General features: G+C 60.4%; 55 protein-coding genes (1 of these 55 only partly in view). 24 read left to right on the top strand and 31 right to left on the bottom strand.

Translation table 11 applies throughout. The features are described from left to right. A protein-coding gene (locus ACYVIT_RS13110; RefSeq protein WP_415805272.1) for an SPFH domain-containing protein crosses the window boundary here: on the bottom strand, positions 1-194 show its 5' portion. It extends 733 nt beyond the left edge of the window; only the first 194 of its 927 coding nucleotides appear in the window; it begins with the start codon at positions 192-194; its stop codon lies beyond the left edge, outside the window. Between the two features lie 103 nt (positions 195-297). Beyond that, positions 298-717, bottom strand: coding sequence for an NfeD family protein (locus ACYVIT_RS13105; protein WP_415805271.1), 420 nt, complete (start codon positions 715-717; stop codon positions 298-300). 199 nt (positions 718-916) lie between these two features. Between ACYVIT_RS13105 and ACYVIT_RS13100 the strand changes: the two genes are divergently transcribed. Further along, positions 917-1705 (top strand): glutamine amidotransferase, encoded by a 789-nt coding sequence (locus tag ACYVIT_RS13100; RefSeq protein ID WP_415804989.1) that lies wholly within the window; start codon positions 917-919, stop codon positions 1703-1705. 225 nt (positions 1706-1930) lie between these two features. Here the strand turns inward: ACYVIT_RS13100 and ppsA are convergent, their stop codons facing one another. Next, entirely contained in the window at positions 1931-4294 is a 2364-nt protein-coding gene (gene ppsA / locus ACYVIT_RS13095) for a phosphoenolpyruvate synthase (protein WP_415804988.1), read from the bottom strand. A 156-nt stretch (positions 4295-4450) separates the two neighbouring features. Here ppsA and ppsR point away from each other — a divergent pair, with 156 nt between their 5' ends. Further along, positions 4451-5281, top strand: a complete 831-nt coding sequence (ppsR, locus tag ACYVIT_RS13090; RefSeq protein WP_094821228.1) for a posphoenolpyruvate synthetase regulatory kinase/phosphorylase PpsR — start codon at positions 4451-4453, stop codon at positions 5279-5281. Here the strand turns inward: ppsR and ACYVIT_RS13085 are convergent. From ACYVIT_RS13085 to rpsB, 16 genes are all read right to left on the bottom strand, one after another. Further along, positions 5278-6063: a TrmH family RNA methyltransferase gene (locus tag ACYVIT_RS13085; protein WP_415804987.1), complete on the bottom strand. Its 786-nt coding sequence runs from the start codon at positions 6061-6063 to the stop codon at positions 5278-5280. The genes ppsR and ACYVIT_RS13085 overlap by 4 nt on opposite strands. A 121-nt stretch (positions 6064-6184) precedes the next feature. Further along, positions 6185-6802 carry a ribonuclease HII gene (gene rnhB, locus ACYVIT_RS13080; RefSeq protein WP_415804986.1) on the bottom strand — a complete coding sequence of 206 codons (618 nt, stop codon included), beginning with the start codon at positions 6800-6802 and terminating at the stop codon, positions 6185-6187. After that, positions 6789-7976, bottom strand: a complete 1188-nt coding sequence (gene lpxB, locus ACYVIT_RS13075) for a lipid-A-disaccharide synthase (RefSeq protein ID WP_415804985.1) — start codon at positions 7974-7976, stop codon at positions 6789-6791. The genes rnhB and lpxB overlap by 14 nt, the downstream gene beginning before the upstream one ends. Beyond that, entirely contained in the window at positions 7973-8767 is a 795-nt protein-coding gene (lpxA, locus tag ACYVIT_RS13070) for an acyl-ACP--UDP-N-acetylglucosamine O-acyltransferase (RefSeq protein WP_415804984.1), read from the bottom strand. Before lpxA ends, lpxB begins: the two co-directional genes overlap by 4 nt. Beyond that, positions 8768-9223: a 3-hydroxyacyl-ACP dehydratase FabZ gene (gene fabZ, locus ACYVIT_RS13065; protein WP_094821232.1), complete on the bottom strand. Its 456-nt coding sequence runs from the start codon at positions 9221-9223 to the stop codon at positions 8768-8770. A 60-nt stretch (positions 9224-9283) separates the two neighbouring features. Then, on the bottom strand, positions 9284-10438 hold the full coding sequence (gene lpxD, locus ACYVIT_RS13060; protein WP_415804982.1) for a UDP-3-O-(3-hydroxymyristoyl)glucosamine N-acyltransferase: 1155 nt from the start codon (positions 10436-10438) through the stop codon (positions 9284-9286). A gap of 13 nt (positions 10439-10451) precedes the next feature. Further along, positions 10452-11012 (bottom strand): OmpH/Skp family outer membrane protein, encoded by a 561-nt coding sequence (locus tag ACYVIT_RS13055; RefSeq protein ID WP_415804980.1) that lies wholly within the window; start codon positions 11010-11012, stop codon positions 10452-10454. A gap of 120 nt (positions 11013-11132) precedes the next feature. Then, positions 11133-13469 carry an outer membrane protein assembly factor BamA gene (gene bamA, locus ACYVIT_RS13050; protein ID WP_415804978.1) on the bottom strand — a complete coding sequence of 779 codons (2337 nt, stop codon included), beginning with the start codon at positions 13467-13469 and terminating at the stop codon, positions 11133-11135. Between the two features lie 54 nt (positions 13470-13523). Continuing rightward, a complete protein-coding gene (rseP, locus tag ACYVIT_RS13045; protein WP_415804977.1) occupies positions 13524-14855 on the bottom strand; it encodes an RIP metalloprotease RseP in 1332 nt (443 codons plus the stop codon). Positions 14856-14875: 20 nt separating this feature from the next. Beyond that, positions 14876-16075, bottom strand: a complete 1200-nt coding sequence (gene ispC, locus ACYVIT_RS13040; RefSeq protein WP_415804976.1) for a 1-deoxy-D-xylulose-5-phosphate reductoisomerase — start codon at positions 16073-16075, stop codon at positions 14876-14878. Next, a complete protein-coding gene (locus ACYVIT_RS13035; protein ID WP_415804975.1) occupies positions 16072-16929 on the bottom strand; it encodes a phosphatidate cytidylyltransferase in 858 nt (285 codons plus the stop codon). The genes ispC and ACYVIT_RS13035 overlap by 4 nt, the downstream gene beginning before the upstream one ends. A 17-nt stretch (positions 16930-16946) precedes the next feature. Further along, entirely contained in the window at positions 16947-17711 is a 765-nt protein-coding gene (gene uppS / locus ACYVIT_RS13030; RefSeq protein ID WP_415804974.1) for a polyprenyl diphosphate synthase, read from the bottom strand. A 137-nt stretch (positions 17712-17848) separates the two neighbouring features. Then, positions 17849-18409: a ribosome recycling factor gene (frr, locus tag ACYVIT_RS13025; protein WP_415804973.1), complete on the bottom strand. Its 561-nt coding sequence runs from the start codon at positions 18407-18409 to the stop codon at positions 17849-17851. Between the two features lie 15 nt (positions 18410-18424). Next, a complete protein-coding gene (gene pyrH / locus ACYVIT_RS13020) occupies positions 18425-19141 on the bottom strand; it encodes a UMP kinase (protein ID WP_094821240.1) in 717 nt (238 codons plus the stop codon). A gap of 95 nt (positions 19142-19236) precedes the next feature. Further along, positions 19237-20115: a translation elongation factor Ts gene (gene tsf / locus ACYVIT_RS13015; protein ID WP_415804971.1), complete on the bottom strand. Its 879-nt coding sequence runs from the start codon at positions 20113-20115 to the stop codon at positions 19237-19239. A gap of 163 nt (positions 20116-20278) precedes the next feature. Then, positions 20279-21028: a 30S ribosomal protein S2 gene (gene rpsB / locus ACYVIT_RS13010; protein ID WP_415804969.1), complete on the bottom strand. Its 750-nt coding sequence runs from the start codon at positions 21026-21028 to the stop codon at positions 20279-20281. Positions 21029-21413: 385 nt separating this feature from the next. Between rpsB and map the strand changes: the two genes are divergently transcribed. From map to ACYVIT_RS12980, 6 genes are all read left to right on the top strand, one after another. Continuing rightward, a complete protein-coding gene (gene map / locus ACYVIT_RS13005) occupies positions 21414-22235 on the top strand; it encodes a type I methionyl aminopeptidase (RefSeq protein ID WP_415804968.1) in 822 nt (273 codons plus the stop codon). A 138-nt stretch (positions 22236-22373) separates the two neighbouring features. Beyond that, positions 22374-24983 carry a [protein-PII] uridylyltransferase gene (locus ACYVIT_RS13000; protein WP_415804967.1) on the top strand — a complete coding sequence of 870 codons (2610 nt, stop codon included), beginning with the start codon at positions 22374-22376 and terminating at the stop codon, positions 24981-24983. A 710-nt stretch (positions 24984-25693) separates the two neighbouring features. Next, positions 25694-26650 (top strand): Bug family tripartite tricarboxylate transporter substrate binding protein, encoded by a 957-nt coding sequence (locus tag ACYVIT_RS12995; RefSeq protein WP_415804965.1) that lies wholly within the window; start codon positions 25694-25696, stop codon positions 26648-26650. A gap of 3 nt (positions 26651-26653) precedes the next feature. Continuing rightward, the gene (locus ACYVIT_RS12990; RefSeq protein ID WP_415804964.1) at positions 26654-27325 is read left to right on the top strand and encodes a 3-oxoacid CoA-transferase subunit A; all 672 of its coding nucleotides are present in this window, start codon (positions 26654-26656) and stop codon (positions 27323-27325) included. Then, positions 27322-28041 carry a 3-oxoacid CoA-transferase subunit B gene (locus tag ACYVIT_RS12985; protein WP_415804963.1) on the top strand — a complete coding sequence of 240 codons (720 nt, stop codon included), beginning with the start codon at positions 27322-27324 and terminating at the stop codon, positions 28039-28041. Before ACYVIT_RS12990 ends, ACYVIT_RS12985 begins: the two co-directional genes overlap by 4 nt. 116 nt (positions 28042-28157) lie before the next feature. Continuing rightward, entirely contained in the window at positions 28158-29171 is a 1014-nt protein-coding gene (locus ACYVIT_RS12980; RefSeq protein ID WP_415804962.1) for a tripartite tricarboxylate transporter substrate binding protein, read from the top strand. Between the two features lie 84 nt (positions 29172-29255). On the opposite strand, the gene ACYVIT_RS12975 is transcribed toward ACYVIT_RS12980, so the two are convergent. From ACYVIT_RS12975 to ACYVIT_RS12965, 3 genes are all read right to left on the bottom strand, one after another. After that, positions 29256-30677: a dihydrolipoyl dehydrogenase gene (locus tag ACYVIT_RS12975; RefSeq protein ID WP_415804961.1), complete on the bottom strand. Its 1422-nt coding sequence runs from the start codon at positions 30675-30677 to the stop codon at positions 29256-29258. 152 nt (positions 30678-30829) lie between these two features. Beyond that, the gene (locus ACYVIT_RS12970; protein WP_415804960.1) at positions 30830-31558 is read right to left on the bottom strand and encodes a glutathione peroxidase; all 729 of its coding nucleotides are present in this window, start codon (positions 31556-31558) and stop codon (positions 30830-30832) included. Positions 31559-31788: 230 nt separating this feature from the next. After that, complete coding sequence (locus tag ACYVIT_RS12965) at positions 31789-31989, bottom strand: heavy-metal-associated domain-containing protein (protein ID WP_415804959.1); 201 nt, start codon at positions 31987-31989, stop codon at positions 31789-31791. 191 nt (positions 31990-32180) lie between these two features. Between ACYVIT_RS12965 and ACYVIT_RS12960 the strand changes: the two genes are divergently transcribed. From ACYVIT_RS12960 to ACYVIT_RS12945, 4 genes are all read left to right on the top strand, one after another. Beyond that, positions 32181-34484 carry a heavy metal translocating P-type ATPase gene (locus ACYVIT_RS12960; protein WP_415804958.1) on the top strand — a complete coding sequence of 768 codons (2304 nt, stop codon included), beginning with the start codon at positions 32181-32183 and terminating at the stop codon, positions 34482-34484. Positions 34485-34496: 12 nt separating this feature from the next. Then, positions 34497-34919, top strand: a complete 423-nt coding sequence (gene cueR, locus ACYVIT_RS12955) for a Cu(I)-responsive transcriptional regulator (RefSeq protein ID WP_415804957.1) — start codon at positions 34497-34499, stop codon at positions 34917-34919. 98 nt (positions 34920-35017) lie between these two features. Further along, complete coding sequence (locus ACYVIT_RS12950) at positions 35018-35326, top strand: type II toxin-antitoxin system RelE/ParE family toxin (protein ID WP_415804956.1); 309 nt, start codon at positions 35018-35020, stop codon at positions 35324-35326. Beyond that, positions 35319-35624, top strand: coding sequence for an addiction module antidote protein (locus ACYVIT_RS12945; RefSeq protein ID WP_415804955.1), 306 nt, complete (start codon positions 35319-35321; stop codon positions 35622-35624). The genes ACYVIT_RS12950 and ACYVIT_RS12945 overlap by 8 nt, the downstream gene beginning before the upstream one ends. 4 nt (positions 35625-35628) lie before the next feature. On the opposite strand, the gene ACYVIT_RS12940 is transcribed toward ACYVIT_RS12945, so the two are convergent. Next, positions 35629-36471 (bottom strand): FadR/GntR family transcriptional regulator, encoded by an 843-nt coding sequence (locus ACYVIT_RS12940; protein ID WP_415804954.1) that lies wholly within the window; start codon positions 36469-36471, stop codon positions 35629-35631. 285 nt (positions 36472-36756) lie between these two features. On the opposite strand from ACYVIT_RS12940, the gene ACYVIT_RS12935 reads away from it, so the two are divergent. The 7 genes from ACYVIT_RS12935 (at position 36757) to ACYVIT_RS12905 (ending at position 44276) form a co-directional block, all read left to right on the top strand. Beyond that, a complete protein-coding gene (locus ACYVIT_RS12935) occupies positions 36757-37959 on the top strand; it encodes an ABC transporter substrate-binding protein (RefSeq protein ID WP_415804953.1) in 1203 nt (400 codons plus the stop codon). Between the two features lie 84 nt (positions 37960-38043). After that, entirely contained in the window at positions 38044-38901 is an 858-nt protein-coding gene (locus tag ACYVIT_RS12930) for a branched-chain amino acid ABC transporter permease (protein WP_415804952.1), read from the top strand. Continuing rightward, a complete protein-coding gene (locus ACYVIT_RS12925) occupies positions 38901-39887 on the top strand; it encodes a branched-chain amino acid ABC transporter permease (RefSeq protein WP_415804951.1) in 987 nt (328 codons plus the stop codon). The genes ACYVIT_RS12930 and ACYVIT_RS12925 overlap by 1 nt, the downstream gene beginning before the upstream one ends. Continuing rightward, on the top strand, positions 39884-40699 hold the full coding sequence (locus tag ACYVIT_RS12920) for an ABC transporter ATP-binding protein (RefSeq protein WP_415804950.1): 816 nt from the start codon (positions 39884-39886) through the stop codon (positions 40697-40699). Before ACYVIT_RS12925 ends, ACYVIT_RS12920 begins: the two co-directional genes overlap by 4 nt. Beyond that, positions 40696-41394, top strand: coding sequence for an ABC transporter ATP-binding protein (locus tag ACYVIT_RS12915; protein WP_415804949.1), 699 nt, complete (start codon positions 40696-40698; stop codon positions 41392-41394). The genes ACYVIT_RS12920 and ACYVIT_RS12915 overlap by 4 nt, the downstream gene beginning before the upstream one ends. A gap of 27 nt (positions 41395-41421) precedes the next feature. Continuing rightward, entirely contained in the window at positions 41422-42708 is a 1287-nt protein-coding gene (locus tag ACYVIT_RS12910) for a Zn-dependent hydrolase (RefSeq protein ID WP_415804948.1), read from the top strand. A gap of 53 nt (positions 42709-42761) precedes the next feature. Next, on the top strand, positions 42762-44276 hold the full coding sequence (locus tag ACYVIT_RS12905) for a M81 family metallopeptidase (protein ID WP_415804947.1): 1515 nt from the start codon (positions 42762-42764) through the stop codon (positions 44274-44276). An 85-nt stretch (positions 44277-44361) separates the two neighbouring features. Here ACYVIT_RS12905 and rlmD read toward each other — a convergent pair whose 3' ends face one another. Continuing rightward, positions 44362-45807, bottom strand: coding sequence for a 23S rRNA (uracil(1939)-C(5))-methyltransferase RlmD (rlmD, locus tag ACYVIT_RS12900; protein ID WP_415804946.1), 1446 nt, complete (start codon positions 45805-45807; stop codon positions 44362-44364). Between the two features lie 185 nt (positions 45808-45992). After that, entirely contained in the window at positions 45993-46748 is a 756-nt protein-coding gene (locus ACYVIT_RS12895) for a TorF family putative porin (protein WP_415804945.1), read from the bottom strand. Between ACYVIT_RS12895 and ACYVIT_RS12890 the strand changes: the two genes are divergently transcribed. After that, positions 46738-46974 carry a hypothetical protein gene (locus ACYVIT_RS12890; protein ID WP_415804944.1) on the top strand — a complete coding sequence of 79 codons (237 nt, stop codon included), beginning with the start codon at positions 46738-46740 and terminating at the stop codon, positions 46972-46974. The genes ACYVIT_RS12895 and ACYVIT_RS12890 overlap by 11 nt on opposite strands. Before the next feature lie 186 nt (positions 46975-47160). Here the strand turns inward: ACYVIT_RS12890 and ACYVIT_RS12885 are convergent, their stop codons facing one another. The 5 genes from ACYVIT_RS12885 to surE form a co-directional block, all read right to left on the bottom strand. Continuing rightward, a complete protein-coding gene (locus tag ACYVIT_RS12885; RefSeq protein ID WP_415804943.1) occupies positions 47161-47832 on the bottom strand; it encodes a hypothetical protein in 672 nt (223 codons plus the stop codon). 101 nt (positions 47833-47933) lie between these two features. Next, a complete protein-coding gene (locus tag ACYVIT_RS12880; RefSeq protein ID WP_415804942.1) occupies positions 47934-48716 on the bottom strand; it encodes a 3'-5' exonuclease in 783 nt (260 codons plus the stop codon). Continuing rightward, positions 48713-49645 (bottom strand): peptidoglycan DD-metalloendopeptidase family protein, encoded by a 933-nt coding sequence (locus ACYVIT_RS12875; RefSeq protein ID WP_415804941.1) that lies wholly within the window; start codon positions 49643-49645, stop codon positions 48713-48715. Before ACYVIT_RS12875 ends, ACYVIT_RS12880 begins: the two co-directional genes overlap by 4 nt. A gap of 16 nt (positions 49646-49661) precedes the next feature. Continuing rightward, positions 49662-50480, bottom strand: a complete 819-nt coding sequence (locus tag ACYVIT_RS12870) for a protein-L-isoaspartate(D-aspartate) O-methyltransferase (protein ID WP_415804940.1) — start codon at positions 50478-50480, stop codon at positions 49662-49664. Then, entirely contained in the window at positions 50465-51223 is a 759-nt protein-coding gene (gene surE, locus ACYVIT_RS12865) for a 5'/3'-nucleotidase SurE (protein WP_415804939.1), read from the bottom strand. Before surE ends, ACYVIT_RS12870 begins: the two co-directional genes overlap by 16 nt. A 152-nt stretch (positions 51224-51375) precedes the next feature. Here surE and plsY point away from each other — a divergent pair, with 152 nt between their 5' ends. Further along, on the top strand, positions 51376-52014 hold the full coding sequence (gene plsY, locus ACYVIT_RS12860) for a glycerol-3-phosphate 1-O-acyltransferase PlsY (protein WP_415804938.1): 639 nt from the start codon (positions 51376-51378) through the stop codon (positions 52012-52014). 125 nt (positions 52015-52139) lie between these two features. On the opposite strand, the gene tsaD is transcribed toward plsY, so the two are convergent. Then, complete coding sequence (gene tsaD, locus ACYVIT_RS12855) at positions 52140-53189, bottom strand: tRNA (adenosine(37)-N6)-threonylcarbamoyltransferase complex transferase subunit TsaD (RefSeq protein WP_415804937.1); 1050 nt, start codon at positions 53187-53189, stop codon at positions 52140-52142. Positions 53190-53260: 71 nt separating this feature from the next. Between tsaD and ACYVIT_RS12850 the strand changes: the two genes are divergently transcribed. From ACYVIT_RS12850 to trxA, 3 genes are all read left to right on the top strand, one after another. Continuing rightward, positions 53261-54553, top strand: coding sequence for an NCS2 family permease (locus ACYVIT_RS12850; RefSeq protein WP_415804936.1), 1293 nt, complete (start codon positions 53261-53263; stop codon positions 54551-54553). Positions 54554-54760: 207 nt separating this feature from the next. After that, positions 54761-55768, top strand: coding sequence for an LLM class flavin-dependent oxidoreductase (locus tag ACYVIT_RS12845; protein ID WP_415804935.1), 1008 nt, complete (start codon positions 54761-54763; stop codon positions 55766-55768). Positions 55769-55879: 111 nt separating this feature from the next. Next, positions 55880-56266: a thioredoxin gene (gene trxA, locus ACYVIT_RS12840; RefSeq protein WP_415804934.1), complete on the top strand. Its 387-nt coding sequence runs from the start codon at positions 55880-55882 to the stop codon at positions 56264-56266. Positions 56267-56653 lie beyond the last annotated feature (387 nt).

Raw genomic sequence — 56653 nt, 5'->3', positions numbered from 1 at the left:
AGCGAATGTTTGTAGGCAACGCGCTCGATGAAGGGGATAACAAATCCCGCGCCAGGCGACAGCACCCGGTCGAACTTGCCCAGCCGTTCGACGACCCAGGCATGCTGCTGCGGCACGATGGCAATGGCCTTGATGATGATCAATAACGCCAGAACGACCAAGACGATCAAGGCGATGGTGGAGGGTTCGAGCATCATGGAAATGGTCCTGCGTGGAATGAGAGAAAACCGCACCCGTCGAGGGCGGCCACGAAATCAGATAGACAAGCCTAGACTGTAACGTACTCGGCTACGCGGCTCACACCTTGCGCGTCAATACCAGTCGCGGGCCACGGACCTCGCTGATCAGGTATAGACCCGGCTCACGCGGTTGCCCGGCTGCCAGCTCTGCTTGCCAATGCGCACCACGATACCAGACGCGTGCAATCCCGGCGTCCGTCCAGCTTTCGACTTCGACAGTCTGGCCGATGTCCAGATGCACATCCGCATTACTCTTCGCATCGACCTCGCGTTTTTTCAGGACGCCGGTACGACGCAACACAAATAATCCAATCAGGGCCACGACAGCGCACGCCACCAGTTGCCACTCAAAGCCGGCGTCGAACCACGCCGCTGCGCCGCCTGCAGCCAAACCCAGTGCGACCAGCAACAGGTAAAACGTGCCGCTCGCCACCTCACCGATGAGTGCGACCGCTGCCAGTCCGAACCATATCCACATCATGTGATGCCTTATTTGAGAAACCCTGGGTTGGGCTCTACCGGCCCATATTCCCTCGGAAGCCAAGGACACAAGGGGCATCCCCGCGTCCCCTCTGCAACAGAATATGGCTTGATTGTACGGATTTCTGCGTCATGACGATTTATCATCATGCTATCGACTGCGTTTTGCGCCGAACAGCAAGCCCCTGGATTTCCCAATGAATACTGCTGCCCCCCATTCCGACGGCCTACTGCCCGTCCTGATCCTGCATACCGGTGATCCTGATGAAGCCCTGCGCCAGTCGCATGGCGGCTATGGCGAGATGATGCGCCATGCTGCGGGACTGTCGCCCGATGCGGTGCACATCGTACGGGTGTATCTGGACGAGGAGCCTTTGGCGCCCTCGGCCTATCGCGCGGCGCTCATCACCGGGTCGCCCGCCATGGTGACGGACCTCGAGCCTTGGAGCGAGCGCACGGCCGCGTGGATACGGCAGGCAGCCGCCGAGAGCCTGCCTATGTTCGGCGTGTGCTACGGCCATCAGTTGCTCGCGCATGCGCTGGGGGGCGTAGTGGAATACAACGTCAAGGGCCGCGAACTTGGAACGCAGACCATAGAGTGCTTGCCTGACGCGACAGGCGATGCCTTGATGACGGGTTTGCCCACCCGGTTTCCTGCGCAACTGCTACACGCGCAAAGCGTCACCCAATTGCCTCCCGGCGCCGTCGCGCTGGCTCGCTCGGATATGGATCCTCATCAATTGATCCGCCTGGCGCCCGCGATCTATTCCGCGCAATTCCATCCCGAATTCGGACCGGAATTCATGCGCGACCATCTGCAGCAGTATCAGGCTGCATATGGCCGCGAAGGGCTCGATGCCGACGCCCTCAGCGCTGCCTTGGGCCCGACGCCAACGGCGGCCAGCCTGGTACGGCGGTTTCTAGGACTGTGCCAGCGTACGTCAGTGCGACCCTCGCAAAACACCGGCCATATGCCGGCCAAGTAACGCCCGACGCGATATAGAACAAAGGGGCGGCCCAAGGGAAAAGGCCCCCACGCTGCGCCTTGCGGCTTGCTGCCCCCTGAGGGGACGTTTTTTGCCTTGGGGCGGCCCAGCGGCAAAAAAGGCCTGCATTCAAAAAATGCAGGCCTTTTTTGTGGCAAACCATTCCGAGCCAAAACTGCCTCGGAAGCCCAGCATCGCACCCGCGGTGCGATGCTGCCAGCGGGATTACTTAGCCAGACGCTGCCACGTATCGACCACCGTATCCGGGTTCAGCGACATGGACAGAATGCCTTCGTCCTTGAGCCACTGCGCGAAATCGGGATGGTCGCTGGGGCCTTGGCCGCAGATACCGACGTACTTGTTGGCAGCCAGGCAAGCCTTGATCGCACGGCTCAACATGAACTTCACCGCATCATCACGCTCGTCGAAGTCGGCAGCCAGCAGCTCCATGCCAGAGTCGCGATCCAGACCCAGCGTCAGCTGCGTCATGTCATTCGAACCGATCGAGAAACCGTCGAAATGCTCCAGGAACTGGTCGGCCAACAACGCATTGGACGGGACTTCGCACATCATGATGAGCTTCAAGCCGTTTTCGCCGCGAGCCAGGCCATGGGCGCCCAGCAGATCCACCACGCGCTTGGCCTGGCTGACCGTGCGCACGAACGGCACCATGATCTCGACGTTGGTCAGGCCCATTTCGTCGCGTACTTTCTTCAGCGCCTCGCATTCCATGCGGAAGCACTCGGCAAAATCGGCAGCGATGTAGCGCGACGCGCCGCGGAAGCCCAGCATGGGGTTTTCTTCCTCGGGCTCGTAACGCGAGCCGCCCACCAGCTTGCGATATTCGTTGGACTTGAAGTCCGACATACGCACGATGACCGACTTGGGCCAGAACGCCGCGGCAATGGTGGCGATACCTTCTGCGAGCTTTTCAACGAAGAAAGCACGCGGGCTGGCGTAGCCGCGGGCAGCCGATTCGACCGCTTTTTTCAGCTCGCCATCGACATTGGGGTAATCCAACACGGCCTTGGGGTGAATGCCGATGTTGTTGTTGATGATGAACTCCAGGCGAGCCAGACCCACGCCAGAGTTGGGGATTTGTGCGAAATCGAAAGCCAGCTGAGGGTTACCGACGTTCATCATGATCTTGACGTCGATCGGCGGCATTTCGCCACGGCGGACTTCTTCGACCTCGGTTTCGATCAGGCCGTCGTAAATCCGGCCCTCGTCACCTTCGGCGCACGACACAGTCACGGCCTGACCTTCTTTCAGGACGTCGGTCGCTTCACCGCAGCCCACGACTGCCGGGATACCCAGTTCACGCGCAATGATGGCCGCGTGGCAGGTACGGCCGCCACGGTTGGTCACGATGGCCGAGGCGCGCTTCATGACCGGTTCCCAGTTGGGATCGGTCATGTCGGTCACCAGCACATCGCCGGGCTGCACACGATCCATTTCGGAAATATCGGCCACGACGCGCACGGGGCCCGAACCGATTTTCTGGCCAATAGCGCGGCCAGTGATCAGGACCTGGCCGGTGGCCTTCAGGCGGTAGCGCTGCTGGACGTCGTTGCCAGTTTGCTGCGATTTCACCGTTTCGGGGCGAGCTTGCAGGATATAGATCTTGCCATCTACGCCGTCACGGCCCCACTCGATATCCATCGGGCGCTTGTAGTGCTTTTCGATGATGACCGCGTAGCGCGCCAATTCGGAGACTTCGTCGTCGGTCAACGAGTAACGGTTGCGCTCGGATACGGGCACGTCCACGGTGCGTACGGCGCGGCCTTCGGGGCGCTCGGGATCGAACTCCATCTTGATCAGCTTGGAGCCGATGCGGCGGCTGACGATGGGATAGTGGCCCTGTTCCAGCGTGGGCTTGAACACGTAGAACTCGTCGGGGTTCACTGCGCCCTGCACCACCGTTTCGCCCAGGCCGTAGGACGAGGTGATGAATACCACGTCCTGGAAGCCCGATTCGGTGTCGATGGTGAACATCACGCCGGCGCTGCCCTTGTCAGAGCGCACCATACGTTGCACGCCTGCCGACAACGCGACTTCGGCGTGGGCATAGCCCTTGTGCACGCGATAGGAGATCGCGCGGTCGTTGTACAACGACGCGAACACGTGGCGGATTTTGTCCAGCACGTCGTCAATACCGACGACGTTCAGGAAGGTTTCCTGCTGGCCCGCGAACGAGGCATCAGGCAAATCCTCGGCGGTTGCGGATGAACGCACGGCGAACGAACCCTTGCCGTCGGCGTCCAGCGCGGCAAAGGCCGTGCGGATCTGCTGCTCGAACTCAGGCGAGAACGGGGCATCGATAATCCATTGGCGGATCTCGGCGCCAGCCGTGGCCAGCTCGCGAACGTCTTCGGGGTTCAGCGTGCTGAGTCGCGTGGCAATGCGCGCATCCAGACCAGAGGCTTTGAGGAAATCACGGAAGGCTTCGGCAGTCGTAGCAAAACCGCCCGGTACGCGGACGCCCGCGCCGGACAACTGACTGATCATTTCACCTAGTGATGCGTTCTTACCTCCTACCGAGTCCACATCCGTCATGCGGAGCTGCTCGAACGAAACGACGTACGACATTTAAGTCACCTTTTACAATAGAGAAAGCGAGTTTGGTCAAAACATCACGATGCGCTGACCAAACCAGCCTGAGACCGCTCTTGGGGTGACTGATTGGGGTCGAATTGTACCCGGTCGGGCACTCCAGCCCTCCACTTTGGTTGGAATATTTTACATATGGCTTCGTCCCCTATCGAACGTACTGTCTACATCGTCTCGGACAGCACCGGCATCACCGCAGAGACATTTAGTCACTCTGTGTTGTCCCAATTTGAGCAAGTACGCTTCAAGCCGATCCGCCTGCCCTTTATCGATACATTGGAAAAAGCCCGGGAAGTCGCCGAGCGCATCGACCGCAACGCCAATGAAACCGGTCTGCCGCCTATTGTTTTCAGCACCCTGGTTGACCCCCACAGCATGGAATGTGTCCGTCGCGCCAATGGGATTTTCCTGGACCTTTTTGGCACTTTTGTCGGACATATCGAGCAGGCTTTGGGAATGAAATCCAATCATTCCGTCGGCCGGTCCCACATGGCGGCCAACTCCGAGCAGTACCGGAATCGGATCGATGCCATCAATTTCAGCCTGGCACACGATGACGGACAGTTCATCAACCAATTGGACCAGGCAGACGTCATTCTGGTGGGCGTGTCCCGTTGTGGCAAGACACCGACCAGCCTCTATCTGGCCATGCAGTACGCCATCAAAGCAGCCAATTTCCCGCTGACGCCCGACGATTTCGAGCGCGGCACGCTGCCGTCCACGGTTGCGCCGCATCGATCCAAGCTATTTGGCCTGTCGATCCAGCCCGAACGCCTGTCCGAGGTCCGTAACGAGCGCCGTCCCAACAGCCAATACGCGACGCTGGAACAGTGCCGCTACGAGGTGGCCGAGGCCGAGCGCATGATGCGCCGCGAAGGGATTTCCTGGCTGTCCACGACGACCAAGTCCATCGAGGAAATCGCCACGACGGTGATGCAAGAGGTGGGCCTGGATAGATCGAATTAGTCCATCGCCTGGCGGCGCTGTTCAAACAGACACAGCGCCGTCGCCACCCCGACGTTCAAGGACTCCACCGAGGGGGCGTGGTCAATGCGCACCCGTAGCGTGGCGACAGACTGCAAATCGGACGAAACGCCCTGCCCCTCGTGGCCGAATACCCAGGCGCAGGCCCTTGGCAGCGCGGTTGCATAGAGATCCTGGGCGTTTTCCAGCGTCGTAACGGCCAGGGGGACATCCAGGCGGCTCACGCAGGCCATCAGATCTGCCTGTTCGTGTAGGGACAGGGCAAAATGCGCGCCTTGGCCGCCGCGCAGCACTTTGGGCGACCAGGCCGCCGCGCAGCCCGGTGACAGCAACACGCGAGACACACCTGCGGCCGCGCATATCCGCAAAATCGTGCCGACGTTACCCGGGTCCTGCACCCGGTCTAGCCATACCATGGACTCCGCCAAGCGCGCAGGCAGCGTTGGCGCCGGCGGATCGACGATGAACAGCACGCCCTGACCGGTTTCAACCGTCTCCAGATGCTTCAATAGCTGCGGCGACAGCGCCAAAATCTGCCGCTCGGGCAGGACGGCCTGCACTGCAGCCAACAACGCCGCCAATTCCGGACGGTCCAGCCGGTCTGCGTCGAACACAGCCAAGGCCGGCGCCGTTGACGACGCCAACCAGGCCTGACACAAATGCACGCCTTCCAGGATCGCATTTTCGCCACGACGCCCGGCATGGTGGGCCAGACGCTGCAATTGCTTGAATTGAGGGTTGTCGCGGGACGCGATGTGTTTCATGGCAGAGACAGAGGTGGCAATACGCGGTGCACGATACCGTGCAAAAAACGCTATTAAATCGGATTGAATGCAATTCAGCCCGCACCGCCCGAGCGGGACATCCCCGGACGTAAACAGGATCTTATGATGCCGGCATCAACAGCTCGCGCACAGGCGCGAAACTGCGCCGGTGTTCCGCGCAGGGACCATGTTCGCGCAGCCGCGTCAAATGCAGCGCAGTGCCGTAGCCCTTGTGCTGATCAAAGCCGTACTGCGGATACTGGGTATGCAGACGCAACAAATCGGCGTCACGAGCTGTTTTTGCCAGGATGGAGGCTGCCGAGATGGCCGGCACCAGCGCGTCGCCCTTGATCACGGTTTGCACCGTGCAACGGAGCTTTGGCGCCTGGTTGCCGTCGACCATGGCCACCTGCGGCGCATGGGCCAATCCTTCGACGGCTCGTTGCATGGCCAAAAGTGTCGCCCGCAAAATGTTCAAACTGTCGATTTCATCGACACTGGCGCTGGCAATGCACCAACTCAATGCGTATTCCTGGATCTCTATGGCCAGCGCCTCGCGGCGAACTGCGGTGAGCACCTTGGAATCAGCCAAGCCATCGATCGGCCTGGCGGGATCCAGAATCACGGCAGCCGCGTAAACAGCCCCCGCGAGCGGTCCGCGGCCGGCCTCGTCGACGCCGGCCATCGTCACGCCCGAAAAATCGGGCGTGGTGCACGCAAAAAGGCTATGTTGATCCATGTGCTACATCGAGAATTGCGCGCGCCGCCAAGCTCGCCGTATCGCGCGTCAGATCGTGATGCATGGCGGCAAAACGCGTGTGTATGCGTGCGGCATGGGCCTCGTCCGTCAGGGCGGCCCAGGTCGCTTCGGCCAGCTTATCCGGCGTAGCATCGTCCTGCAAGAGCTCTGGCACGGCGAAATCCCGCAGCAACACATTAGGCAGCCCCACCCACGGTAAATATGGCCGTTGCTGGCCGGATTTCCAGGCCATGATGCGGCGCATCCATGGGGACAAATAATACGAGATCACCATGGGGCGCTTGAATAGCGCTGCCTCCAGGGTGGCCGTGCCACTGGCCACCAGCACCGCATCACTGGCCTCGAGCGCTGTCCAGGCCACCGGTGCACTGCCTGCGGTTGTCAGATCATCGGCAGTCACGCAACGCAGCCCCGGGACCGGATACTGCGCCAAAATGGCGTCGAATTCCTGCCGGCGCTGGGCATTGACCATGGGCACGATGCATACCAGGCCAGGATCCCGCTGGCGCAGTTGTTGCGCCGCCTGGAGGAAACGCGGTGCGAGGATGCGGATCTCCGACGAGCGGCTGCCTGGCAAGATCGCCAAGACACGCGCAGTGTCATCCAGGCCCAGGCGGCGGCGTGCCGCCTGACGGTCGGGTTGCATCGGAATGGCGTCAGCCAACGGATGTCCGACATAGGTCACCGGGATGCCTTCTTTGCGGTACAGGTCTTCCTCGAACGGAAACAGCACCAGCATGTGCGACACCGCCTCGCGGATCTTGTGAATGCGCTCGTAACGCCACGCCCAGATCGACGGGCCGACAAAATGCACGGTGGGCGTACCCGCCTGGCGCAGTTGCAATTCGAGCTTCAGATTGAAATCCGGCGCATCTACCCCAACGAACACTGAGGGCGGCTCGGCCAGCCAGCGACGCTTGACGTCGCCGTAGGTCCGCAACAACCCCGGCAGACGCTTCAGCGCGTCCACATAGCCAAATACGGTCAGCGCATGCATGGGGTGCCAGGCCTCAAAGCCCGCAGCATCCATGGCGGGCCCGCCTATGCCTTGGCAATGCAAATCGGACGAGGCCTGATGCAGGCCGGTAATGACACGGCTGGCCAGCAGGTCGCCTGAGGGCTCGCCTGCCACCATGCCGATGGTAGTAGTCATGGCCGGATGATGCCCCGGTTCGAGGCATCAAAGAAATCCAGCAATGTCTGTAACGCCTCGGTCGCATCGGGATGCGACTGCTGGCGCGCGCGCAACTCTGCGCGTGCCTCGTCCAAGGACAGACCACGGCGGAAAACGATCTTGTATGCCTCTCGCAGGCTGGAAATCACCGACGCGCTGAAACCGCGACGGCGCAAGCCCTCGACATTGACGCCAACGGGTCGGCAAGGATTGCCGGCGCCCAACACAAAAGGCGGCATGTCCTGCATCAGGGAGCTATTGCCCCCGGTCATGCTGTGCGCGCCGATCTTGCTGAACTGGTGCACCCCGGTCAGTCCGCCCACAATGGCCCAGTCTCCGACCTGGACGTGTCCCCCCAGTTGTACTGAGTTGGCCAGAATGGTGTTATTACCCAGATGGCAATCGTGCGCGACGTGCACGTAGGCCATGATCCAGTTGTCGTTGCCCATGGTGGTCACGCCACCGTCCTGGACCGTGCCCGTATTAAACGTGGTGAATTCCCGGACCGTATTACGGTCACCAATGACCAGACGCGTGGGTTCAGCCGCGTACTTTTTGTCCTGCGGCATGCCGCCGATCGAACAAAACCGGTAAAACCGGTTATCTCGGCCTATTGTCGTCACACCGTCGATCACGCAATGGGGGCCGATCTCCGTCCCTGCTCCGATAGTGACATCCGGGCCTACGACGCTATACGGCCCGATCCGCACGCTGCTGTCGATCTGAGCGCTTGGATCGACCAAGGCGGTGGGATGGATATTTCCTGACATTTACGCTTCCAGGCTACGGATGGCGCACATGAGCTTGGCTTCGGCCACCACCTGGCCGTCCACCAGTGCACGCCCTTGGTATTTACAGATGGCGCGGCTGAGCCGTTCGGCCTGCACTTCCAGACGCAATTGGTCGCCCGGCACCACGGGACGGCGGAAACGCGCCTCGTCGATCCCCACCAGATAATAGGCGGTCTTGGCGCTGTCGCATTTCAGGCCGCCATCGTCATCAGTGAAAGAAAACAGCGCGGCCGCTTGAGCCATGGCCTCGGTGATCAACACACCGGGCATCACAGGATGATGCGGGAAATGGCCTTCGAAAAAAGGCTCATTGATCGACACATTTTTAATGGCAACGATGGATTTGCCCGGCACGATTTCCAGCACGCGGTCAATGAGCAGCATCGGATAGCGATGCGGCAAGCGCTCCATGATCGCCTTGATGTCGAGTTCCATTTCGTAAAAATTCCTACCGTATTGAATGATGACGCCATCACCGCAGGCCGCGGTGACAGGTCAGGCTTTTTCGAGTGCCCGCAGCCGGCGGCGCAGCTGCGACAGTTGTTGTATCACGGCGGCGTTACGTTGCCACTGGCCGTGTTCAGCGTAAGGATACACGCCAGTGTAACGGCCCGGCTGAGAAATGCTGGAGGTCACCGCCGTCCCCCCCGAAATATGGACGTCATCGGCCAGTGTCAGATGTCCCGACAGCATGGCCGCGCCAGCGATGGTACAGCGTGCGCCGATGACCGTCGAGCCGGCAATGCCCACGCAGGCGGCTACCGCAGTGTGTGCGCCGATGCGCACGTTGTGCGCCACCATGATCTGGTTATCGAGCTTGACGCCGTCACCGATTTCGGTGTCCTCCAGAGCGCCACGATCGATCGTGGTGTTGGCGCCGATTTCGACATCGTCCCCAATGCGTACACCGCCCAACTGAGCGATTTTGCCCCATGCGCCCTTGCCCAGCGTCGGATCCGGCGCGAAACCGAACCCGTCGGCGCCGAGCACGACTCCACTGTGCACGATGGCGCGCGCGCCGATGCGAACATTGGCATACAACGTCACGCGGGCGTAAAGCATGCAATCCGGCCCCACCGTGGAGCCCTGGCCGATCACACATCCCGGCCCGAGCGTAGCGCCACGTCCGATACGAGCACCCGCCTCGACCACACAATGCGGACCGATACGCACGTCATCCTCGATGACGGCATCGGGCGCCACAACAGCCAGCGGATGCACGCTGGCCGGCTGTTTCGGGTGACGAGCGGCGTCGAACCACTGCGCCAGGCGGGCGTAAAGCAGATAGGGATGCGCACATACGACCCGGATACACGAGGGGCCGTCCGCGCCAGCCAACATGGCCTGCGCCACGTCCGGCGTCACGATGACAGCGGCAGCTCGCGTACTGGCCAACTGGCTCTGGTAGCGCGGATTGCTTAGAAAAGTGATTTCTTCCGGACCGGCCGACGCCAGCGTACCGATGCCCCGGATACGGGGCAATGCCGCGCGCAAGGCTGCGGCATCGCCCTGATCCGTATCGCCAAGAGCGATACTTTTGACATCGCCCGCAGCGCCCGTCTCGATACGCAGGTCCAGCCCTTGGGTATTCACCGAAGCCAGCAGCGCATCCAGGGCGGGTGCGCGGGCGGTATCCAACAGGATCGGCATGCGACCTCGGCGATTATTTGCCGAGCGCCTGAATCACCTTGTCGGTGATGTCGATACGCGGGTTGACCGTCACAGCGTCTTGCACGATCAGATCGTAGTTTTCTTGTTCCGCGATTCTCTTGATGGCCTGGTTGGCCTTGGTCACGATAGAGGAGAATTCCTCGTTGCGACGGCGGTTGAAGTCCTCTTGGAACTCGCGGCGCTTGCGTTGCAGATCGGTATCCAGGCGCGCCAAGTCACGTTGGCGGTTGACACGATCCGTCTCGGACAGCACGGGGGAGTCCTTGTCGAATTTTTCAGCTTGGCTGCGCAGGCTGCTGCTCAGGCGCTGCAGCTCGTCGTCCCGCTTTTTGAATTCCGACTCGATCTTGCTTTGCGCCGTCTTGGCAGGGCCGGATTCGCGCAGGATACGCTCGGTATTCACGAAGCCGATCTTGGTGCCTTGTGCATGCGCAGGCAGCGTCACGGCGGAGCCGAGGAGCAGCGCACCCGCCAGGGCCAGCGTACCGCGCAGTTTGCCGGCGCGCTGGCTGCGCGACGGGCTCGAGGTTTTGAGTGCGAAATCAGACATCATGAAAATCTCACCTTCCAATGAGGTAAAGCAAAACTGCTATTGTGCCACTAATCCAGCAGACACCACGTTGCGGCGTCTTGCTAGTGTGATTATGCGTAACCTTTACGGTCACGGCGACCCTTAGAAACCAGTACCAATCTGGAACTGGAACGATTGCAAATCGTCACCCGACTTGGAATTGAGCGGACGGGCGTAAGACAACTGCAGCGGGCCCAGCGGCGACTGCCACGACAGGCCGATACCTGCCGAGAAACGCCAGCCGCAAGGATCCTCCACCTCGCTACCAGGCTCGCCACCCGAGCATCGCATCCCGCTGCCTGCCGAGACTTGGCCTGCGTCAGCAAACAGGAACCAGCGCAGCGTACGGTCTTTGGAGGCGCCAGGGAACGGCAGATACAACTGCGCATTACCGACGATACGACGCGCACCGCCCAGGTAATCGCCTGTGAGCGAGTCACGTGGGCCCAACGAGGACCCGTCGTAACCACGTACCGTGCCGATACCGCCCGCGTAGACGTTCTTGATGACCGGGAAGTCCTTGCTGCCATAGCTGAAGCCGTAATCCACCATGCCGTTGAAGGCCAGCGTATAACTGCGGCCCAACGGGACATAGTACTGCTGCTGAGCCGTCAGCATGTAGTACTGGAGGTCCAGGGTAGAAACGTCAGCTTTCAGGCGGGTATATGAACCCTTGGTCGGGGCCAGCGCGCTGTCACGCGTGTCCTTTGACCAGCCGGCATTGAAAATCAACGCATTCGTGCTGTCGCCATATTGGTCAACGAAGTCGCGATAGGCCTGCGGCGAGTTGTTGTACAGATCGATCTGGTTATGCTCGAACGTGCCGCCCAGGAAGATCCGGTCATATTCCGAAATCGGCACACCGAAGTTCATCCCCAGGCCGAGCGCCTTCACCCGGTAATCGCCGTCGCCGGAGTTCGTCTCGTACGGCTCAGTCACACGATAATAAGCTGACGTCGTGCGGCTGATGCCGTCTTTCGTGAAATACGGATCCGTGTGCGAAAGCACCACGGCGCGGTTGCTCTTGCTGGTGTTGAATTGCAGCGTCAGGTTGGTGCCGCTGCCGAACACGTTGTCTTCGCTGATCCCGGCCGACAGAATGGCCTTTTCAGACGATCCGTAACCTACACCGAGGTTGATCATCCCGGTAGGCTTTTCTTTGACGTCGACGTTGACGTCGACCTGGTCGGGCGAGCCCGGGACCGGATCGGTGGAGACGTTGACCTCGTTGAAATAACCCAGGCGGTCGATACGATCGCGCGAGATCTTCAGATCGCCAGAGTCATACCAGGCGGCTTCTTCTTGGCGCATTTCACGGCGCACGACCTCGTCACGGGTACGGGTGTTGCCGCCGATCTGGATCCGGCGTACGTAGACGCGGCGGCTGGGATCGACGTAGAACGTCACATCGGCCTCGTGCTTGGCACGGTCCAGCGTCGGGTTCGGGTTGACGTTGGCAAACGCGTAACCCAGTTCACCCAGATAATCCGTGATCGCCTTGGACGAGTCGTTTGCCTGGGCCGCCGAGAACGTCTCGCCTTCTTTGACCTGTACGAGATTCTTGATCTCCGAATCCAGGCCCAGGAGGTTGCCCGCCAGCTTGACGTTGCGCACCTTGTAAGGCTCGCCCTCGTGGATGGTGACCGTGATGTAGATGTCTTTGCGATCAGGGGATATCGTGACCTGCGGCGGCTCGACCGAGAATTCCAGGTAGCCCTGGTCGAGATAGAACGAACGCAGCGTTTCGATATCGCCTTCGAGTTTCTCGCGGGAATACTTGTCCGAATTGGTGTACCAGGTCAGCCAGCCGGGCGTCGACAGCTGGAACAGATCCAGCAGATCGCCTTCGGAAAAGGCCTTGTTGCCCACCACGCTGATCTGACGGATCTTGGCGACCTCGCCTTCGAACACGTCAAAGCTCACGCCGACGCGATTGCGCGGCAGCGGCGTCACGGTGGCAGTGACCTCGACACCGTATTTACCCTTGCTCAGATACTGTTCCTTGAGCTCGAACTCGGCGCGTTCCAGCATCGACTGGTCAAACACACGGCCCTCGCCAAAGCCCACCTGCATGAGCGATTTGGTGATGGCCTTGGAGTCGAACTCGCGCATGCCGTTGAAGGTCACCGAAGCGATCGTGGGACGCTCCTGCACGACCACGACGACCACATCGTTGTCCGTCTCGATTTTGACGTCGCTGAAAAAACCGGTGCCATACAGGCGGCGGATGGCTTCGGTAGCCTCGGCCTCGGTGAACTGCTGGCCGACTTTGACGGGCATATAGCCGAACACCGTACCCGCGTCCGTACGTTGAATGCCCTCTACGCGGATATCCCGCACGACAAAAGGTTCGAACGCATGAGCTAGCGCCGGCATGAGAAGCGCGGCAAGCAGGCCCGGCATCAAGCCCTTTTTGTGATGAAACATCCGAGAAAACATGTGCTTGGCTATCCTAGGTCGAACAAATGGCGAAAGATTTTATTCGATTGCCTGTCAGGTGAACAGGCGTGCGAAATCATTAAACAAGGCGAGCCCCATCAGCCCCGCCAACACACCGATACCGGCGCGCTGCCCGATATCTATCCATCGGTCGGGCGGAGGACTGCCTCGTACAATTTCGACGAGATAGTACAGCAGATGACCGCCATCCAGCATAGGGATCGGCAACAAGTTCAATACACCCAGGCTGATACTGATGAGCGCCAGATAGGCAATATAGGCTGCGAATCCGATACGTGCGGTCTGTCCGGCGTAGTCGGCAATGGTGACTGGACCGCTGATATTGCGCCAGGAAACTTCGCCGATCACCATGCGGCCCATCATGCGCAATGACAGCCACGCAGTATCCCACGTGCGCACAGCCGCGTGACCAATGCTTGCAAACACACCGTAACGTACCGTCACCATGGGGAGGTCTCCCCCCAGTTGCACACCGATACGCCCGATGGTCTGGCCATCCACGGTTTCTGCCCGTGGCACGACGGTCACCGATTGCTCGCTCCCATTGCGAATCATGGTCAATGCCAGCGGTTGGCCCGCATGCTGCTGAATGAGTTGCACCAGTTGCGCGGTATCGGGATCGATCAGATCGCCCGCGCGAATAATGCGGTCACCGTCTATCAAGCCGGCGCGCTCGCCTTCGCTGCCCGCCACCACACCGCGCACGATAGGTTTGGGCTGGGCCAGCCGCAATCCTGCATCGGCCAGCGGATCGCCCTGCTGGGGGTCCATCCCGCTGCCAGTCACCTGCAATACGCGGTGCCGAGTCGCACCGTCGGACGTGCGAACCTGCACCTGTGCCTGTCCACCCGTGGACAACACGTCAATCAAATGCCAACGCGCGTCATTCCACGAGACAACCGGACTGCCGTCGATGGCCACGATCTGATCGCCGCCGTGAAACCCTGCCCGTCCGGCCGGTGTTTCTGTGGCGGGAGGCGCGATGATAGGCGCGGGCTCTTCGGTACCTGCGAGATTCAAGCCGGCATATAACGCCACGGCCAAAATCAGATTGAATACCGGCCCTGCCGCAACAATGGCGATACGGCGGCCCACCGGCTGAGTATTAAATGACTGCGCGGCTTCTGCGCGAGTCGCTCCGGCTGGCGGGTCGTCCTGCATTTTGACGTAGCCGCCCAAAGGGATCGCCGACAGCGCCCATTCGGTGCCATGCTTATCTCGCCGGCGCAGCAGCACCCGGCCAAAGCCTACGGAAAATCGCAACACGCGCACCCCGCACAGCCTCGCCACCCAGTAATGACCCAGCTCGTGAAACGTAATCAGGATGCCCAGGGCGACGATGAAAGCAAGCAGGGTAAAAAGCATGTGTCGATAGGCGAAGAAAATCAGGCCAAGCCGAGATTACCCGTGTAGGCTCGTGTTTCAGCATCGAGCGCCAACACATCGGCCAGATTATTGAGCGTAACAGAAGACTGCCGTTGCTGCCATTCCAGGGCGGCGGCAATCACCCTGGGAATCCAGGTATAACGCAAGCGCCCCGCCAAGAACGCCTCGACCGCGATCTCGTTGGCGGCGTTCAGCGCAATACAGGCCCCCTGCCCGCTGCGCAACGCGTCAAATGCCAGCTTCAGGCACGGGAAACGCTCCAGGTCGGGCGTTTCGAACTCCAGACGCCCGCATCGGGCCAGATCCAGCGGGCTGACACCGCTCGCCAGCCGATCCGGGAAACCCAAGCCATAGGCAATCGGCGTACGCATATCGGGCTGTCCCAACTGCGCGAGCACCGAGCCGTCGTCATATTCCACCATCGAATGCACCACGCTTTGCGGGTGTATCAGGACCTCGATACGATCCGCAGGCATGGCAAACAGCCAGTGCGCCTCAATGACCTCCAGCCCTTTGTTCAGCATGGTGGCGGAATCGACGGAGATCTTGCGCCCCATGCTCCAGTTGGGATGCGCGCAGGCCTGATCGGGTGTGACGTCGTGCAGATCCTCGGGATCCTGACGCCGAAACGGCCCACCAGAAGCCGTCAACAGCAAGCGCCGCACACCTCGCGCCGGCTCAGTCGGCGCACCAGCGTGCTGCCCTTGGGGCAGACATTGAAAAATGGCGTTATGTTCGCTATCGATCGGCAGCAGTTCGGCGCCATTCTCACGGACCGCCTGCATGAACAGGCCGCCTGCCGCTACCAGAGCCTCTTTATTGGCCAATAAGATTCGTTTACCTGCCCGGGCTGCGGCTAACGCCGACGGCAAGCCTGCCGCGCCGACGATGGCAGCCATCACGGTATCGCATTCGGCGTCTGCAGCGGTATCCGCCAGGGCCTGAGGCCCCACCCGGACTTCCGGTGCGGACTGTCCGGTCGGCCATGCCGCCAGAAAGCGGCGGCGCGCCGCATCGTCCGGCACGACGACCACAGCCGCCCGGCTTGCCAAGGCCTGCTGGGCCAGACGCTCCATGCGGCTGTGCGCAGACAAGGCGTACACCGCCAACCGGTCCGGATGACGGGCAATCACATCCAGCGTGCTTTCACCGATAGATCCCGTAGCGCCGAGAACGGCAACGCGTTGAAAACGGCTCAAGACAACACTCCAGACAGCAATAAGGCGAATGGCGCCACCGGCAGGATCGCATCGATGCGGTCATAGACACCGCCATGCCCTGGCAACAGGCCGCTGGAATCCTTACGGCCGGCGCGGCGCTTGAGCAACGACTCGAATAGATCGCCCACAATAGAGATGACGCCCAATAACATCGCGGCCAGCAAAGCCAGGGGCAAAGACAAACGTCCGATCAGCGCCTGGCCAAAACTGCCGTCCCAAAAACTCGATATCCAGACCCAAATGGCGGCGCCGGCGACGCCGGCTACGGCGCCAGCAATCGTCTTTCCGGGGCTGACCTTAGGGGCCAGTTTACGCTTGCCGAATGCCCGACCCGCAAAATAGGCCGCAATGTCCGCGACCCACACCAGCGCCAACAAGGACACCACAAACCACGCGCCGCGCGTCATAAACGTCAACGCCAACACCGACCATGCCGCAAAAATCGCCGGGACACTGAATATCGACCACAGGACACTGGCAGGCGGCGCATCGGATCGTCCGCGCACCACGGCTGCGGTCGCACCTACCAGCCATATCAGCGCCACAACGGGCACCAGGCCCTGAACGACCGCCGCCTGCAGCGCGCCGCTATCAGGCATGCCATATAGCCAGGCCCAGCTCGCATATAGCATCACGGCCAGCAGCGCCAGCGCTACCGCAACGCTCACGACGCGAGATGCCGGCGGTGCGATGGTCAGCCGCAGCCATTCCCAGCACGCGCAGGCCGCCCCTATCGCCAGCAACGCCATGAACCACCAGGGGTTTCCCACAGACAGCGTCAGGGCCAGCACGGCCAGCAACACGACGGCGGTGATAACGCGTTGAACGAGCATAGATGTCTCCGGAGGCCTCAGCGCGCCGCGTCGTCGCGCAACTGTGCGCTGGTACGGCCAAAACGGCGTTCGCGGGTGCGGTACCACTCGAATGCCGCCTCGAGCTCATCTGCGCCGAAATCAGGCCAGTAATGATCGGTGAAGTACAACTCGGTATACGCCAGTTGCCAAATCAGAAAATTGGAAATGCGTTGCTCGCCGCCGGTGCGGATGAACAAGTCGGGCTCCGGCGCCCAGGCCATGGACAAGTGGTTGCTCAGATGCGTTTCGTCAATACGCTGCGGATCACTGGCCAACTCAGGGTGCTGGGCAAGCATGGCGCGCGTTGCCTGCAATACGTCCCAGCGTCCGCCGTAATTGGCGGCCACGGTCAGATGCAAGCGATCATTGTGTGCCGTGCGAGCCTGCGCATCGGCGATCAACGACTGCAGCCGCGGCTCGAAATGCGACAGATCGCCGACCACATGCAGGCGTACGCCCTGATCGTTGAGCTTGTCGACCTCGCGCTCCAGCGCCTGCACGAACAGACGCATCAGCAAGGACACTTCTTCGACAGGACGCCTCCAGTTCTCGGAGCTGAAGGCAAACAAGGTCAGATAACGCACCCCGCGCCGTCCGCAAGCCTCCACCACGCGCCGTACAGCCTGTACGCCCTTGGCGTGCCCGGCGGTACGCGGCAAATGCCGGCGCGTTGCCCAGCGGCCGTTACCATCCATGATGATGGCAACGTGCTGCGGAACTGCCTGCGTGGCGGGAATCGCCTGGGTGGAACTGATTGCCATGTAGGAAACAAGTCGGGCCGTCAGGGCCTTATCTAAGCTGAAAATCAAAAAAATCACGCCGCCACACCAGCACCGTGCCGGCCATGCAGCAACGGTACGGCGCAAGCGGCGCGCGTGCGAACAATATCCTGACCCGATTATACGGTCATGATCTCCGCTTCTTTCGTGGAGACCAATTTGTCGATCTCGGTAACGCTACGATCGGTCAGCTTTTGCACCTCGTCCTGGGCGCGGCGCTCGTCGTCCTCGGAGATTTCCTTGTCTTTGACAAGCTTCTTGAGCGACTCGTTAGCCTCGCGACGCAGGTTACGCACAGCGATCTTGGCATCCTCGCCCTCGCTCTTGACCACTTTGGTCAGATCACGACGGCGCTCTTCGGTCAGAGCCGGCATCGGGACACGGATGGTTTCGCCCATCGAAATGGGGTTCAGGCCCAGATCCGACTCACGAATGGCCTTCTCGATCACCGCGGCCATGGGCTTTTCGTAGGGCTGCACGCTGATGGTACGCGCATCGACCAGGTTCACGTTGGCGACTTGGCTGACGGGAACCGGCGAACCGTAGTATTCGACCTGGACGTGATCCAGGATACCCGTATGGGCACGGCCCGTACGGATCTTGGACAGGTTGACTTTCAGCGTTTCCAGCGACTTGGCCATGCGGGTTTCGGCCGATTTGCGGACTTCTGCGACGCTCATGAAAATATCCTTTGCTTAAACGTGTACCAACGTGCCTTCGTCTTCGCCGCTGACGACACGCTTGAGTGCGCCGGACTTATTGATCGAAAACACTTTCAGGGGCAGTTTCTGGTCGCGGCAAAGCGCAAACGCCGTCGCATCCATGACTTCGAGGCGGCGCACGATGGCCTCGTCGAAGCTGATGCGGGTGTAACGCGTCGCCGTGGGGTCTTTGTTGGGATCGGCGCTGTAGATGCCGTCGACCTTGGTGGCCTTCAACACGATTTCAGCGCCGATTTCGGCGCCGCGCAATGCGGCAGCCGTATCAGTCGTGAAAAACGGATTGCCCGTACCCGCCGCGAAAATCACCACTTTGCCCTCTTCGAGGTAACGCAGGGCCTTGGGGCGGATATAGGGTTCGACGACCTGGTCGATATTCAGGGCCGACTGTACGCGCGCATCGACGCCTTTGTTTTTCAGCGCGTCCTGGAGAGCGAGCGCGTTCATGATGGTCGCCATCATGCCCATGTAGTCGGCCGTGGCGCGATCCATGCCCTGGGCGCCGGGCGCGACGCCACGGAAAATATTGCCACCGCCAATCACGATGGCCAGTTCGACGCCTAGCGCCGAGACTTCTGCAATTTCATCGGTCATGCGCACAATGGTGCTGCGATTGATGCCAAAAGCATCATCGCCCATCAGCGCCTCGCCGGAAAGTTTGAGAAGAACCCGTTTGTATGATCTGCTGCTCATAGGTGATGTCCCAGGGAACGATCCGACGAAAGTGTAAGACAAGAAATAGGGCCGGACTAGATGTTTATCTAGCCGGCCCTGGGTACTACGACTACTTAGGCGCGGCCAGCGGCGGCGGCGGCGACTTCAGCGGCGAAGTCGCTGGTCTTTTTCTCGATGCCCTCGCCTACGACGAACAACACGAATTGGCTGATCGAGGCGCTCTTTTCCTTGAGCATCTGTTCAACCGATTGCTTGTCGTTCTTGACGAAGGGCTGCGACAGCAGCGTAACTTCTTTCAGGAACTTCTGCACCGAACCCTCGACCATCTTGGCGACGATTTCGGCAGGCTTGCCGGACTCGGCAGCCTTTTGTTCGGCAACCGAACGCTCGGCGGCGATGTCAGCGGCGGCTACGCCTTCGGCGTTCAGGGCCTTGGGCTTGGTCGCAGCGATGTGCATGGCCAGGTCTTTGCCGATTTCTTCGGTGCCCGTGTATTCAACCAGCACGCCGATCCGGCCGCCGTGCACGTAGCTGGCCAGCGCGTTGGGGGTTTCGATGCGCTGGAAGCGGCGTACGGAGATGTTTTCACCGATCTTGCCGACCAGAGCGGTACGGGTGGTGTCAACGGTGCCTTCGCCCAGGGGCAGCGCCGACAAGGCGGCCACATCGGCGGGGTTTTGCGTGGTGACCAGCTCGGCCAGCTTGTTCACAAAAGCGACGAAGTCGTCGTTCTTGGCAACGAAGTCGGTCTCGCAGTTGACTTCGATGACTGCGCCTTGCTTGGCATCAGCCGAGATGAACAGGCCGATCAGGCCTTCGGCCGTCACGCGGGCGGCAGCCTTGCTGGCCTTGTTGCCCAGCTTGACGCGCAGGATTTCTTCGGCACGGGCCAGATCGCCTTCGGCTTCGGTCAGGGCCTTCTTGCACTCCATCATGGGCGCGTCGGTTTTCTCACGCAGTTCCTTGACGAGGGCGGCGGTAATTTCAGCCATGATTGCTCCAATTTCGCTTAGACATGCCCCGGTCACACCGGGGCATATGGTTTGATTCGACAAGACGCCCGCTTTCGGCGGGCATGAGACGGGAGCCCGTCTCGAGACGTCCGACGGCGGTTGTAACAGACCTGGCTGTCACAAACCACCATCGGATCAGGCCTTAGGCCTGGTTGTCCTGCACTTCGACGAACTCTTCCGAGCCTTCGCCGGCTTCTTCGACGATGCCGTTCAGGTTCTGTTCGCGGCCCTCGAGCACGGCGTCAGCGATGCCCTTGGCGTACAGCGCGATGGCCTTGGCCGAGTCGTCGTTGCCGGGGATGATGTAATCCACGCCGTCGGGCGAGTGGTTGGTATCAACCACGGCCACCACGGGGATACCCAGCGTGCGGGCTTCGGCGATGGCGATCTTGTGGTAGCCAACGTCGATCACGAACAGCGCGTCGGGCAGACCGTTCATGTCCTTGATGCCGCCGATGGACTTGTTCAGCTTGTCCAGTTCGCGTTGGAACAGCAGGCCTTCTTTCTTGATCATGCGCTCGGCGCCGCCTTCGGCGACGACGGTTTCCATGTCCTTCAGGCGTTTGACCGAGGTCTTGACCGTCTTGAAGTTGGTCAGCATGCCGCCCAACCAGCGAGCGTCAACGAAGGGCATGCCGCAACGGGCGGCTTCGGTAGCGACCAGTTCGCGAGCGGCGCGCTTGGTGCCGACGAACAGGATGTTGCCGCCACGGGCAGCCAGTTGTTTCACGAACTTGGTGGCGTCTTGGTATTTCTCGACGGTCTTTTCGAGGTTGATGATGTGAATCTTGTTACGGTGACCGAAGATGTACGGGGCCATCTTGGGGTTCCAGTAACGGGTCTGGTGACCAAAGTGGACACCGGCTTCCAGCATTTCGCGCATGAGGGACATAATGTTCTCCGAGGGTTGGTTCTTGCGTTACGCCTGTACCGGCCCGTGCATGACACGGCTGGCACCCTGGGTGGCATAACGCGCGATTTTTCGATGGCCACCTGGCCATCGAAATGGTCTAGCCCTGAACCCGGCCGGCCGATCACCACAGCAAAACCCCCGCTATGGAGAACAAACCCAGACGACCGTAGCAGCATAGGGCCTACAATGCATCTCAAAGTAGACCCGGCCACCGGCAACACCTCGGCCCCTCGCGATCACGAGCGCTATATAGATAGCAGCGATCAGCGGGCGGTAACCCAAGCATTGCCCCCGGTTTTCAGGCAAGCCTATAATTCTACTATCTTTCTATCCACTTACTCAAGCCAAAGACACTTCACCATACATGGGACTCGTTACCAACCCCGCCGATCTGGACAAAATGCGCGCCGCTTGCCGGGACGCCGCCAAAATCCTCGATTTCATTACCCCTCACGTCAAACCAGGTGTCACCACGGGTGAACTGGACCGTTTGTGCCTGGAATACCTGACTGACGAGCTCAAGGTGAAATCGGCGACGGTGGGCTACGCGCCTCCGGGATATCCGCCTTTTCCCGGCGCGATCTGTACCTCGGTCAACCACCAGATCTGCCACGGCATCCCGGGCGACAAGGTCCTGAAAAACGGCGATTCGCTCAATATCGACGTCACCATCATCAAGGATGGCTGGTTCGGCGATACCAGCCGCATGTACCACGTCGGCGAGCCCAGCATCCAGTCCCGCCGCCTGGCCGAGGTGACCTTCGAGTGCATGTGGAAAGGCATCCAGCAGGTGCGTAATGGCGCCACGCTGGGCGATATCGGCCATGCCATTCAAAAACATGCCGAATCCAACGGCTATTCCGTGGTGCGCGAATACTGCGGCCACGGTGTCGGCCGCCGCTTTCACGAAGACCCCCAGGTCCTGCACTATGGCAAGCCCGGTACGGGCGTGCCGCTGGTGACCGGGATGATTTTCACGATCGAACCGATGATCAACGCCGGCCGCCGCGAGATTCGCCAGTTGTCCGATGGCTGGACAGTCGTCACCCGCGATCACAGCCTGTCGGCACAATGGGAACATGCCGTGCTGGTCACGGACACGGGCTACGAAGTCTTGACGTTGTCGGCTGGCGTGCGCCAACCGCCCGACTTCATCGCCGACCGGCTCATATTGCCGGCTGCCTGATCGCAGGCGTGGCATGATCAAGGGCGCCTCGTGCGCCCTGCTCACCAGCCCTGTATCGGGTGCCAGCCATGCACCGGCCGGTCGACTGTCTGAGCGACATCGCGTTTTATTTTGTACACCTACAGGGCAGGTCCTGCCATGAACGCCATCCCCACCAGGCTATCCGATCTGCGCGAGCGCCTCCAGGCTGCCCGTCGCGCTGCGATTGCGCAGTTTCGCCAACATCGACGGCCCGATACCCTCCTGACCGATCTGCGACGCCTTGTCGATCAGGCGCTGCGCGACTTGCTCAAGCTGCATCCTCTGCCTGCTGGCGCCACGTTGGCGGCCGTGGGCGGTTATGGCCGTGGCGAACTCTATCCGCATTCCGACGTCGACCTGCTGATCCTGTTGCCACATGCGCCCTCGCCTACCGACGCCGAGGCCATTCAGACACTGGTTGCCGCGCTCTGGGATCTGGGGCTCGAGCCAGGGCACAGCGTACGCACCCTGGAAGACTGCGTCCGCGAAGCCGATGCCGACATCACCGTCCAAACCGCGCTGCTTGAATCGCGTTGGCTGGCTGGCAGCCGCTCGCTCATGAAGCAGTTCGAGTCCACTATCCAGCAGCAAATGGACGCACCGGCCTTTTTCCAGGCCAAACGCGTCGAAATGCAGCAGCGTCATGCACGCTATCAAGACACGCCGTATGCGCTGGAGCCCAATTGCAAGGAATCTCCGGGCGGGCTGCGCGATCTGCAAGTGATCCTGTGGATGGCGCGCGCGGCCGGCTTTGGTGGCACCTGGAAAGAAGTCGCACAAGCGGGACTATTGACGCCCTCCGAGGCACGCGACCTGCGCCGTGCCGAGCAGGCTTTCAAACGCCTGCGGATTGAATTGCACCTGCTGACTGGGCGACGCGAAGACCGCCTGCTGTTTGACCTGCAACCGGGTTTGGCAGAGATCTATGGGATACAGGCCACGGCCACCCGCCGCAGCAGCGAAATATTGATGCAGCGGTACTACTGGGCTGCACGTCTGGTGACGCAGTTAAACGCGATCCTCGTGCCCAGCATTGAGGAGCGCCTCTACCCTCGTCCCGACACCGACGCACGCGACATCGACGAAGATTTCCGCAACGTACGCAATCGCCTCGATATCGTTCGCGACGATGGATTCGAACGCAAACCGACGCTGTTGCTGCGCGCATTCCTGCTGATGCAGCAGCACACCGAACTGACCGGCATGTCGCCGCGCACCCTGCGTGCCATCTGGCACTCGCGTCACCGCATCGATGCGCAGTTCCGGCGCAATCCGGTCAACCGCAAACTGTTCTTGCAGATTCTGCAGCAACCGCGCGGCATTGTGCACGAACTGCGGCGTATGACGATGCTGAACATTCTGCCGCGTTACCTGCCGGTATTTCGGCGCATCGTCGGGCAAATGCAGCACGATTTGTTCCACGTCTATACCGTTGACCAGCACACCCTCGCGGTCGTGCGCAATGTTCGGCGCTTTACCATGCCCGAGCACGCGCAGGAATATCCATTGGCCAGCCAGTTGATCGCCAACCTCGAACGCCATTGGCTGCTGTATGTCGCAGCGCTGTTTCACGACATCGCCAAAGGCCGCGGCGGCGACCACTCGGAATTGGGCGCACGCGAAGTACGGCGTTTTGCGCACGATCACGGCCTGGATCCCGAGGATGCAGAACTCGTCGAGTTTCTCGTGCGCCAGCACCTGCTGATGTCTGCCGTGGCACAGAAACGCGATCTCTCTGACCCCGCCGTGATCGCCGATTTTGCCGCCACCGTGCGTGACGAACGGCATCTGACTGCGCTGTATTTGCTGACAGTGGCCGATATCCGCGGCACCAGCCCCAAGGTCTGGAATGCCTGGAAAGGCAAGCTCCTGGAAGACCTCTATCGCCTGACCTTGGCGGCGCTGGGGGGATCGCCTGCCGACACGCACACCGTGTTGACCGAACGCAAAGAAGAAGCCGCACGCTTGACCCGTTTGGCGGGCCTGCGAGACGATGCCCGCGAGGCGTTCTGGAACCAGTTGGACGTGGCGTATTTCCTGCGCCACGACGCGTCGGACATCGCATGGCACACGCGCCATTTGTATTACCAGGTCGCACCCGATGCACCAGTCGTACGCGCCCGCCCCACCGAACACGGCGAAGGCCTGCAGATCATGGTGTACACGCGAGACGTCGCAGAATTGGTGGTGGCAATCTGCGGATACTTTGACGCCAAGGCACTGAGCATTCAGGATGCCCGCATTCATACAACACGGCACGGCTGGGCATTGGACAGTTTCATCGTGCTGCCGCCGGAAGGCACGTCGGATCTACGTGCGCAGGCGACGCTGGTTGAACACGAACTGACGCAGCGCTTGCGTCAGCTGCAGGATGGCACGAGCGCTCCGGCCACCTATCAGGTGGCGCCGCAACGTCGCCAATCCCGTATCTCAAAGGCTTTTCCTGTCCTGCCTCAGGCTGAATTGCAGCCTGATGAACGCAGCCAATCATGGCGTTTGTCTGTGACGGCAACGGATCGTCCGGGCTTGCTGCACGCGTTGACGCGGGTGTTCTCTAAACACAAGGTCGAGGTCAGCATGGCCAAGATCATGACGTTGGGCGATCGTGTCGAAGACGTATTCATTCTCACGGGATCGACGCTGGAGAAGCCTCGCAGTCAGATGCAGTTTGAGCGGGCTGTGTTGGATGCGCTGGCGGGGGATGAAGAGCAAAAGCGGGCGGCTTAGATTTTTATGATGGGTTGTTCTGGGTTTTATTGAGCGGTTGTTGGTTCTTTTGTGCCGTGGTTGGTTCTTTTGACGCTGGCGGCCGGGGTGCGAAGGCGATGCTGGCCTAATCGCAACGGCTCGGCGCAACACCAGGCGCCGAGGTCCCCTTCGGGGACTGCCCGTCGCTCAAAAGGCCAGCATCGCCTTCGCACCCCGACCACCAGCTGCATTAGAGATTAACGACGGCTGGCAAAACAATCTCCAGATGACGTTCATCGAGTGCTAGAGCCGTGGCTCAACAATTCGACTATTAAAAATCCTGGCGCATGCCAGACAGCATCCGCGGCATTTCCTCGTTGTGAGTCCCAGCCGGTCGCCTGAAAGCCGCACCGGGCCGTAGAGCCGCGATTTAGCCTCGCGCAGCGAGGCCGAGGCCCCTGGTCACGGGCCGAGTCGCGGCGATAGGCCCGGTGCGGCTTTCAGGCGACCGGCTGGGACGCCTAAAGAACGACAATCCCGCAGCAGCAATGGCACTAACGACAATAGCAATAGCAATAGCAACAACAACAGTCGAATCAAAGCACTTTGCTCCGCCGAACCCTAACTTCAGCAAAAGCAAATAGTCACCGCAAGCTCCACCGGTAACACTCTATCCGTGCCGCACACATTGCGACCGAGATACCAATAACGCCGGAACACAAAAACATCCGGCGACCGTGGAGACATTCATGATCAAGAACGTACGGCGTCTTGCGATGGTGTGCGCGCTGGCTGGCGCGGCTCAGGCAAACGCGGCCTGGCCCGACCATCCTATCACCATCATCGTCCCGGCCGCCCCAGGCGGCACCACCGACATCGTGGCTCGCCTAGTAGGCGAAAAACTCAGCACTGCCTTGAAGCAGCAAGTCGTCATAGAAAACCGCGCCGGTGCCGGCGGCATCATTGGCGCACAGCTGGTCGCCCGCGCCAAGAATGACGGCTATACGTTTCTCATGGGCAATATCGGCCCAAATGCCATCAATTATTCCCTGTACAAAGAGCTGCCCTACAAACCTACCGATTTCACGCCCGTGACGCAGGTCATCATGGTGCCCAACATCCTGGTCGTGAACGCCAAATCTCCCTACAAAACCGTAGCGGAATTGATTGCAGCCGCGAAAAAGGAACCAGTCACCGTGGGATCGTCCGGCACGGGCCAATCACCACATATGTCTGCCGAGATGTTCAAACAGCGCACAGGCATCGAGGCAACCCACGTTCCATACAAAGGCGCCGGTCCCGCCGTCGCCGCACTGCTCGGGTCCCAATTCACCTTCATGATCGACAACCTTCCCAGCTCGCTAGGCGCAATACAAGATGGAAAATTTCGCGCATTGGCGGTCACGAGCGCAAAAAGGTCGCCCGTGCTGCCCGATGTGCCCACCATGGAAGAAGCCGGCGTGAAAGACATGGTTGTCACCGCGTGGTTCGGTCTGTTCGCCCCTGCTGGTACCGACATGAACATCGTGAACCAGATGCAGCAAGCCACTAGCAAAATCATCCACGACGGCCCCATCGCCGAACGTTTTCGCGCATTGGGTGGCGAACCCGGCGGTGATACGCCCAAAGATTATGCGGCGTTCGTAGAGCGCGAACGGACGCAATGGAAAGACATTGTGCAAAAAGCAGGCTTGAAGCAGGAGTAGCCGGTGATCAACAAAATATGCCCTTCCCTGCGGGACGCCGTCTCGCCCATCACAGACGGCGCCAGCATCATGATCGGCGGATTCGGCGAAGCCGGTGTTCCGATGCAATTGATGCAAGCCCTGCTGCAACACGGCTCGCGGGATTTGACAATCATCAGCAACAACAGCGGCACATTCGATCGCGGCATCGCGGCGCTCATCCAGGCCAGACAAGTGAGCAAAGTGATTTGTTCGCACCCCCGCCCGCCTAATTCCGAGGTCTTTGCCGCCGCCTACCGCGCAGGCCAGGTGGCACTGGAGGTCGTCCCGCAAGGCACGCTGGCCGAACGCATTCGCGCAGGCGGTGCCGGACTAGGGCCGTTTTTTACCCCTACCGGCTATGGCACGCCGTTGGCCGAAGGCAAGCAGACCTGCGTCATCGATGACATCGGCTATGTGCTGGAGCAACCGTTGCGCGCTGACTTTGCATTGGTGCGCGGCCATTTGGGTGATCGTTGGGGCAATCTGACTTATCGGTTTGCGGCGCGCAACTTCAACCCCGTCATGAGTTCGGCCGCACGGCACACTATCGCCCAGGTCGACCAGATCGTAGAGCTAGGCGCGATCGCGCCAGAGCACGTCATGACGCCAGGCATTTTTGTAAAGACCGTGGTACTCGCCAAGGATCCCCAATGAGTCAAGCGCTATTGCCCCCACGCGAACAACGTCTGTCTCGCCATCACATCGCTCAACTCGTGGCCAGCGATATCCCTGACGGATCCATCGTCAATCTGGGCATCGGCATGCCTACACTAGTGTCGAACTACCTCCCGCCGGATCGAGAAATCGTGCTGCATAGTGAGAATGGCATTTTGGGCATGGGCGCCGTTGTCGAGGGTGAACAAGCCGATCCCGATCTGATCAACGCCAGCCGCGAGACCATCTCGCTGTTGCCAGGTGCATCCATCTCCGAACACACCGTATCGTTTGCCATGATGCGCGGCGGCCATCTGGACTACACCGTGTTGGGCGGTTTTCAAGTCGCGGCCAACGGGGACCTGGCCAATTGGATTACCGATGCAAAGGACGCCATTCCCGCCGTAGGCGGCGCAATGGATCTGGCAGTAGGCGCGCGCAAGGTCTACATCACCATGGATCACTGCACACGCGAAGGGATGCCGAAGCTATTGGAACGATGCAGCTATCCCCTGACGGGTTTAAAGGTGGTGGACCGTGTCTACACCGACATGGCCGTAGTTGACATTAGCACGCAAGGAATGGTGCTCTACGCCATTCTGGATGGGATCAGCATCGCCACACTGCAATCCGTCACGCAAGCCACGCTGCACACGCCGATCCCGCCGCGCATTATCGAACGCGTAACCGATGATCGCGTGCAATATCGAGCGTGATTGACGCCGGGAATCGACGTTGCTCGAACGCGAGTGGATAGAGGATATCGCCGACTGCAATAAAAGCGAATCCGACGACGCATCGCCTCATCACCCACCAGAAAGCAGGAGACGTCATGACAACCTTAGCGACATGGAATCGACGTTGGACACGCCTGGTTGGCGCAGCCGCATTGAGTTTGGCGAGCGCGCTGAGTTGCCTGATGGCAACCGAAGTCGCCCACGCAGCATCGGACTATCCCAACAAGCCGATTACCCTGCTGATTCCCTACCCGCCCGGCGGCAGCGCGGACATGTTGGCACGCCCACTGGGCGCAGTGCTGCAGAAAGAATTGGGGCAGCCCATTGTCATTGAATACAAACCCGGTGCGGGTGGCTCGATTGCGACGGCTCAGCTCGCGCGCTCGGCCCCGGATGGCTATACCGTGCTGATGGTGTTGGCCGCGCATGCGATCAATCCCAGCCTGTACCCATCATTGCCGTACGACACGCGCAAGGATTTTTCGCCCGTATCGTGGGTGGCGAATCTGCCACTGTTAGTCGTCGCGCCCACGCCGGCACCCTACAACACATTGCCGGAAATGATTGCATACGCCAAGGCCCATCCCGGCAAAATCTCATTTGCGTCGGCCGGCAATGGCAACACCAGTCACCTGGCGGTCGAGTTGTTCAAGCGCAAGGCCGGCATCGACCTGCTGCATGTGCCATACAAAGGCAGCGGTCCTGCCGTGGTCGCCCTGATCGGCAATGAAGTGGGACTGATGTTCGACAGCATCTCGACATCACTACCCCAGGTGAAAGCCGGCAAACTCAAGGCATTGGCGGTGACAGGCAACGCACGCGCAGCAGTGCTGCCCCAGGTACCCACGGTGCAAGAGTCCGGCACGCCGGATTTTGTCGTCAATGGCTGGTACGGCATTATTGCGCCCACAGGGGTGCCAAAAGACGTCGTCGACAAGCTCAGCACAGGCATCGCCAACGCGGTAAAACAACCTGCATTGCAGCAGCAACTGGCCGGCTATGGCTACGAAGTCGTGGGATCGACTCCCGCGGAGTTCGGTAAGCACATCGATGCCGAACTCGATACGTGGCATCAGGTGATCACGGATGCTCAGGTGAAACTGCAATAGGAAAGTCCTGCCCTGGCTAGCGCCGCACACCAGGGCGGGCTCTCCCCGCCTCGCCCCGCGTACGCCGGGACAGGACTGGTGCGGCTACGCCGCTGCACGCAACGGCGTGGCATCGGCGCGTGCCAGTTGCGCCGCCGCATCGCGCAGTGCCGTACGCAAGCCTTCTTCCACGACCGGATGATAGAACGGCATGTCGAGCATCTGGGCGATCGTCAGATCTTGCTGCACGGCCCATGCCAGCAGATGGCCAATGTGCTCAGCCGACGGGCCGATCATCTCCGCGCCCAGGAAACGGCCGGTACCGATCTCGGCATAGACGTGCAACATGCCTTTGTTCTTCAGCATGACGCGCGAACGGCCTTGGTCACCAAAATCCACTTCGCCTGTGACGTATCCACCCTGCGGTAAGCGGCTGTATGGCGTACCCACCAATGCGATCTGCGGATCCGAAAAAACCACGCCTAACTGCGCCCGTCGCAAACCAGGCTGCATCTCGGGATACCGCGCGGCGTTTTGGCCGGCAATGCGCCCTTCGTCAGCAGCCTCGTGCAACAACGGCACGTCTGCATTCGCGTCTCCAGCGATAAAGATCTGCGAGTTGCCAGACTGCAGCGTATGCCGATCAAATTCCGGCACGCCGCGCGCATCACGCACGAGGCTGGTGTTTTGCAGATCCAGCTGATCCACATTCGGGCGACGGCCGGTTGCCACCAACGCATAATCGAATGTCTCGGTGCGTTCAGTGTTATCCAGCGCAATGTAGCGCACTTCCACCTGATCGCCGACGCGCGTTGTCGACAGGACACGCGCATCCGGATCCAGATAGAACTCGTCCTGGAACGTGCGGCGCGCCCGCTGGCGCACGGCGGGATCACTCAGACCGCCCAGACTGCCGCTCACACCAAACACACGTACGCGAACACCCAGACGCGCCAGGGCTTGCCCCAGTTCCAATCCAATGACGCCAGGACCAAAGACCGCCACACTGCTGGGCAAGTCGTCCCAGTCGAACACGTCATCGTTCACCACGAGACGATCGCCCAACCCTTGGAATGGCGGGGGCACCACGGGACGCGACCCTGTCGCAATCACCACGCTAGCCGCCTGAATTTCGATTTGATCGTCGACGCGCAATACCGTGTCTGAAACGAACTTCGCATACCCAGGGATCTTGTCCTCGGCAGGAATGTTTTCAACGCCCTCGAGCACGAATCCGACAAAGCGATCGCGCTCACGGCGGACGCGCGCCATGACTTCGCGCCCATCAACGCGGATCGGGCCATCCACATGCACGCCAAACGGCGCCGTGTGCGCGGCCTGATGAGCGGCCTCGGCGGCGGCGATCAACAGTTTGGAAGGCATGCATCCGACACGCGCGCATGTCGTTCCATAGGGACCGCCCTCGATCAAGAGTGCGCGCTTGCCAGCCGCACGCGCCGCACGGTACGCCGCGAGCCCCGCGGTGCCCGCGCCAATCACCGCAACATCGGTATGCAGAGTCTTCATCATTTTTCCTACTGAATCTTGCGCTGCGCCCTGAGCAAGGCGAACGCGCCCAAAACAAACGCCCGCGCAGCCGCCTTAATGACTGGCGCGAGCGTTATTTATGAGAAGCTGTTCAAGGTGGCGCTGCGCAATCTCCGAGCGCCGCCCTGCCATCAGGCGAAATGTGCCTTCAGGTCTTCCAAGCCACCGATCAGCTTGCCATTGATAAAGATCTGCGGAGCAGTTCCTTTACCCGACACTGCGCCGATCACACGGCCGCGCACCTTGTTTTCCAAGGGGATTTCGATGGCGTTGTAGCCTTTCTCATCCAACAGGGCCTTGGCCTCTACGCAGAACGGGCAGCCCGGTTTGGAGAACACGACGACTTGATCGGGCTTCTTGGCTTTCGGGGCGAAGTAGGCGAGCATCGTGTCCGCATCGGAGACCTCAAACGGGTCGCCTTCTTTTTCCGGCTCGATGAACATTTTTTCAACCACGCCGTCTTTCACCAGCATGGAGTAGCGCCAGCTGCGCTTGCCAAAGCCCAGGTCGCGCTTGTCGACCAGCATGCCCATGCCTTCGGTGAAATCACCGTTACCGTCGGGCAGCAGGGTGATGTTGGCGGACTCTTGATCCTTGGCCCATTCGTTCATCACGAACGTGTCATTGACCGACACGCAGACAATGCTGTCGACGCCCTCGGCAAAGAAAGCCGATGCCAGTTCGTTGTAACGCGGCAAGTGGGTCGACGAGCAAGTCGGCGTAAAAGCTCCGGGCAGGGAGAAGACGACAACGGTCTTGTTCTTGAAAATATCGTCAGTCGTCACTTGTTTCCAGTCATTGCCCTCGCGGACAGGGAAAGCGACGTTAGGGACTCGTTGGCCTTCGCGGTTTTGCAGCATTCGTTTATCTCCAGATGTGTTGAGAGGTCTTCAGCGACCATGTGGAAATAATAAACAATAGCTATTAATTTATCTAATTTAATTATTTTAATTAATTGATAGTCAAACTTAATCGCCTACTAAGAATAAAAAGAAAGTGTTAATTAAACAGTAAAGTGAACCGTCGCACCACCAACGGGTCGAGGCCGCCTGCGCATCGTTTTGCAGCACGGCCTGTTCCCACAGCCGCCTCAGGCCAATTGCGCCTCATAGCCGGCGTCCACAATCGCCTGCCGTACTTCGTCGACGTCGGTAGTTCCGTCGACCGTGACGCGATGCGCGCCCAGGTCCGTGGTCACGGTGGCGCCGGGCACCGCGTCTTTCACAGCCTTGGTAATCGTACTCACGCAATGGCCGCAGGTCATATCGGGAACGTTGAATTGGAAAGACATAAATGCTCCTTTTTAGGTAGTCAATATCAAGTCCGCGTGGCACGAGATGTGTTTCGCGTGGCACACGGCCGATTGCAACCAGCTTAAACCTTCCCATGATGTCAAAGTCAAGCGTACAATCAAGCTTGACCTTCCCATTATGTCAAGGTTGAGACTATCACCATTCGCTCTCAACTTTGACGGAGTTCATCGTGAACGCCTCCTCTCTCACCCAGACAGAGCTTGCCATTACGGGCATGACCTGCGCCTCGTGCGTCAAGCGTGTTGAAAAGGCACTATCGGCCGTACCCGGCGTGAATCAGGCCAGCGTCAACCTGGCCACCGAACGCGCGCAGGTGAATTATGACCCTGCTGCCGCGAATGCCGAGGCCCTGATTGCTGCCGTCGTTCGCATGGGCTATGAGGCCCAGCCTATCACCGCCAACGACGGACACGAAGATCGCCAGGCCCAGGCCCGAGCCGACGAGGCTCGTGCGCTGCGCCGTGCCTTTACGGTAGCGGTGATCCTGACCTTGCCGGTGTTCATATTGGAAATGGGCTCGCACATTGTGCCGGCCTTTCATCACTGGATTCTCGACACCCTGGGCCGGGAAAATAGCTGGCTATTGCAGTTCGTCCTGACCACGCTCGTGCTGGCCTGGCCTGGCCGCGTGTTTTTTACCAAAGGCCTCACCGCTTTATGGCGGCGCGCGCCAGAGATGAACTCTCTGGTTGCTGTCGGTGCAGGCGCAGCGTGGGGCTACTCCACTGTCGCGACCTTTTTGCCGGACTGGCTACCCAGCAACGCGCTGCACGTCTATTTCGAGGCGGCCGCCGTTATCGTCACATTGATTCTATTGGGACGTATGCTGGAAGCTCGCGCCAAAGGCCGCACCGGCGCCGCCATCAAGCGTCTGATCGGCCTGCAGCCGCGCACCGCGCGCGTGCTCCGCGAGGGAAAGTTGCAGGACGTTCCCATTGAACAGGTCTTGCGCGGCGAACATGTCGTTGTCCGTCCGGGAGAAAAAATTCCCATCGACGGTGAGATTATCGAAGGCCGCTCCTTTGTCGATGAGTCGATGTTGACGGGCGAGCCGGTTCCTGTCGAAAAAAACGTAGGCATGTCCGCGACCGGCGGCACCCTGAACACCTCAGGCAGTTTCACACTGCGCGTCACGCACACCGGTGCGGACACGATGTTGGCACGCATCATCGGTATGGTGGAGGCCGCCCAAGGCGCGCGTCTGCCCATTCAGGCGCTCGTCGATCAGGTCACCGCCTGGTTTGTGCCAGCCGTGATGACCGCTGCGCTGCTCACCTTTGCCGCGTGGCTGATGTGGGGGCCGGCGCCTGCCCTGCCCTTTGCGTTGGTAAATGCGGTCGCGGTGCTCATCATCGCCTGCCCCTGCGCCATGGGGTTGGCCACGCCGACCTCGATCATGGTGGGCACCGGCCGAGCGGCGGATATGGGTATCCTGTTTCGCCAGGGCGATGCCTTGCAGGCACTGCGCGACGTGGACGTGATCGCGTTCGACAAGACCGGCACCTTGACCGAAGGCAAGCCCGCGCTCACTGATATCCATGTGATGAATGGATTCGACGAGACAGAGGTGCTGCGCTGGCTCGCTGCCGTACAGACTCGGTCCGAACACCCCATTGCCTTGGCCATCGTCGCGGCCGCCGAAGAACGCGGCCTGAGTCTGCCAAAAGCCGACGATTTCCAGGCCTTCACCGGTGCCGGCGTACAAGCCACCACCGAAGGTCGCAATATCATCGCCGGCAATAGCCGTTTGATGTCCGAGCATGGCGTAGACATCACAGCAAAGCTCGATGTGGATCATGCCGCTATGCAAGACCCCATTGCCGCCTGGGGCGAGGCAGGCAAAACCCCCATCTACGTAGCCGTAGACGGGCAAATGGCTGCCATGGTCGCGGTCAGCGATCCGGTCAAGCCTTCCGCTGCGCAAGCCATCGCCACGCTGCATCGCCTGGGCATCCAGACCGCGATGATTACCGGCGACAACATGCATACTGCCCGTGGCGTTGCCCGCCAGCTGGGTATCGACGAAGTACGCGCCGAAGTCCTGCCGGACGGCAAAGTCGCCGCGATTGAAGACCTGCGCAAGAACGGACGACGCCTGGCGTTTGTCGGCGATGGGATCAACGACGCTCCGGCATTGGCGGCCTCGGACATCGGCATTGCTATCGGCACCGGCACCGATGTTGCCATCGAAGCCGCATCGGTGGTCCTCATGGCGGGAGATCTGAATGCCGTTCCCGATGCTATCGCTTTGAGCCGCGCCACGATGGCCAATATCCGGCAGAACCTGTTCTGGGCATTCGCCTACAACGTAGCCTTGATACCGGTAGCGGCGGGCGCGCTGTATCCCGCGTATGGCATAGCGCTTTCGCCGATGTTTGCCGCTGCCGCAATGGCCATGTCCAGCGTGTTTGTATTGGGTAACGCGCTGCGCCTGCGCCGTTTTCGCGCCAGCGCACGGCCTGCCGCTGTTTAGGAGATTGAAGCCATGAATATTGGACAAGCTGCCGCCGCTTCGGGGATCTCTGCCAAGATGATTCGCTACTACGAAAGTATCGGCCTGATCGACTCGGCTACACGCACGGACGCCGGATATCGCGTCTACGGAGACAAGGAACTGCACACCTTGCGCTTCGTGCGCCGTGCGCGGGATCTGGGATTTTCCGTGGAGCAGATGCACGAGCTGCTGGCCCTGTGGCGAGACCGTGACCGCGCCAGCGCGGATGTGAAGCGCGTTGCGTTAAGTCACGTCGAAGGCCTGGAACGCAAGGCCGCAGAACTGCAGCAAATGGCCGATACGCTGCGGCATCTGGCCGAGCACTGCAAGGGGAACAATCGACCGGAATGTCCGATCATCGAGGAGTTGGGCGGCGTTTCAGTAACGCATGAGGGTAGAAGTGAAGTGCGATAAATTGGTCCTGTAGGCGAATTGTGCGACCGCCAGCCGCTCTCTAAGATTCAACTTCTGTCAGTTGAATATGTGTATCCCAAAGGATACAATCGCAGATATTGAAGTTTCTACGCACCAAAGAGTTTGATATATGGCTGTCCTCAATACGAGACGTAGTCGCTAAGACCCACATCGTCGCGAGGGTGCACCGGGCGCAGAACGGCAATTTCGGGGACGTCGAATCAATCGGCAATGGTTTGAGCGAAATGCGCGTCCATGTAGGCTCTGGATACCGGATCTATTTCGCGAGGCAGGGTGACGTCGTGTACCTCTTATTGCTCGGTGGCAACAAGAACACACAGCCAAAGGACATCGCACGAGCAAAGAAGCTTTGGGCTGACATTCAGCGGAGCAATAAAAATGGTTGAACTACGAGAATTCGACGCAGCAGAATACCTGGAGAATGATGAGGCTATCGCCATGTTTCTCGCCGAGGCGGCGAAAGATGAAAATCCAGATGTTTTTCTCAGCGCGCTTTCCGTTGCCGCGCGTGCTCGAGGTATCACAGAGATTGCAAAAAAGACAGGGCTCGGCCGTACCAGCCTTTATAAAGCCTTAGCCCCGGGCGCCAACCCAAGCTATCTCACGCTACGCAAGGTGATGAGCGCGCTGGGCGTCCATTTCAGCGCGACCACAGATCACCCACATCATTCCGCGCATGCGTGACAATCTACCCTCCAGCCTTCTGTCGCCCTGCCCGGCGCGCATTGCGCGCCATCGTGCGGCGGGACATTTCCGAATCCAGAATCAAGCGGCCTTTCAGTTTGCCGTGCATGCGTGTCACTGAACGCATGCAGTCATGCATGTGATCGCTCATCAAGGCTCGTACGCGGTCTGCATCGCGCTCGCGCGCAGCTTGCAGGATCTGCTTGTGGAATTTCGTGTTCGACATACCGAATTTCGCCTGTTCCTGCAGAGGCATCTCGTTATCGAATACGGTCAGTTGCCGGATCATCTGGTTGATCATCTCGCAGCTGAAGCGCAAAAACGAATTCGGGCAGGCCGCGGCAAAAATGTCGTGGAAGTTCATTTCTTCCTGGCGCTGCGCCAACGGGTCCTCGACATGTTCGGCCATGGGATCGCAGCATTGGATGTTGTGCTCCAGCGCGGCAAAGTGCGCATCGGTCAAATGGGCGACGGCGCTGGCGGCCAGCTCCGGCTCCAGCAGCTTGCGCACCTGGTAGATATCCTCGATGCGGACTTCCTTGAAAAACAGGTAGTTCTGCATCAACTGGAACGTACGATCCAGCGGGACCTCGACCACCATCCCGCCTCCGCCAGGCCCAGTGCTGACCTTCACCAAGCCCTGCACTTCCAGGGACTTCAGTGCTTCGCGGATCGTGCTTTTGCTCACGGCGAACATACTCTGCAATTCGCTTTCGCGCGGCAGCTTGTCGCCCGGCAACAGGTTCTTGGCGGTAATCAGCCGCTTGATTTCTTCGGCCACCAGATCGCTGCGTTTGGGTTGGCCCATCGCTGCCGTGGGCTGCATGTCCTGACTGTCAAAGTCCATAACGATCCTTTGCGCATGGGTCGCGTCATTGTCATCCTCACTGCTTTCGGTGCATCGGCCTGACCCAGGGTTAAACCTGATACCCGGATTCTTGACACCGATTGCTGCCGTGCACGATTATGATATTAATCCTATTTATCATGATAAATAGGAGCGCAGGCGCAGCATCAGTGGAAACACCAACTCCACTTCGAGTCAGAGTCAGCCGTACAGGAATGCGCGCGAGCCGCGCATATAACGTCTATATGCCGCCGCCCGTGCGCGCCGCGGCCAGGGAGAAAAATCTTGAATCGCCGTAACCTCTTGAAGATGGCTGCGTTGGGCGCAGTGCCGGGCTCATTGTGGGCCGCTCGTTCCGCGCTGGCGCAATCCGCTGGTGCAATTCAATTCGCCTGCCCGGTCCCTATGTCCGGGGCATTCGCCGCAAACGGTAAATTCGCGGACTTGGGCATGAAGCTGGCCTTGGAACAATATGGCAAGGCGCTGGATCGCCCCTTGGCCTATACCGTGCTGGACACCGAAGGCAAACCGGCCACGGCGGTGCGCAAGGTACAGGAAATCGCCCAGCAGAAAGGCGCCAAATTCTGGGCCGGCGGCATCCTGTCGTCCGAAGCATTGGCCATGGGCAAAGAAGCAGAAAAGGCAAATGCCGTATTCATCACCACCGCGGGCGCAGATGAGATCACCGGCAAGGACTGCAACCGCGCGACATTCCGCTGGTCGGTGCCCACCTTTGGCGCGATCGAACAGACCCTGCGCCCGCTGCTGGCAGAAAAGCCAGGCGCCAAGCGCGTCTACACCATCACGCCGCAGTACGTGTTCGGCGAAGGACTGTTGAACGCCGCCAAAGCGATCCTCAAGGAAAAAGGCATCGAACACGTCGGCAACAGCTACCACTCGTTGACCGAAAAGGAGTTCAGCGGCTATTTGACCAACGCCATGGCCGCGCAGCCGGACATTCTGCTGATTCTGAACTTTGGCTCACAATCGTCCGACACGCTGCGCCAGGCAGTCAGCTTTGGCATGAAGCAGAACTGCACCATCCTGATTGCCTGGGCATCGGGTCTGGAGCAATTCGAAAGCCTGGGTGCGGATCTATGCGAAGACGTATATTTTGGCGCGCAATACTGGCACGGCATCGATTCGCCGTTAAATAAGGAACTGGTTCAACTGACGCAGTCCAAGCTGAAGATGAATCCCAACTACAGCCTGGCAGGCTCCTATATCTGCACGCGCATCATGGTGGACGCCATGATCAAGGCCAACAGCGATGATCCCGCGAAAGTCATTGCACAAATGGAAGGCATGCGCTACGAAGGCCTGACCGGCACCGAAGAGATCCGCAAGGAAGATCACCAGGTACTGAAAAATTACTACCTGCTGAAGGGCAAGAAAAAATCCGACATGAAGGACAAGGACGATTACGCGACCATTGTCCATTCCGGACAATCGTTCCTGCCCGTTGCCGAGACCGGCTGCAAGATGTAATGTCCGCACGCCGCGACGCGCTTGATATCAGGCACGTCGCGGTTTCCGTCTTCGGACATCCTCTCTTCTCTACGCACACTCTGCATGAACGTTTACTTGCTTCAGGTGGTCAATGGAATCGGCGTGGGCATGCTGTACTTCCTGCTGGCGGTCGGCTTGTCCATCATTTTCGGTCTCTTGCGCTTCGTCAACTTTGCGCATGGCGCGTTTTACCTGCTGGGCGCCTATTTCTGTTTTCAGGCCATTCAATGGGGCCTGAATTTCTGGATCGCCCTGGCCATCGTGCCGCTGATTGTGGGCGCCTGCGCCTGGGTGGTTGAAAAAGTCGTGCTGCGGCACGTGTACGCGCAGCCGCATGAGTTTCACATCTTGATCACAGTCGGCCTGGCGCTAGTCCTGCAGGAAGCCGTCATCGTGATCTGGGGACCGCTGGGCGATAACGTCGCCGCTCCTGCCTCCCTGCAAGGCGTCGTGATGTGGGGCAGCTTTATCTATCCCAAATATCGTTTGTTCGTGATCGGCTTTACTGCCGTGTTCGCCTTGCTGTTGTGGTACGTGCTTGAGGGCACGCGATTGGGCAGCGCAGTGCGGGCAGGCAGCGAGTCGACCGAGATGGTGTCGCTGCTGGGAATCAATGTATTCCGTGTCTTCAGTCTGGTATTCGCGCTAGGCGCGGCCACCGCGGCACTGGCGGGCGTGCTGGCCGCGCCCATCCGTGGCGTCGAGCCGTTCATGGGCATCGAGGCATTGGGCATCGCATTCGTCATTGTGGTGGTAGGTGGCATGGGCAGCTTTTCCGGCGCGCTGGTGGGCGGCCTGCTGATAGGCATCGTGCAGAGTGTCATGAGCACGCTGTGGCCCGAGGGCGCCCGCTTGATGATCTACGTCGCCATGGGCGCCGTATTGCTGCTGCGTCCGCACGGTCTGCTGGGGAGAGGCTGATGACACGATTGAAATCCCATATGCAACTGGTGCTGGCGCTGCTGGTTGCATTGATACTGCCGCTGTGCATGCAGTCCGGATCGCTGGCGACCGAGGTATTAATCTACGCGCTCGCGGTACTGGGCTGCAACCTGCTATTGGGTTTTACCGGCTTGCTATCGTTCGGCCAGGGCATTTTTTTCGGGCTGGGCAGCTATACGGTCGGGATTCTGCTGACACGGTTCGCATTGCCGATGCCATTGGCCTTGGTAGCCGCCGTCGTGGTGGGCGCCCTCGCCGCAGCCTTTGTCGGCTGGTTCGCCATCCGCCAACGCGGCACGTACTTCGTCATGCTGACGTTGGCCTTTGCGCAGATGTTTTATTTTCTGGCCTATAGCTTGCCCGACCTGACCGGCGGCGACAACGGCTTGCTCGATGTGCCTCGTCCTCCGTTGTCGGTGGCAGGCTCAGAGCTGATGTCGCTCGCATCGCCCTGGCAGTTCTATACCTTTGTGGCGGTGTGCTTCCTGATCGTGTTCTGGCTATTGCTGCGCATCACGAATTCCGTATTCGGACGTACCTTATTGGCCATACGCGATAACGAGGCGCGCGCCGCCGCGGTAGGCTACAACGTAAAGATGTTCAAACTGGCGGCCTTTGCCATCTCTGGCGCTGTCACCGCGCTGGCGGGCGCGTTCCTGGCCATGATGACCGGCATCGCGCCGCTGTCCAGTATCGAATACCACACCAGTGAAATGATTCTGGTCATGACTGTGATCGGTGGCACCGGCAATCTATTTGCGTCGGTGCTGGGCGCGGCGTTTTATGTTTTGTTCGCAGACTGGCTATCCACACTATGGCCGCGTTGGTTGATGTTGTTGGGCTTCCTGTTGATTGCTGTCAGCCTGTTTATGCAGAAAGGCCTGTGGGGCCTGGGCGAACGCCTGTGGCTGGCGACACGGCGAACTCCCGCCACGGGTGACACCACCAAGGAGGAACGCGCATGACAACGCATGACGGCATTGCAGCCACGACGGCGCCTTCCTCGCCCACGGCGCAGCCCCTATTACAAGCTCGCGGCATCATCAAGCGGTTCGGCAAGTTTGTCGCGTTGCATGGCGTCGATCTGCAGATCTATCCGCGCACCGTGCATTCCGTGATCGGTCCTAATGGCGCTGGCAAGACCACCCTATTCCACACACTGACCGGCACGCTGATGGCCAGCGAAGGCAGCATCGTGTTCGACGGCCACGACGTCACGCGCGAAGCAGACCACCAACGCGTGCAGCGCGGCATTGCGCGCTCGTTCCAGGTCACCAGCCTGTTCACGAACCTGTCCGTGCGCGAAAACCTGCGTCTGGCGGCTCAAGGGGTACACCGGTCGGGAGCTTTCGATTGCTGGCATCCGCCATCGGGCGCTCGCGCGCATGCCGATATCGTCGACACGTCGATGCAACGTATGGGGTTGACGCGCCTGGCCGGCGTGACTGCGGGGGCCTTGTCACACGGCCAGCAACGGCGGCTGGAGGTCGGCATGGCGCTGGCGGCCAGACCGCGCGCCATTTTCCTGGACGAACCTACCTCCGGCATGGGTGTCGACGATCTGGATGAAATGAAGCACCTGATCCGTGGCCTGCGCGACGATCACACCGTAGTGCTGATCGAACACAACATGAACATCGTGATGGATATCTCGGACACGATCACGGTCATGCAGCAAGGCCGGGTCCTGGTCGAAGGCCGGCCCGACGTTATCCGCAACGACGAGCGCGTGCGTGCCGCGTATCTGGGCAACATGATTACCGGAGGCCGCGCATGAGCCTGCAGATCGACGCCATCCACAGTTATTACGGCAAGAGCCATATCCTGCAAGGCGTGTCGCTGACCGTACCCGAGGGTTCTGTCGTCACGCTGTTGGGCCGCAACGGCGCTGGCAAGTCCACCACACTCAAATCAATCGCGGGGGTGATCGCGCCCCGGGCGGGCAGCATTCGGCTGCATTCCCGCGACATCACGGGGCTGCCCGCACACAGAATCGCCGCGATGGGCGTGTGCCTGGTGCCGGAACATCGCGGCATTTTCAAGCTGCTGACGGTCGAGGAAAATCTGAAACTCGGCGCTCGCCGCCAATCGCCCTGGCAACTGGACGATGTCTACAAGATCTTTCCGCGCCTGAAGGAACGGCGCCGTAATGGCGGCGGACAGCTGTCAGGGGGCGAGCAACAGATGCTGGCCATAGGCCGAGCCTTGATGAACCATCCGCGCGTGCTAATGTTGGACGAGCCCGTAGAGGGCCTGGCGCCAGTCATCGTGGAAGAAATCGTGGCGCAGATCAAGCTGATCAAACAGGCCGGTGTCACAATCTTGCTGGTCGAACAAAATCTGGAAGTCTGCACACAACTCGCAGATCACCATTTCATCATCGAACAAGGCGCCATTGTCTACGAAGGCACGAACGCGGCCTTTTTAGCCAATGATGACGTCAAAGACCGTTATTTGGGCGTGGGTGTATAACGCACGGCACGCTGGAAGGAAATCACCATGGAAATGACAACGTTAGAATCCGTCAGCGCCCTGCGCGTGAACGGCGACCGTCTGTGGAACTCACTGATGGAACTGGCGCAAATCGGCGCCACAGACAAGGGCGGCGTCTGCCGTCTGGCATTGACTGATCTGGATCGCCAAGGGCGCGACCTGGTCTCGTCCTGGGCCCGCGAACTGGGCTGCACAGTGCGCGTAGACGCGATTGGCAATATCTTCATGCGCCGCCCCGGTCTGCGCGACGATCTGCCGCCTGTCATGACCGGCAGTCACATCGACACGCAACCAACCGGCGGAAAATTCGACGGCAACTATGGGGTATTGTCAGGCATTGAAGTCCTGCGCACGCTGCACGATCACGGCATCGAAACCGAGGCCCCCGTCGAAGTCGTGGTGTGGACCAACGAAGAGGGATCGCGTTTCGTGCCGGTCATGATGGGTTCCGGTGTATATGCTGGTGCCTTTACGCTGGATCATGCCATGAATGCGGTTGACCGCGACGGCATATCCGTGCGGCAAGCGTTGAATGACATCGACTATGCCGGCCCGGACCCCGTCGGCGGGCGTGACGTCGCAGCCTATTTCGAAGCGCACATCGAACAAGGGCCTATCCTCGAGGCCAAGAACATCACCATCGGCGCGGTCGCAGGAGCATTAGGCCAGCGTTGGTACGACATCGTCATCACCGGCCAGGAAGCGCACGCCGGCCCGACACCGATGGAACTGCGCCGCGATGCCTTATTGGTCGCCGCCGATGTGATCCGCGCGGTCAATCGTATTGCACTCGATCATGCGCCCCATGGCCGCGGCACTGTGGGTTGTCTGGATAACTTCCCTAATTCGCGCAATGTCATTCCTGGCCGCGTCAGCCTGACCGTAGATATGCGCGCAGCCGATGACGCCACGCTGGACAGCATGGCCGCTGCGTTGGCACGCACCGTACAGGACCTCGCCGTGCCCGGAAAAATTGAGGTCGAATCGAAAGAAGTGGTTTATTTCCCGCCCCAACCCTTCGAGCCGCGTTTGGTGCAGGCGGTCCGCGATGGCGCGGCTACGCTCGGCCTGGATCATCTGGACGTGATCAGCGGCGCGGGTCACGACGCCGTCTACATGGCACGCGTGACACCGACGGCGATGATCTTCGTGCCGTGCAAAGATGGCATCAGCCATAATGAAATCGAAGACGCGCAACCTGACCACCTGGAAGCAGGCTGCAACGTGTTGCTGCACGCGATGTTGCGCTGCTGCGGCGCGATTCAAACACGCGCGGCAAAGCAAGCCGTTTGACGACGCCCTTCCCTGCGTAAAGACATCCCTCTCACTGATCCGAGCCGTTGCACATGAAAGTCCTGATCGCACGCATGAACCACGAGACCAACACGTTCTCGCCGGTCCCGACACCGCTATCCTCGTTCGGTAACGATGGCCCCACCTACGGCGCCGACGCCTACGCAGAAAACAAGGGCAAGCGCACGGCCATGTCGGCATTCATCGATCTGGCCGAGGCACGCGAGGCCGAGCTCGTCACCCCCGTGTCAGCGACAGCCTATCCCAGTGGCCGGGTGGATGCACAGGCCTATCAACAGATCTGCGATTGCATCATTGCCGAGGCGGCGAGCTGCGATGCCATCCTGCTGGACCTGCACGGCGCGATGGCCGTTGAGACCACCGATGATGGTGAAGGCGATTTGCTCGAACGCGTGCGCGCTGCCGCCCCGGACACGCCGATCGCGGTGGCGCTCGATCTGCATGCGAACGTCACGCAGAAAATGATCGATAACGCCAACGTCATCATCAGTTTTAAAACCTATCCGCATGTCGACATGTACGAAACGGGCGAACACGCCGGCCGCCTGCTGTTCGACAGTATGGACGGCAAATGCAAGCCCGTGATCGCGTGGCGCAGCCTGCCGCTGGTGTCGCATACCCTGCGCAGCAACACGGCCGAGGGTGCCATGCAGGACGCCGTGCACGCCGCACGCAACGCCGAGGCTGCCGGTGCGCTGGGCGTGTCCATCCTGGCGGGCTTTGGCCTGGCCGACATTCCGAACCCGTGCCTGAGCGTCGTGGTGGTGGGTGATGGCGACGCGGCAGCCGCGGATCGCGTGGCGGCTGAAATCGCCGGCTCGATCTGGGCCAACCGCGAGGGATTCCTGTACGACAGCGAGCCGCTGGCGCAGTCGCTCGTCCGTGCAAAAGCGCTGGCTGAAACCGCAGACAAGCCCGTGCTGCTGCTGGACCATGGCGACAATTGCATGAGCGGCGGCACCTGCGACACGATGGATGTACTGATGGCCGCGCTGGACGCCGGCCTGACGGGCATACAGGCGGGGCTGTATTGCGACCCCGAGGCAGTGCAAAAACTGTCTGAAGCTGGCGTGGGTGCCACGGTCGAATTACCAGTGGGCAATAAGCGCCCTATTGCGGAGATCGGCCGCAATACGCCGCCAGTCACATTACGCGGCACCGTGCGTGCCGTCACCAATGGCGAATACGTGATCTCGGGCCCTACCTATACGGGTCAACTGGCTTGCATGGGACGCAGCGCCGTACTGGATATCGGCGCCGCGCAACTGGTACTGACCGAACGCACGCATGAGCCCTGGGACCTGGGTGTGTTCCGCAGCATGGGGCTGGAACCCACGCAGGCCAAATTCATTCTCGTGAAGTCGCGCATGTATTGCCGGCCCGTGTTCGTGCCGATCTCATCGGCGTTGATCGAATGCGACAGTCCGGGCGTGACGAGTTCTGACTGGTCGCTGTTCGACTTCAAGAAACGCGCAAAGCCCATGTTCCCATTGGAGCCTCTCGATAAGGACGCCTACGATCCGGTGACTGGCACGCTCTCAGCCTGATTCGCGCGGACCGCTCGCGCAGCACAGAAACTGCGCGGTATCGCCCTGCTTTCGTTCGCCGGCCCAAGGCGCTGCGACTGGCTTATCAAGCGGCAATCTGCGCTACTGCGTCCGCGGCCGCTTGTGCCTCTTTGGCTTCTTGGGCTTCGCGAGCCTCTTGGGCCTCTTTGGCCTTTCTCACCCGGGTCTGTTCCTGCGCTGCCAGCACGCCGGCCTCTGGCAACGATTCGAATACCGCGATCGATTCTACGTGCCCCGTATGCGGAAACATATTGATCACGCCGGCACTCTTTAGCACGTAGCCGCCTTCGTGCACCATGATGGCCGCGTCGCGCGCCAAGGTCGCCGGATTACAGGACACATAGACAATACGGCGGGGACGCTCCTCGGCCGACAGCACCGCGAGCGCTTGCGCCACCGCGTGCGCGCCCTCACGCGGCGGGTCGATCAACATGCGATCAAAATATCCCAGGCCACGCAGCCATTCGACATCCACCTCGAACAAGTTCAACGTGGCAAAGCTCGTGCGGTCGGCCAAACCATGGCGTGTCGCTGCGTCCAGCGCGCGATCGGTCAGTGCCTTGCTGCCCTCGATGCCCACCGCCTCGCGGCCCTGTGTGGCCAAAGGCAACGTGAAATTCCCCAGTCCGCAGAACAGATCGGCAACACGGTCCGTGGGCTGCACGTCCAACAACATCAATGCGCGCGATACCATGGCGCGGTTGATGGCGTGATTGACCTGCGTAAAATCGGTCGGCCGATATGGCATGCGCAGGCCGAATTGCGGCATGGTGTAGGCCAGCGCGTCGGCGTGTTCACGCTCGAGCGTGTGCACGGTATCCGGCCCTTTGGGCTGCAGCCACCATTGCACATCGTGTTTGGCGGCAAACGCGCGCAAGATCGCAATATCGCCATCGGTCAATGGCTCGAGGTGGCGCAACACCAGGGCCGTGACGCCCTCACCGAGTGCGACCTCGATCTGCGGCATGCGGGTGGGTTGTGACATCGACGCGATCATGGCGCGCAACGGCATCAGCATGTCGCTGACGTGTTTCGGCAAAACGTGGCACTCGCGCATATCGGCCACGTAACTGCTTTTGCGTTCATGAAAGCCAACCAGCACGCCGCCTTTTTTCGGCACCACGCGCACGGACAGCCGAGCACGGTAACGATAGCCCCAGGTCGGGCCATGCAGCGCCGGCAAAATGCGTTGCGGACGCAGCTTGCCCACGTGCCAGAACGTATCCTCCAGCGAACGCTGCTTGATGGCGACCTGAGCGCTGGGTTCGACGTGCTGCATGGCACAGCCCCCGCAGACGCCAAAATGCGGGCAGCGCGGCGTGACGCGCAACGACGACGGACGCAGGATGTCTGCGACGCGCGCGATTTCATACGACGGTTTACGACGCACGGTCTCGGCGGTGACGCGTTCGGAAGGCAGCGCGCCCTCGACGAACACGACCTTGCCGTCGCGGCGCGCAATGCCCCGGGCCTCGAGGTCCAGGGATTCGATATTCAGTACTTCGGCCATTTCTTGTGCAATCCAGGCTGATACGGGCAACCGGGTATTGTAAAAGAGAAGCGGAAGACTGCAGACCGGCTGCTGATGCGGACCCGTTTTAAGCTCGCATCAGCGATCTGTGGCACTCGCAGCAGTGCATGAAATCCTGCGTTCAGCTACGCCTGATCTCAGCCCTGGCCCGGACACAATAACGATTAAAACGCCCTCGCCACTGAAAACACGGCGCCCAAACGCCCTGACGGATGGCCGTTTTTGGTGGGCAGCCAGTTGTCCTTGGAGGCGCCGACGGCGGCCAGGCCCAGCACCCAGCCTTTCAGATCCTTGGTCACGCCCAGTTTGTAGTCCACATAATGGTTGATATCGTCGCCATCCATGTTGACCTGTTTCTTCAGCTTCTGGTAACCCACGTGCGCCACGAGGCCCCAGCCGTCGCCCAGATCAAAGTTGGCCGTGCCGTCCAGATACCACGTTCCTTTGCTGTCCGGCGTGCTGAAAAAATCGCTCGGGGTATACGAATACTTCAAGGAATAGTTTTCGTAGCTCAGCCCCAGATAGAGGTCCGTATTGTTGTAGTTGCCGCCTTTGGGCGACTTTGAGCCAGGGTAGTAGTAATACAGCGCGCCGACGTCCAGGCTCAATCCGCTGTCGCCCAGCGCCCCTTTCCAACCCCCGTAGAAATCCATTTCCAGGTTGCCCTCGGGAAAGACGAAATCAGAGACGTTGGAGTTCCAGTTTCCCAGGTAAAAACCCGAGCTGTGCGCCAAATCAAAACCGACTTGAACGGCCGGACGGAAATTGGTCTGTGAGTACCCCCGGAACCGGTAGTCGCTGACGATAGCGGCATTGCCGCTAAGCGAGAAACCTGCACCCAAATCAGTGGGTTCTGCATGGGCGATAACTGCATAACTGGCCGAGAACACGAGGGGCAAGGCGAGCAGCGTGCGTTTCATGGTGCGGATCCTGTGCGGAAAGAGAGGTGATAGCGGCGGAAATGCCGGCACGGCTAACCGGATTCTTTTCAGAAAAATGACACCGGCGTATCTCTCAAAAGCACTTTCCATGCCAGGTTTTATTGCTGCAGAAAACCGTCAATCTCGGCGGCTTTGCCCGCACAAACACCACGGTGGTGCACCCTTGCTTGCGGATGGGCACACATTCGGTGCGTTTTTGACTTGAACGCGCCATTTTGGGACAAAACATCGACCGCACGCTCACGTCGTAATTGAAAAGCCACGACGAATCAGTGTTGACTCGTCGTGGCTTTGGATGCCACCGATGGCGGCTTTACTACCCTACTGCTTTACTGTCTTTGCAACGGATGACGACGCAATCGCTATCCATGTGTCCTGCATCGACCAATGATCAGTTGGTCATAGGGGGCGGCGGCACGTCAGCCGGCACTGGCGGCGGCACATCGCCACCGGCTTTTTCACCCCTGGCCGCCTCACGCTTGGCAAGACGCTCCGCCTTTTTGGCGCGATGTGCCTCCATCTTGGCTTGGCGCGCTTTGACCAGGTCGGTCACTTGCTGCTGCTGAGTGCCATTCAGGCTATCCCAGACCGCCAGCCATTTACCGCGGACTTGCTCGGACTGTTTGCGGAATTCTGCGCGTTGCGCATCTTCGTTGGCGGTCAGGGCATGAGGATCGAGCTTGCCACTCTGGATTTGAGTCTGCAGCAACTCATGGCGCTTGCCACGGTTCTCGCGCATCGATTTGAAAAAATCGCCCTGTGCCTGCTTGGCCGAGTCAAACGCGGCTTGTTGCTTGGCGTCGAGCTTGAGCGTAGCGACTTGTTCCTTGGACAACGGGCCTACGCCCGGCACCCAAAAACTATCGCGCAGCTCGGGACCACCGCGACGATCGCCATGCTTGAAATGGCCGCCACGATGATCGCCGTGCATGCCGTCATGCTGTTTCGCAGAAGCGGCAGGCGGTGCGGCATCGGACGCGGCCAACGCGGGACCGGACAAGCCAGCAGCGGCAACGATGAAACCCAAGGCAGCCAGGGAAGAACGGATCGCGTATCGGGACATAGTGGTCTCCTGAAAAAGTAGAACGCGAGACCATTGTCAGTGCAGACCCGTTACGGGTGGATTTCGGATCGGCCGAGAATATTTCAGTCGATTGCCGAGGCTCAGACTGTAGCGTCCCAGGCCGCCAGATATTCCTGCCAATGCGGCGCATTGCTGGCCGCCAGCGTATCGCGTACGAGATCGATCTCGGCTTGGTAAGACGCGGCGTCCAACTCGCCCCGCAAAAACCGGAACCGGCAATACACCAGCCAGGTATTGACCACGTCGGTTTCGCAATAGGCACGAACCTCATCCGCGCGGCCAGCCTGCCACGCAGGCCAAACCTGCCCGCCATCCATGCCGAGCTTGCCCGGAAAACCGCACAGCTTGGCCAACTCGTCCAAAGGCGCATTGGCGCGCCCGTTGTACTTGGCCAGCAAATCCATCAGGTCGATATGACGGTTGTGATAGCGGCTGATGTAGTTATTGAATTTGAACTCGCGATCCTCGTCGCCAGTATCCCAATAGCGTGGCGCGGCGACGCCGTGAATCAAGCTGCGGTAATGCAGTACAGGCAGGTCAAAACCCGAGCCGTTCCAGCTGACCAGCCGTGGCGTATAGCGCTCGATGGTTTTAAAGAAACCACTGATCAGAACGGCCTCCGGATCGTCGGGCTGACCCAGCGTCTTGACACGAAAGCCCTGATCGTCGCGAAACACACAGCCGATGACGGCGATGCGCTGTAGATGCAGCGGCAGAAAATCGTGCCCCACGGCCTCGCGGCGCGCCGCAAAGGCGCGCTCGGCGACCTCGGCATCGGAGACGTCAGTCCCCCAGCCGTTCAGCTTGCGCAGCCCGTCGATGTCGGGCAGCGTTTCCAGGTCAAAGACAAGCGTCGGGGTCATCGTGCCGGCAGGTACTGCAAAGGATCTACCGGTGTCCCCTGGCGACGGATCTCGAAATGCAGGCGTGGCGAGGTCGTGTCGCTTTGGCCGATCTCGGCGATTTTCGAGCCACGCTTGACCGCCTGGCCAGTCTTGACCAACAAAGTCTGGTTATGCGCGTAGGCGGTGATAAACCCGTTCTCGTGATTGATGATGATCAGATTGCCCAGCCCACGCACACCATTGCCGCTGTACATGACCTTGCCATCGGCGGCCGCCACTACAGGAGCGCCGAGCGAACCACCGATATCGATCCCTTTGGATGCGGTAGTGAACGTTTGCGTGACCGCGCCGCTGGCAGGCCAGCCCCAACTGATCAAGTTCGCATCGGCCGCGCGCTTGGGTGTCGCAACCGGCGCCGGCGGTGCTTCGCTCGCGGCGGGAGGCGTCGTACTCGTCGCTGGCGGCGGCGCGCTGGATGCAGGCGGCGTCGTGGTCGAAGTCGTCGTCCCGGGCGAGGTCGAACTGCCCGGTTCTCCCAGCGGCACCGGCGTTGCCGTCGCGCCTGACGAAGCCGGCGGCGGCGCGCTGGCCACCGTACTGCCCGCGCTGCCGCCAGCAGAAAGCTTGAGGACCTGGCCCACGCTCAACTGATTGGCATCGGTGAGATTGTTCCACTGCCTGAGGCTGTCTACGCTCACGCCATTGCTGCGGGCGATCTGGTAGAGCGTATCGCCCGGCTTGACGACGTAACTGCCGCCGGATGCCATGCTGCTGCCTGCGGGTTGATTGGATAGATCGACCACGGGCGCTCGCGACGTCGTGCTTGAGCAGCCGTATATCAGGCTCAAACCCAGCGCGCCGGCCGCCCACATGGCGGGCCGCGTCAGGCGTGCAAACGACACCTGAGGAAAATAAAGAGCGGTCAGTGGCAACTGCCCGTTGAGCATGTAATTCTCCTGTTGCTCAAGATTGTATTCCGGCCCGCAACGGGACGAAACGTACTGCTTCTAATTCGGTGCGCTTCCATGTGGAAGTCCCGGTGCGTTCAACCAATACCAATCGCTGGTTGGACGTCCCCTCGGGGGCGATCAGACGTCCGCCTGGCGCCAATTGCATCAGCAGCGCTTGCGGAATGGCCAGACCGGCCGCAGCCACAACGATAGCATCGAACGGCGCTACGCCGGGCAAGCCTACCATGCCGTCGCCATGCACGAGGCGCACGCGCGTGGCCAGACGCAGCGCGCGCAGATTGCTGCGCGCCAGCTCGAACAGCCCGCGGATGCGTTCGATGGCATGCACCTCACGCACGAACTGCGCCAGCACCGCCGCCTGATAGCCGCAACCAGCGCCCACCTCGAGCACGCGCGTGGGAGTGCGATCCTCGCAGGCGGCCGAGATCATCCGCGCCACTACCCACGGTTGGGAAATGGTCTGCGAATGCCCGATCGGCAATGCCGCATCCTCGTACGCACGGCTGGCCAGGGCCTCGTCCACAAATACATGGCGAGGCACCGCCGCCATCGCACTCAGTACGCGCTCATCGGTCACTCCCTGGCTACGCAGGCGCTGGACCATGGCCTGGCGCAAGCGGTCGGAATTCAGGCCCAGGTTACTGACCTGAGCTGCGGGGTTGCCGATCGCGGCGGGTTTGGCCAGCGTGGCCGGCGAAATCCGCGTATTGCTGTTGGTGGCGGTATAGCCTGGGGCCAGCCCCGTGCTGCCGTAACCCGGGGTGGCTTTGCTGCGGCCCGGCGGAATGGGTGGGCTCACAGGCTTGCGCATAGCGGCTCCGCCCAGCCCCGGAGCTCGTCCAGTTGGCTGTGTTGGGTCAAGTCCAGGCGCAGCGGCGTCAGAGATACCCTGCCCTCGGAAATAGCATGAAAATCGGTGCCTGGCGAAGCATCCGCCGCCACGCCCACCGGCCCGATCCAGTAGACCGTATCGCCATAAGGCGTAGTCGTACGCACAACCGGCTGGGAAGGATGGCGCTTGCCGAGGCGAGTGACTTGCAACCCGCCCATCTGCTCGAAAGGACGGCACGGAATATTGACGTTGAGCAAGACCGGCGAAGCCAGCGGCTGCGCAAGCTGACGTTCGACCACCGAGCGTGCAGCCCGCGCAGCCGATTCGATATGTTCCCAGCCTTTTTCGACCAAGGAAAACGCGATCGCCGGAATACCGAACAGATACCCCTCGGCAGCGGCCGCGACGGTACCCGAATAGAGCGTGTCATCGCCCATATTGGCGCCGTTGTTGATGCCGGAGACGACCAGATCCGGCCGTTCGTCCATCAAGCCCGTGAGCGCCACGTGCACGCAATCGGAAGGCGTGCCGTTGACGCACACAAAGCCATTGGCCGCGGTGCGCACCGTCAAAGGCCTGTTCAGGGTCAGGGAATTCGACGCGCCGCTGTGATTGGTTTCAGGAGCAACGACAGTAATCTCGCCCAGCCCTTGCAGCGCCTGAACCAGCGCTTCGAGCCCAGGGGCGCTATAGCCATCGTCGTTCGAAACCAGTATTCGCATTGAGCATCCACAAAATCAACAAAATGAAACGGGGTCGATTGTACCGCCGGAAGGTGACTGACAAATAGCTCTATGGATAACCCCCACACACAGCCATGCGTCACGCGCGGTAGAATCCGCAGCCACGACCTTTCTGTAACGGACACTTTCTCATGGTGCACACTGCCCCCTCGTTCTTCTTCAGTGCCGGGTTGATCGCGCTGGCTTATCTGATCGGTTCGATTCCGTTCGCCGTGGTCGTCAGCAAACTCATGGGCTTGCAGGATCCTCGCAGCTACGGCTCCAAGAATCCCGGCGCCACCAATGTGCTGCGTACCGGCAATAAGGCGGCAGCGGCGCTGACCCTGCTGGGCGATGCCGCCAAGGGCTGGTTCGCCCTGTGGCTGGCGCAGACCCTGGCGCCGGGGCTGCCCTGGACGATCTACGCGCTAATCGCGCTGGCCGTCTTTCTCGGGCATTTGTATCCCGTTTTCCTGGGATTCAAGGGCGGCAAAGGCGTCGCGACCGCATTGGGTATCTTGCTCGCCATTCACCCGGGCCTGGCACTGGCTACTGCCGCCACCTGGGTGATCATTGCCGTATTTACACGATATTCTTCTCTGGCGGCCCTGGTCGCTGCGTTTTTTGCCCCGGTGTATTACCTGTTCGGCTCAGGCGTGGCCTGGTATGCCCAAGGCCCCGTGGGCATTGCCCTGGCAGTGATCAGCCTGCTGCTGTTCTATCGCCACCGCGCCAATATCGGCCGCCTGCTGGCGGGCAAAGAAAGCCGTATCGGCTCGAAAAAGAAATAGCGCAGACGTCGATATCGATGGCCATCCCTGGGGATTGGCCGTCCGCGTTGCATCACGTCGATGCAACGGCCTGACAGGCAATCATCCGCCTGCAAGCCGCATGATATCGATGCACCCGCGCCAATTCAGGCAGGCGTATCCACGCAAATATCGGCCAGATCCCAGCGCGGACGCACCGTAAAGGCATGCTCGCCAGGTTTTAACGTCACCAGGCCTGCCTTGACCCGTTCGGAGGCCGCAAAGGCGATCATCGCGCCGTTGTCGGTACACAAAGCCAACGGCGGAAAATAGGCTTGCGCACGCAAGGGGCGCATCGCCTCGGCCAACTGGGCACGCAACAATTGATTGGCGCCAACACCGCCCGCCACGACCAGCCGTTTCAGGCCGGTCTGCCGCAGCGCCTTGACTGCCTTGGCCACCAGCACATCGACAATCGCCGCCTGCGTGGCTGCAGCCAGATCGGCACGCGTCTGCTCATCCAGCGACACCCCGGCACGCTCCGCTTCTTTGACACGCGTCAATACCGCGGTTTTCAGGCCGCTGAAACTGAAATCCAGGTCGCCGCTATGCAACATCGGCCGCGGCAACGTGAAACGCTGCACGTCGCCATTGGCGGCCATACGGGACAGCGCCGGCCCGCCCGGATAGCCCAGGCCCAGCAATTTGGCCGATTTATCGAACGCCTCGCCGGCCGCGTCATCCAGCGTCTCGCCCAACAGCGTATAGCGCCCCACCCCATCGACACGCATCAGTTGGGTATGCCCGCCCGACACCAACAGCGCCACAAAAGGGAATTTAGGCCGTGGCGTATCCAGCAAGGGCGACAGCAGATGCCCCTCGAGATGATGAATCGGAATAGCCGGCAAGCCGCGCGACCACGCAAATGCCTGGGCGACACTGGCGCCGACCAGCAACGCCCCGGCCAGGCCCGGCCCCGCGGTATAGGCCACCGCCTCCACGTCTTTCAACGTCAACCCGGCCTCCTCCAGCACCTGGCGGGCCAGTGGCACCGCACGCCGGATATGGTCGCGCGAGGCGAGCTCTGGCACCACGCCGCCGTATTCCTGGTGCATGGCGATCTGAGAATGCAGGGCATGCGCGAGCAAGCCGCGCTCTGTGCAGACGGCCGCGACGCCGGTCTCGTCACACGAGCTTTCAAAACCTAGAATGATCATGGCCGCGAGTTTACATCTGGTGCGAAAATGGCGGCTTGATAACCCTATAAAAACCAACCCGGGAACTTGCCATGCTGGAGAAGCTATTCCAATTGCGCGAACACGGTACGAATGCGCGTACCGAAATCGTTGCGGGTTTGACGACATTTTTGACCATGTCGTACATCATTTTCGTCAACCCGAATATTCTGTCCTCCACCGGCATGGACCGCGACGCCGTATTCGTCGCAACCTGCCTGGCTGCAGCGCTGGGCTCATTGATCATGGCGCTGGTGGCCAACTGGCCCATCGGCATGGCGCCGGGCATGGGCCTGAACGCCTTTTTTGCCTTCACGGTCGTCAAGACTATGGGCTACACCTGGGAACAGGCGCTGGGCGCGGTCTTTATCTCTGGCGTGATTTTCCTGGTGCTCACCATGACAGGCGTGCGGGCCTGGCTGATCAAAGGCATCCCCCACTCGCTGCGTAGCGCCATCGCAGCCGGCATCGGGTTGTTTTTGGCCATTATTGCCCTGTCGTCGGCCAAAATCGTGGTGCCGCATCCGGCCACCATGGTGACGCTGGGAGACCTGCGCGAAGCCGGTCCTCTCTTTGCGATCCTTGGCTTTTTCGTCATTGCGGTCCTGGACGCATTGCGCGTGCGCGGCGCCATTCTGATCGGGATCCTGGTCGTCACGCTGCTATCGATGGCCACGGGCCACAACGAATTCCATGGCATAGTCTCGACGCCGCCCAGCCTCGCGCCGACGTTCATGCAGCTCGACATACTCGGTGCCTTGCATACCGGTTTTGTGCATGTGATCCTGGTTTTTGTGCTGGTCGAGGTCTTTGACGCCACCGGCACCCTGATGGGTGTTGCCAAGCGTGCCGGGCTCGTCCCCGAGGACCGCCCCAACCGCCTGGGCCGGGCCTTGTTCGCCGATAGCACCGCCATTGTGGCGGGCTCGATGCTGGGCACCAGCAGCACGACCGCCTATGTCGAGAGCGCCTCAGGCGTCCAGGCCGGCGGCCGCACAGGACTGACTGCGCTGGTGGTCGCGCTGCTGTTTCTGGCCGCGTTGTTCATTTCCCCATTGGCCGGGTCCGTGCCGGCCTACGCGACAGCGCCTGCCCTGCTCTATGTCGCCGGCCTGATGATGCGCGAATTGATCGACATCGACTGGAACGATATCTCCGAGGCCACGCCTGCTGCATTGACCACGCTGGTCATGCCTTTCACGTACTCGATCGCCAATGGCCTGGCGTTTGGTTTCATCAGCTATGTCGTGTTGAAAACCTTCACCGGTCATTTCCGCACGATCCATGCCGCGACCTGGTTGGTCGCCGCATTGTTTGTGATCCGCTACGCCTTCTTTCCCGGGTAGGCGACGCGAGGAAATCGCATCCTCGCCAACCTCGGTATGTGCCGGGCACGGGTCTTGCGTATTGGCGTCATTGACGCTCGCTATCAACCCGATCAACCACAAGGTTGATCGGGTCCCAGCTTGATTTCACCGATACACTCCCCAAGTATTAGAGGAATGCAGGGCGTTGCCGCCGCATTCCGCCCTACTATTTCCGGAGAATTCCCCATGTCCCAGTTGGCCCGCGTGCCCTTTTCCGTGCTTGACCTTGCCCCTATTGTGCAAGGCGGCGACGCCGCGGGCGCGTTCCGCAATACGGTCGATCTGGCGCAGCATGTCGAACGTTGGGGATACCAGCGATTCTGGCTGGCGGAACATCACAACATTACCGGTGTAGCCAGCAGCGCGACCTCAGTGATCATTGGCCAGGTCGCGGCTCATACCAAAACGCTGCGCGTGGGATCGGGCGGCATCATGCTGCCCAATCACGCGCCGCTGATCATTGCCGAGCAGTTCGGCACGCTCGAAAGCCTGTTCCCTGGACGTATCGATCTGGGCCTGGGCCGTGCGCCCGGCAGCGACGGCGCGACGCAGCAGGCGTTGCGTCGCGGTCCCCGCAGCGGTTTTGATTTTCCTGAGCTGTTGGCAGAATTGCGCGCGTTCCTTGCGCCTGCCGTGCCGAATCAGGCGGTCCGTGCGATCCCCGGCGCAGGACTGGATATTCCGATCTGGTTATTGGGCTCCAGTGATTTCAGCGCACGTCTGGCAGCCGAGCTGGGCCTGCCGTTTTCGTTCGCAGGACACTTTTCGCCAGAGGGCATGGCGGCGATGCGCTTGTATCGGCACTTGTTCAAACCGTCTGCGACGCTGGAGCGCCCCTACGCCATGATCGGCGTGCCGGTCATCGCCGCCGACACCGACGAACAGGCGCGCATGTTGTCCACTACGCAACAAATGAAGTTCCTGTCCCTGATCCGCGGCAACCGCCTGCAATTGCAGCCGCCCGTTGAAAGCATGGACGGGCTGTGGAACGAATGGGAACAGCAAGCGGTGCATCAAAAACTGGCGGCCTCTATCGTAGGCGGCCCGGAAACCGTCAAGCAAGGTCTCGAATCATTGATCGCGCGCACAGAGGCCGACGAAGTCATGATCGTTTCGGACTTCTATCGTCACGAAGACCGCCTGCGTTCCTATGAAATTTTGGCGTCATTGAAAAGCCAAGGCGACGCCTCCTGAACAAGTCCAGGCAACCATACCAAGCTGGCCGCCCCACGCTCTGAAGAACGTGGACTTCCTACACACAACCTTGTTTGTGCACACTGAAAGCAAGGTCAATCGGAGCACCCTATGAGCAATCTCATCGAACTCACACAAGCCTCTTTCCAAGAGTCGATCACGCCCGACAATACTGTGATTGTCGATTTTTGGGCTCCTTGGTGTGGCCCTTGCCGCGGCTTTGCGCCGGTATTCGAACAAGCTGCAGAACAACATCCGGATGTGACTTTCGCCAAGGTCAACACGGACGTCGAACAAGAGCTCGCCGGCGCGTTGGGCATCCGTTCCATCCCGACCCTGATGGTATTTCGCGAACAGGTCCTGCTGTTCTCTCAACCCGGCGCGTTATCGGCTGGACAACTGGGCGAACTGCTGGAAAAGGTCAAGGGCCTGGATATGGAGAAAGTGCATCAGGATATCGCTGCCGCCCAAGATGCGGGAGACGATAAGCAGCCGTAAGGAGCCTCACCGCTGACGCAGTTACCGCGACTGTGTCAGCACATCGCTGGGTCCGATTTCACGAAGGTTCGCGGCAAGAACAGAACGATCGACAACGTTGGATGTTACCTACTTGCCTTTAAGAAGGAAGTACGTGACATGGACAACAGTTTAGTTCGTGCACCGCACCGTCACGACAGTGAACGTCTTATCTCGTCCAGTTGGGCGAGGACGTGCAGGGGCAAAACGCGCTCGGCAACTATATTGAGCTTGGCACTCGCATCGCTAACGGTTTCAGCCGATGCCGCTGACGTTACTGGTAACGTTCCTCCCCTCCAAGGAGCCAGTGCCCCCGTCCACAATCCGCTACCCCAAGGGGGCTATGCCCGACCTGCCGGTGGCGTCAAT

It is taken from the genome of Bordetella muralis, assembly GCF_054781015.1.
The sequence above is the reverse complement of the archived record's forward strand: the minus strand, read 5'-3'. Positions and strand labels throughout refer to the sequence as shown.

Excerpts from the sequence above, each read along its gene's own strand:
- ACYVIT_RS13105 (WP_415805271.1), bottom strand. The coding sequence starts at position 717 with ATGTGGATATGGTTCGGACTGGCAGCGGTCGCACTCATCGGTGAGGTG.
- ACYVIT_RS13100 (WP_415804989.1), top strand. The coding sequence starts at position 917 with ATGAATACTGCTGCCCCCCATTCCGACGGCCTACTGCCCGTCCTGATC.
- ppsA (WP_415804988.1), bottom strand. The coding sequence starts at position 4,294 with ATGTCGTACGTCGTTTCGTTCGAGCAGCTCCGCATGACGGATGTGGAC.
- ppsR (WP_094821228.1), top strand. The coding sequence starts at position 4,451 with ATGGCTTCGTCCCCTATCGAACGTACTGTCTACATCGTCTCGGACAGC.
- ACYVIT_RS13085 (WP_415804987.1), bottom strand. The coding sequence starts at position 6,063 with ATGAAACACATCGCGTCCCGCGACAACCCTCAATTCAAGCAATTGCAG.
- rnhB (WP_415804986.1), bottom strand. The coding sequence starts at position 6,802 with ATGGATCAACATAGCCTTTTTGCGTGCACCACGCCCGATTTTTCGGGC.
- lpxB (WP_415804985.1), bottom strand. The coding sequence starts at position 7,976 with ATGACTACTACCATCGGCATGGTGGCAGGCGAGCCCTCAGGCGACCTG.
- lpxA (WP_415804984.1), bottom strand. The coding sequence starts at position 8,767 with ATGTCAGGAAATATCCATCCCACCGCCTTGGTCGATCCAAGCGCTCAG.
- fabZ (WP_094821232.1), bottom strand. The coding sequence starts at position 9,223 with ATGGAACTCGACATCAAGGCGATCATGGAGCGCTTGCCGCATCGCTAT.
- lpxD (WP_415804982.1), bottom strand. The coding sequence starts at position 10,438 with ATGCCGATCCTGTTGGATACCGCCCGCGCACCCGCCCTGGATGCGCTG.
- ACYVIT_RS13055 (WP_415804980.1), bottom strand. The coding sequence starts at position 11,012 with ATGATGTCTGATTTCGCACTCAAAACCTCGAGCCCGTCGCGCAGCCAG.
- bamA (WP_415804978.1), bottom strand. The coding sequence starts at position 13,469 with ATGTTTTCTCGGATGTTTCATCACAAAAAGGGCTTGATGCCGGGCCTG.
- rseP (WP_415804977.1), bottom strand. The coding sequence starts at position 14,855 with ATGCTTTTTACCCTGCTTGCTTTCATCGTCGCCCTGGGCATCCTGATT.
- ACYVIT_RS13035 (WP_415804975.1), bottom strand. The coding sequence starts at position 16,929 with ATGCTCGTTCAACGCGTTATCACCGCCGTCGTGTTGCTGGCCGTGCTG.
- uppS (WP_415804974.1), bottom strand. The coding sequence starts at position 17,711 with ATGGCAATCAGTTCCACCCAGGCGATTCCCGCCACGCAGGCAGTTCCG.
- frr (WP_415804973.1), bottom strand. The coding sequence starts at position 18,409 with ATGAGCGTCGCAGAAGTCCGCAAATCGGCCGAAACCCGCATGGCCAAG.
- pyrH (WP_094821240.1), bottom strand. The coding sequence starts at position 19,141 with ATGAGCAGCAGATCATACAAACGGGTTCTTCTCAAACTTTCCGGCGAG.
- tsf (WP_415804971.1), bottom strand. The coding sequence starts at position 20,115 with ATGGCTGAAATTACCGCCGCCCTCGTCAAGGAACTGCGTGAGAAAACC.
- rpsB (WP_415804969.1), bottom strand. The coding sequence starts at position 21,028 with ATGTCCCTCATGCGCGAAATGCTGGAAGCCGGTGTCCACTTTGGTCAC.
- map (WP_415804968.1), top strand. The coding sequence starts at position 21,414 with ATGGGACTCGTTACCAACCCCGCCGATCTGGACAAAATGCGCGCCGCT.
- ACYVIT_RS13000 (WP_415804967.1), top strand. The coding sequence starts at position 22,374 with ATGAACGCCATCCCCACCAGGCTATCCGATCTGCGCGAGCGCCTCCAG.
- ACYVIT_RS12995 (WP_415804965.1), top strand. The coding sequence starts at position 25,694 with ATGATCAAGAACGTACGGCGTCTTGCGATGGTGTGCGCGCTGGCTGGC.
- ACYVIT_RS12985 (WP_415804963.1), top strand. The coding sequence starts at position 27,322 with ATGAGTCAAGCGCTATTGCCCCCACGCGAACAACGTCTGTCTCGCCAT.
- ACYVIT_RS12980 (WP_415804962.1), top strand. The coding sequence starts at position 28,158 with ATGACAACCTTAGCGACATGGAATCGACGTTGGACACGCCTGGTTGGC.
- ACYVIT_RS12975 (WP_415804961.1), bottom strand. The coding sequence starts at position 30,677 with ATGAAGACTCTGCATACCGATGTTGCGGTGATTGGCGCGGGCACCGCG.
- ACYVIT_RS12970 (WP_415804960.1), bottom strand. The coding sequence starts at position 31,558 with ATGCTGCAAAACCGCGAAGGCCAACGAGTCCCTAACGTCGCTTTCCCT.
- ACYVIT_RS12965 (WP_415804959.1), bottom strand. The coding sequence starts at position 31,989 with ATGTCTTTCCAATTCAACGTTCCCGATATGACCTGCGGCCATTGCGTG.
- cueR (WP_415804957.1), top strand. The coding sequence starts at position 34,497 with ATGAATATTGGACAAGCTGCCGCCGCTTCGGGGATCTCTGCCAAGATG.
- ACYVIT_RS12945 (WP_415804955.1), top strand. The coding sequence starts at position 35,319 with ATGGTTGAACTACGAGAATTCGACGCAGCAGAATACCTGGAGAATGAT.
- ACYVIT_RS12940 (WP_415804954.1), bottom strand. The coding sequence starts at position 36,471 with ATGGACTTTGACAGTCAGGACATGCAGCCCACGGCAGCGATGGGCCAA.
- ACYVIT_RS12930 (WP_415804952.1), top strand. The coding sequence starts at position 38,044 with ATGAACGTTTACTTGCTTCAGGTGGTCAATGGAATCGGCGTGGGCATG.
- ACYVIT_RS12925 (WP_415804951.1), top strand. The coding sequence starts at position 38,901 with ATGACACGATTGAAATCCCATATGCAACTGGTGCTGGCGCTGCTGGTT.
- ACYVIT_RS12920 (WP_415804950.1), top strand. The coding sequence starts at position 39,884 with ATGACAACGCATGACGGCATTGCAGCCACGACGGCGCCTTCCTCGCCC.
- ACYVIT_RS12915 (WP_415804949.1), top strand. The coding sequence starts at position 40,696 with ATGAGCCTGCAGATCGACGCCATCCACAGTTATTACGGCAAGAGCCAT.
- ACYVIT_RS12910 (WP_415804948.1), top strand. The coding sequence starts at position 41,422 with ATGGAAATGACAACGTTAGAATCCGTCAGCGCCCTGCGCGTGAACGGC.
- ACYVIT_RS12905 (WP_415804947.1), top strand. The coding sequence starts at position 42,762 with ATGAAAGTCCTGATCGCACGCATGAACCACGAGACCAACACGTTCTCG.
- rlmD (WP_415804946.1), bottom strand. The coding sequence starts at position 45,807 with ATGGCCGAAGTACTGAATATCGAATCCCTGGACCTCGAGGCCCGGGGC.
- ACYVIT_RS12895 (WP_415804945.1), bottom strand. The coding sequence starts at position 46,748 with ATGAAACGCACGCTGCTCGCCTTGCCCCTCGTGTTCTCGGCCAGTTAT.
- ACYVIT_RS12885 (WP_415804943.1), bottom strand. The coding sequence starts at position 47,832 with ATGTCCCGATACGCGATCCGTTCTTCCCTGGCTGCCTTGGGTTTCATC.
- ACYVIT_RS12880 (WP_415804942.1), bottom strand. The coding sequence starts at position 48,716 with ATGACCCCGACGCTTGTCTTTGACCTGGAAACGCTGCCCGACATCGAC.
- ACYVIT_RS12875 (WP_415804941.1), bottom strand. The coding sequence starts at position 49,645 with ATGCTCAACGGGCAGTTGCCACTGACCGCTCTTTATTTTCCTCAGGTG.
- ACYVIT_RS12870 (WP_415804940.1), bottom strand. The coding sequence starts at position 50,480 with ATGCGCAAGCCTGTGAGCCCACCCATTCCGCCGGGCCGCAGCAAAGCC.
- surE (WP_415804939.1), bottom strand. The coding sequence starts at position 51,223 with ATGCGAATACTGGTTTCGAACGACGATGGCTATAGCGCCCCTGGGCTC.
- plsY (WP_415804938.1), top strand. The coding sequence starts at position 51,376 with ATGGTGCACACTGCCCCCTCGTTCTTCTTCAGTGCCGGGTTGATCGCG.
- tsaD (WP_415804937.1), bottom strand. The coding sequence starts at position 53,189 with ATGATCATTCTAGGTTTTGAAAGCTCGTGTGACGAGACCGGCGTCGCG.
- ACYVIT_RS12850 (WP_415804936.1), top strand. The coding sequence starts at position 53,261 with ATGCTGGAGAAGCTATTCCAATTGCGCGAACACGGTACGAATGCGCGT.
- ACYVIT_RS12845 (WP_415804935.1), top strand. The coding sequence starts at position 54,761 with ATGTCCCAGTTGGCCCGCGTGCCCTTTTCCGTGCTTGACCTTGCCCCT.
- trxA (WP_415804934.1), top strand. The coding sequence starts at position 55,880 with ATGAGCAATCTCATCGAACTCACACAAGCCTCTTTCCAAGAGTCGATC.